We start from the raw sequence: 57,014 nt of genomic DNA, 5'->3' as shown, positions 1-57,014 counted from the left end.
ACGAGGTCCGCGACGCGCTCGACCTCGACCCGGACATTCCCGTGCTGCTGTGTGACGCACGCCTGCGGGAGGACGGGAAGGAACTCCTGGTCGCGCTCGTCGAGCACGCCGCCGCCCGTCGCCACCGCGCCCCGGCCCGGACCTGACGCCGCCGCACCCCGGTCCTGGCGCCGCCGCGACCCGGTCTGACGACACCGCGCCCCCGGTTCGGCACTGCACCCGCACAGAGGCTTCACAGAGCCTCCGAGCCACCCGACGTCTCATTCGGTTGTCCGCATCCCGGACGTTCGGTGTGCCGAAGGTTGCCTAGACCGGCCCGGCGTGGAAGGCTCTGGGCACGAAAGCCGCCCGGCCATGCCGTCGGGAGGGCCGGAAACGTTCCGTTCACGAAGGCGCGCATCGACGACGACGCGCCATTGTGCAGAGCAAGGGGGAGGGCAGCAGGATGACCGTCGGCCAGCAACGTGCCACGACCGATCCCGCCCCCGTCACGCCGGTGCTCACCGTCCGCCGCTACATCGACCAGGCGCTGATCTGCAGCGCCTGTTGTCGGTGACCGGCCGGCCCCTTCCCGGTACGTCCCCGACGATCCCGGCCCACCCGGCCGCCGTCTGACGCACCGCCAATCCCGTCGACCAGGCCGTAGCGGACCCGCCCCATCCGGCGTGCCCGCGACCGCCGATCCGGACCCGCCTCGCGGAGAGACCACCAGTGAACATCGCCTGCACCAGCCCCGCCCCCGGCATCGCCGGCCGTCCCCGCTCGACCGGGGCGGCCTCCGCGCTGTGCGACGGTGGACCGGCCAGGCGGTGGAACGGGCGCGCGAACCGCGCCGGGGACAGCCACCAGGGTCACCTCGACCTTGAGCCGTTCTGGCCGTCCCGGCAGCCGCACCTGTTCGATCAGACGTGTCCGGGCTCGCCCAGCGCGTCCCGGCCCTCCGCAGGCTGATTTCGGATCAGCCCGGCAGTACGCCCGGTCGACGCGCAGACGACTCCACCCCGTCCGTCACGCGCGAAATGAGCGGCACACCATGTCTTCTTCATCCACGGCCACCCTGCCCCTGCCTTCCCCGACCCCGCACCTGCGCGCGGTCCGTTCCGTCCCCGGCGTCCTCCCGGCCGGGTCCGGCCTCTCCGGCGCGCCGGGCTCCTCCGCCTCCCCGCTGTCGCACGGCTCGCCGGCCGCCGAGCGATGGCCCGGGGGAGCGGTCCGGTCCTCCCATGCGGCCCCGTCCCGTCCGGCGGGCGCGGGCGTCGCACCCCAGCCGGGCGCGGTCCTCCCGGCCGCGCCGGCTGCCCTGCTCGCCGCGCTGCCCGAGGGCGCGACCGTCGTCGCCGCCCTGCCGCAGGGCGCGCTGCCGCAGGGTCTGCTCGCCCAGTACGGCACACAGTTCGGCGCCGGTACCGGGAACCCGATGGTCGGGTACCTGGTGCTCGTGCCGGCCGACAGCCCGGTGGCGGCGGTTCCCGGTGCGTCCCTCGGCGGGCCCTCGGCTGCGCAGCACGTCGGTGCGCACGCCGGTGCGCCCGTGAGTGTGCCCGCACAGGGCGGTGTCCGTCCGGTCCGACCGGCCGGGCGCGGTATCGCCGTCGATGCGGAGCGGCGCAACGCCTACGTCGACGGGCGGCTGCTCGACCTCACCTACCTGGAGTTCGAGCTGCTCGCCCACCTCACCGAGCACCCGCAGCGGGTGCACACCCGGGACCACCTGGTCTCGGCGGTCTGGGGTTACGGCCACGTCGGCGACGGCCGCACGGTCGACGTGCACGTCGCCCGGTTGCGCCGCAAGCTCGGACCGGTCTACCGCGACACGATCGTGACGGTCCGTCGGGTCGGCTACAAGTACACCCCGGCCGGCTGATCGGCCACTGAACCTCCTGCCGCGGCGGGTTGCCCGTGACCTCGTGGAACGGGCAGCCCGCTGCGGCATTGTGACGTGACGTCAGGCGCGCTGGTCGGGCGGCAGCAGCAGGACGGCGAGTGCGTCGGCGCAGGTGCGGGCGTGGCCCAGGAACCAGTCCAGGCGGTCGTCGGTCAGGTGCGCCGGGGTCGAGCGGACGGCCAGCGCGAACCGGGCCTGCCCGGTGCCGTCCAGGACGGGCACGGCCACCGTCCGCACCCCGGCAGCCGACTCGCCGTCGTTGAGTGCGTACCCGGAGCTCCGGACCTTCGCCAACTCCTCGTCGAGCAGCGCCGGTTCGGTGATCGTCCGGTCGGTGAACGACGGCAGCGGGCCGAGCGCCGACACCGCCGGCTCACCCGGGCGCGGCCAGGCCAGCAGCACCTTGCCGAGCGCCGTGGAGTGCAGTGGCCGGCGCAGCCCGAGGCCGGTGTCCGGGCGGACGGAGGCCCCCACCAGGATGACCGCGTGCGGACCGCTGCGGATCGCGAGGTCCGCGGTCGCACCGGTGCGTCGGGACAGCCTGTCCAACTCGGGTGCGGCCAGGTGCAGTCCGCGCTGGTGGAAGGTGAGTTGGCCGAGTTCGGCGACCGCCGGGCCGAGCCGGTAGCGCGCGGTCTGCTCGTCCTGCTCCAGGAAGCCGGCGCTCACCAGCGTCCGGGCCAGCCGGTGCGCGGTGGAGACCGAGAGGTCCATCCGGCGGGCCAGGTCGGAGGCGCTCAGGTCGGGGCCGTTGTCGTGGAAGCAGTGCAGCAGCCCCAGCGCACGCTGGACGGCCTGCGCACCGGCCGGCGGGCCCTGGACGGCGGTGGCGGCCTCGGCCATGGCACCTCGCGTTTCGGTTCGGGAATCCGGCTGGATCACCGGGAGGAGTCTCAGCGTAGGGCAGCGAGTGCTGCGGGATTGTGTCGACGACGTTGCAATGGAATGGCGTTGATGAACAAGTGATCCCACCATGTGGCAAAACCTTGCCTCCGGCTCGATCGTCGTGGAACGCTCCTCACATCGCGCCGGACGCCGGCCGCCCGGCGCACCACCCGCAACCCCGACCCGCAGGAAGGAGCGACGCCGTGACGATCCACCGGTGCCCCGCCTCCTGCGCGTGTTGTCGCTGACGCTCCCCTCGCGCCGCACCGTCCGGCGTTCCCCGCCTCGCGCGACTCACGGCCTCGCCTGTCTCGCCCGACACGCCCGTCTCGCCCGACCCGCCCGCCTCGCCATCTCGTGCAACTCCCCGACGCCGTGGGCCCCGTGACCCGCGCGGCGTGCCCAGACCCGTAGCCTTCCGGCGCCCGCCGAACCCGCCCCCTCCGCAGAGGACCACACCCCGTGCCCAGCCCTTCCCCCAGTGCCCCCGACACCCTCTGGTTCACCCGCTGCCCGGTGCCCACCGCCACCGGGATCGCCGCCGACCAGGGTTGGCTCGCCCGCGAGTTCGCAGCCGACGGTATCGCCGTCCGCTCGCTCCAGGACGCCCCGCCGGAGGTGGCCGCAGACCACCACTACACCCACGCGCTCACCGGACTGTTCCGCGAGGGCGGCAACGTCCCGGCGCTGTGGGCCCGTTCGCACGGCGAGCGGACCCGGCTGGTCGGCCTCACCTGGATCGAGGAGCGCCAGGTGGTCCTGGTCCGGGCCGGCAGCGGCATCACCGGCCCCGGCGACCTGCGCGGGTTGCGGCTGGCGGTCCCACATCATGACATCGGCATCGACTTCTGGCGGGCGATGGCCCTGGCCGGCTTCCGTGGCGCCCTCGGCCTCGCCGGGCTCACGCTGGACGATGCCGAGCTGGTCGACGTCCCGGGCCTGCCCGGCGGCGGGCAGTGGGCCGGCGAGCTGGCCGCGCTGCGGGACGGGGTGGTGGACGCCGTGTACGTGAAGGGGGCGCTCGCCGTCGAGGCGGCCCGCCGGGTCGGGGCGGAGGTGGCCGTGGAGCTGGACGCGGTGCCGGACCGCCGGGCCCGGGTCAACAACGGGACGCCCCGGCCGGTCACCGTCCACCAGCAACTGCTGGACGAGCAGCCGGAGCTGGTCGCCCGCTTCCTCGCCGTTCTGCTGGAGGCCGCCGACTGGGCGGCCGAGCACCCGGCGGAGGTGGTGCGGATCCTGCGGGCCGAGACCGGCGCGGGCGTCGAGGGCGTGGCCGGGGCGTACGCGCCGGGTAGCCACCGCACCCTGCACCTGGACCTCTCGGCGGAGCGCCTGGAGCTGCTGGCGCAGCAGGAACGATTCCTCGGGGAGCGGGGATTCCTCGCCGCCCCGGTCGACATCCCCGGCTGGGCCGACCCGGAACCACTGCGCGCCGCCCGCGAGCTGCTGCGTGAACGGCGCCGCGCCGCGGTGGGCGGCTGAGCGCCGTCGACCGCCGGCTGACAGATCACAACTAACAGATTTCAGCAGACAGATTTCAGATAACAGATTTCGAAAGTTGTCACTTGTTAGCTGTCCTTCGTTTGGAGACCCCGTGAAGACCCCCCGCTTCGCCCTCGCCGCCACCGCGCTGCTCGCCTCCACCGCACTGGCCGCCTGCGGCTCGTCCGCCGACGGGGCCAAGGCCTCCGCCGACGGCGGGGCCGGCGGCAAGGCCGACGTGGTGCTCCGCCTGCCCGACCCCGGAAACAACGGGTTCCTCGCCCGCGGCAAGAAGGACGGCTCGCTGGACAAGGCTCTGGCCGCCGTCCACGCGAAGGTCGCCTGGACCGGCAGCGCGGGCCCGTTCGCCCCGGCCGCACAGGCCCTGTCCGCCGACCAACTGGACGTCGCCCAGGGCTCGATCACCTCGGCCGTCGCCGCGCTCGCCCAGAAGCCCGGCTTCAAGCTGTTCGCCCAGACCGCGCCCGACGGCGTCGGCGAAGGGATCCTGGTGAAGAACGACTCGCCCATCAAGTCCGTCCAGGACCTGGTCGGCCGCAAGGTCGCCGTCTCCCAGGGCGGCACCAGTGAGTACCTGCTGCTCAAGGCGCTGGAGAAGAACGGCGTCCCGGCCGACAAGGTCGAACGGGTCTACCTGCGCGCCGACCAGACGGCAGGCGTCTTCAACTCCGGCCAGGTGGACGCCTGGGCGACCTGGAACACCTTCTCCACGCCCACCATCGCCAACGCCGGGGCGCACTTCCTGGCCAACGGCAAGGAGGTCGGCTCCGACAACTACGCCGTCTGGGCCGTCCGCAACGGCTTCGCCGACAAGCACCCCGAGGTGGTCAAGACCTTCTACACCTACCTGCGCGAGAACGGCCTCAAGGAGAAGGCGGACCCGGCCGCCTACCTCAACGTCTTCACCGACTCCGGCCCGACCGCCGTCACCCCCGCCGAGAAGGACATCGCGGTGAACGTCAGCGGGCAGGGCGCCGCCGCGGAGGCCATCTCCGACGCCGACACCGCCCGCTTCGGCACCGTCGCCCGGTTCTTCGCCGACCAGAAGGTCACCAAGCAACTCGTGGACGTCAAGCCGTACCTGATCGACATCAACAAGCTCGGGGACGGTGCCAAGTGACCACCGCCGCCCCCGAACGCGCCACCGACGAGACCCGAACCGCCCTCGACGCCGGACTCGTCACCCCGCACACCAGGCGGCAGCGACCCCGCCCGCGCGCCCTCGCCGTGATCCTGCGCACCCTGGGCCCGCTCGCCCTGCTCGGCGGCTGGGCGCTCGCCTCCGCCACCGGCGCCCTCACCCAGGACGTCCTCGCCTCACCCGCCCAGGTCGCCGAAGCCGTCGGCGAGTTGTGGGGCAACGGCCAGCTCGCCGATGCCCTCGGGGTCTCCCTCACCCGGGCCGGCCTCGGCCTGTTCTTCGGCGCGACCACCGGTCTGGTGCTCGGCGTGGTCACCGGCTTCACCCGGCTCGGCGAGGAACTGCTCGACTCCGCGATCCAGGTGCTGCGCACCGTCCCGTTCCTGGCGCTGGTCCCGCTGTTCATGGTGTGGTTCGGCATCACCGAGACCGCGAAGGTCGCCCTGATCGGCGTCGCCACCAGCTTCCCGATGTACGTGTCCGCTTCCGGCGGCGTCCGCAACACCGACCGCAAGCTGGTCGAGGCGATGCGCAGCTTCGGGCTCGGCCGCTGGGCCATCGTGCGCACCGTCGTCCTGCCCGGCGCGCTGCCCGCCCTGCTGTCCGGCCTGCGGCTGTCGATGACGCTCAGCGTGATCGCCCTGATCGCCGCCGAGGAGATCAACTCCACCGAGGGGATCGGATACTTGATGGCCCAGGCGCAGAACTACTCGCGCACCGACATCCTCGCCGTCTGCATCCTGATCTACGGGTTGCTCGGCCTCACCGCCGACGCGGTCGTCCGGGTCCTGGAACGCCTCCTGATGCCGTGGCGCCAGGCCGTCCAGGGGGCAGCCCGATGAGCACCGCTACCTCCACGACCTCCGCCACCTCCGCGCCTGCGACCTCCGCGCCCGCGACCGCGGCTCCGGCCGTCCACCTGCGGGGCCTGCGACGGGTGTTCGGCACCCGGGCCGTCCTCGACGGCGTCGATCTCTCCATCGCCCGGGGCGAGTTCGTCGCGCTGCTGGGCGCCAGCGGCACCGGCAAGACCACCCTGCTGCGCATCCTCGGCGCGCTCGACCGGGCCGACGAGGGCACCGTACTCGTCCCGCCGGTGCGAACGGTGGTCTTCCAGGAGCCCCGACTCGTGCCGTCCAAGCGGGTGTTGGCCAACGTCACGGTCGGCCTGCCGCGCGGCGCCGCCACCCGGGAGACCGGACTCAAGGCGCTCGCCGAGGTCGGCCTCGACAAGCACGCCGACGCCTGGCCGGCCACCCTCTCGGGCGGCGAGGCGCAGCGCGTCGCCCTCGCCAGGGCCCTCGTCCGCGAACCCCAACTGCTGCTGCTCGACGAGCCGTTCGCCGCACTGGACGCGCTCACCCGACTGCGCATGCAGGACCTGGTCGGTGACCTCGTCCGCCGCCACCGCCCCGCCGTGCTGCTGGTCACCCACGACGTGGAGGAGGCCGTCCGGCTCGCCGACCGCGTCGCCGTCCTGCGCGACGGCCTGCTCGTGCGCGACGAGCCGGTCGCCGTCGACCACCCCCGCGACCCCGCAGACCCGGCCTTCGCCGACCTGCGCCGCCGACTGCTGGCCGACCTCGGCGTCCACTGACCCGTAATCGGCCCCACCGAACCGTCCTCGATAACGCCAGCCCGCACCACCGGAGTTGAACAGATGACCGTGACCCTCGGCGTCCACGCCAGCAACCCCTCGCTCTACTACCTCGCCCGACTGCCCTACCTGGACGAGGAACTGGCCCCGCTCGGCGAGACCGGCGCCTTCCACCACTACGCCGACGGCACCCGCACCGGTGCGCTGCTCGCCGACGGCACCATCGACTTCGGCGGGACGGGCTCGACCCCGCCGGTCACCGCCCAGGCGGCCGGCCACGACCTGGTGTACGCGGCGGTCTCCGCACCCCGGCCCGACCACGGCGCTCTGCTGGTGCTGGACGGCGGCCCGGTCCAGGCGGTGGCGGACCTCAAGGGCGGCACCGTCGTGCTGGGCATCGGATCCTGGCAGACCCATCTGCTCGCCAAGGCCCTGCACGCGCAGGGACTTTCGTACGCCGAGGACGTCACCCCGGTGCGCCCGGCGGCCGGCGAGGACCAGGCCCAGCGGCTGCGCGACGGCGAGATCGCGGGGTGGATCGCCCAGGGCGCCGAACTGGCCGCCGCCCGCCGGAGCGGGGGCTTCCGGGAGCTGATCCGCACCGGCGACGTCATCACCGACCGCTCGGTGTTCTTCACCCGCCGGGACTTCGCGACCGAGCGCCCCGAGGTGGTCGCCGCGATCGCCGCCGCGCTGCGCCGGGCCGACGCCTGGGTGGCCGCCCACCCGGCCGAGGCGGCTGCGATCGCGGCGGAGCAGCTGGGCGGCTCGGCCGTCGACTGGCAGGCGGCGCTGGCCGCACTGCCGTGGCAACTGGAGCCCGCCACCGCCGGGTTCATCGCCGAGCAGCAGGAGGCCGCGGACATCTTCCACGGGGTCGGGTTCATCGACCGGGCGCTGACCGTCGCCGACGCCCATCTGCCCGAGCTGGAGGCCCCGGTGGCCGCCGCGCTCGCCAAGGCGGTCTGAACCATGGCCTCCGAAGTCCTCTGGTACATCATCCCGCGCGAGGGCCACTACCCGTGGGAGCCAGCCGGACGCCGCCCGGTGGATCTCCGCTACTTGCAGCAACTGGCGGGAAGCGTCGAGCGGTTGGGCTACACCGGCGCCCTGCTCGCGACCGACCTCTACGATGTGTGGACGCTCGGCAGCGCGCTCGCGGCCGCCACCACCCCGGCGTTCAAGCCGCTGCTGGCCGTCCACCCGGGGCTGGTCTCGCCCACCCTGCTGGCCAAGATGGCGCTCAGCTTCGACCGGATGCACGGCGGCCGACTGCGGTTCAACGTGGTCAACGGCTCGACCGCGCAACTGCGCGAGTACGGACTGGACGTCGAGCACGACGACCGCTACCGGCTCAGCGCCGAGTACTGGTCGATCGTCAAGCGCCTGACCGCCGGCGAAGTCTTCGACCACAAGGGCGAGTTCTACGATCTGAAGAACGCGGGCGCGAGCCTGAGGGAGCTGGCGCCGGTCCAGCCCGGCGGCATCCCGCTCTGGTTCGGCGGCAGTTCGGCGGCCGGCATCGAGATGGCGGCCGAGCACGTGGACGTCTACCTGACCTGGGGCGAGCCGCCGCACCTGCTCAAGGAGAAGCTGGACCTGGTCCGGGCGCGGGCCGCCGCCCACGGCCGGACCCTGCGGATCGGGCTGCGGCTGCACCTGATCGTCCGCGACACCGAGGATGAGGCCTGGGCGGCCGCCGACCGCCTGCTCGACGTCACCAGCGAGGCCACGTACGCCCGTCAACTGGGCGGCGCCAAGGGAGAGGACGGGGTCGGCTGGCAGCGGCAGTTCCGCCAGCACGGCGGCAAGGTGCCCGCACGGGCCCGGGAGCTGGAGGCCTACCCGAACCTCTGGCCAGGAATGAGCCTGTTCCGCCCCGGCCCCGGTACGGCGGTGGTCGGCTCGACTGCCCAGGTGGTCGAGCGGTTGCAGGAGTTCGAGTCGTTGGGCGTCGACACCTTCATCCTCTCCGGCAACCCCCTGCTGGAGGAGGCCCACCGGGTTGCAGAAACGGTACTGCCCGCCTTGGGCATCCGCCGCTGACAGATGACAACTGACAGCTGACAGATGATGAAATCTGTCAGCTGTCAGTTGTTCGCCCGTTCCGCCGGCAAGCCCCGCCCGCCCCCCTCCCCGCTCAGAGGCTGAGTCGGTCGATCTCCGCCAGCTCCTCCGCGGTCAGCGGACCGCCCGCGAGCGCGTCGATGTTCTGGTCCAGCTGGGCGACGCTGCTCGCCCCGATGATCACCGAGACCACCCGCGGGTCCCGCAGGACCCAGCACAGCGCGAGCTGCGCCAGCGTCTGCCCGCGCCGCTCGGCGACCTTGTTGAGTGCCCGCAGCTGCTCCAGCTTCGGCCCGCTGAGTGCCTCCTCGGTCAGGAACCGCCCGACCGACATCCGCGAACCGGCCGGCACCTCACCTGACAGGTAGCGATCCGTCAGCAGGCCCTGGGCGAGCGGCGAGTAAGCGATGAGGCTGGTCCGGGTCTCGCCCACCGCGTCCAGCACGCCCTCCTCCACGTACCGGTTGAGGATCGAGTACGCCGACTGGTTCAGCAGCACCGGCGTGCCCAGCTCGCGCAGGATCGCCACCGCCTCCCGGTGCTGCTCCGCCGGGTAGTTCGAGATCGCCGCGTACAGCGCCTTGCCCGAGCGCACCGCGCTGTCCAGCGCGCCCATCGTCTCCTCGAGCGGGGTGTCCGGGTCGTAGCGGTGGGAGTAGAAGACGTCGACGTAGTCCAGCCCCATCCGGCCCAGCGACTGGTCCAGGCTGGCCAGCAGGTACTTGCGGCTGCCGCCGTTGCCGTACGGGCCGGGCCACATGTCCCAGCCGGCCTTGCTGGCGATGAACAGCTCGTCGCGGTACGGGCGGAAGTCCTGGGCGAACAGGTAGCCGAAGTTGCGTTCGGCGCTGCCGTACGGCGGACCGTAGTTGTTCGCGAGGTCGAAGTGGGTGATCCCCCGGTCGAAGGCGCGGCGCAGTACCGCCCGCTGGACCTCCAGCGGCTGGGCGTCACCGAAGTTGTGCCAGAGGCCGAGGGAGACGGCCGGCAGCTGAACGCCGCTGCGGCCGGCCTTGCGGTAGGTCATTGAGGCATAGCGGTCATCCGCGGCGAGGTAGCTCATGCCGGACATCTTGCCAGTCGCCGCGGGCGGATCAAGCCCTTGCCCCGTTTCTGACCGGTGCTTATGCTCGCGGAGGATCGTACGCGTGCGAGGCGAAGGGGGAGTCACGATGACCGTCCAGGCTGTGACCGCGCCCGCGACCCCAACCGCGACCGCACCCGCGACCGCACCCGCGACCGCCGTGCCCCGCTGTTGTCGCCGCCGCCGCACCTCGCGCTGACGCCGCCCCAGAGCCGCTCCGCCGCGATCCCCTCCCGGTGCCGCCCGCGTGAGCGCAGCCCGTACCGGGGCGTTCCGCGCGGGCCGCCGCCACCCCTCCTCGGCAGCCCTGCCCGCGCCTCGGGTCAGGGCGTCGCGCCGAGGCCCCATCGAGCGCCCCCAAGGAGACCGCCGTGCGGTTCACCGTCTCGTCCCTCGTCGCCAACGGACCCGATCCCGTGACCGGCGTCCAGCGCACCCCGCAGGAGAAGCTGTGGAACGTCATCGACCAGGCGGTCGTGGCCGAGCAACTCGGTTACGACGGCTACGGCGTGGGGGAGCGGCACGGTGAACCGTTCCTCTCTCCGGCGCCGCCGGTGCTGCTCAGCGCGATAGCGGCCCGCACCTCCACCATCCGGCTGTTCACCACGGTGACGGTGCTGAGCATCCTGGATCCGGTCCGGGTCGCCGAGGACTACGCCCTGCTCGACCAGCTCTCCGGAGGCAGGGTCGAGTTGATCATCGGCAAGGGCAACGACCCGCGGCACTTCGACCTGTTCGGTCTGCCCGAGGAACGCCAGTGGGACGCGCTCGCCGAGAACTACGGCCTGTTGCGCCGGCTCTGGCGCGAGGAGAGGGTGACCTGGGAGGGTTCGACCCGCCCGCCGCTCAAGGACGCGGCCGTCGTGCCGCGCCCGTTGCAGGACCCGATCCCGGTGTGGCACGGCAGCGCGACCAGCACCCAGTCCACCGACCTGGCCGCCCGCTACGGTGATCCGCTCTTCTCCGCCAACTCCTTCCACCCGCTGGCCAAGTACCGCTCCCTGGTGGAGCACTACCGCGAGCGCTGGGCGCACTACGGGCGCGATCCGAGGGGGGCCAGGGTGGGCGCGAGCTTCGGCGGGCTGTACGTCGCCAAGCGCTCGCAGGACGCGGTCGAGGGTTTCCGTCCGTACTGGGACGCGATGTTCGGTTCGGCGGCCGGCCGGCACAACAAGTCGCCGTTCACCTCGCTGGAGGACGCGCTGGAGCACGGTTCGGCCCTGGTCGGAAGCCCGCAGCAGGTGATCGAGAAGATCCACCGCTATCACGAGGCCTTCGGCAACGAGGTGGTCGGGATCGGAGTCGACGCTCTGACGGAAGGGGCGCAGCGGGAGCAGTTGGAGCTGTTCGCGGCGGAGGTAGCCCCGGTGGTCAGGCGCGAGCTTCCGTGAGCGCCCGCCCGACGTGACGCGCGCCACCGGCCGCGGTGGAGTGCCGCCGGTCGGGGAGGGGGAGACGAGCGGGCGAGGGGCCGTGGCCGCCGGGGGGCGGCGCACGGCCCTCAGTCGTCCCCGGCGCGTACCCGTCCGCCCGCCTTGTCCACGGCGCGGACCGCGTCGGCCCGCCTCGCGTCCGCGTCGAGCCGGGCAATCCCTGGCCTTCTGTACCTACTGGTATGTACAGTGGTTCGCATGACCACCCAGGACCGCCTCATCGAGAGCACCCAGGCACTCCTCTGGGAGCGTGGCTACGTCGGCACCAGCCCCAAGGCCATCCAGCAGCACGCCGGCGTCGGCCAGGGCAGCATGTACCACCACTTCGCCGGCAAGCCCGACCTCGCCGCCGCCGCGCTGCGCCGCAGTGCCGAGCAGCTGCGGGGAGTCGCCGCCGCCGACCTGTCCGCCCCCGGCAGCGCGTACGACCGCATCGCCGCCTACCTGCGCCGCGACCGCGACGTGCTGCGCGGCTGCCGGATCGGCCGGATGGCCCAGGACCCGGACGTCATCGCCGACCCCGAACTGCGCGCCCCCGTCGAGGAGACCTTCGACTGGCTGCGCGCCCGGATCGCCGAGTTGGTGGCCGAGGGCCAGGCGGCGGGCGAGCTCGCCCCCGGTGTCGACCCGGCCGACACCGCCGCTGCCGTGGTCGCCGTCGTCCAGGGCGGCTACGTTCTGGCCCGCGCGGCCGGCCGGGCCGAGCCCTTTGATCAGGCCGTACGCGGCGCCCTCGGCCTGCTCGCCGCCCAACGCACCGCCTGACCCGCGCCTCGCACGGCTGAGCGGCCGCGTGACCGACTGACCGAGTGACCGAGTGACCGCGTGACCGAGCGCGTGACCGACTGGCCGAGCGACGCCCGCTCGACGATCCGACCGAGGAGACCCGCCGTGCACGCCATGCAGTACGAGATCACCCTCCCCGCCGACTACGACCTGGGGATCATCCGCAAGCGCGTCGCCGACAAGGGCCATCTGCTCGACGCGCACCCGGGCCTCGGGCTCAAGGCGTACCTGGTCCGTGAGCGGGGCCGCGACGGGTCGCCCGTCAACCAGTACGCGCCGTTCTACCTCTGGCGCACCGTCGAGGGCATGAACAGCTTCCTCTGGGGACCGGGCTTCCGCGGCCTGAGCGCCGACTTCGGCCGCCCGGTCGTCCGTCACTGGCTCGGCGCCGGTCTGGCCCACGGCGCCGTGCCGGATGCTCCGGCGACCTCGACCTCGACCTCGACCTCGACCGTGACCACGACCGTGACCACGACCGCGACCACGGCTACCCGCCACACCGTCAGGCTCCCCGAGTCCGACGATCCCGCCGAGGCGGTCGAACGGGCCCTCGCCGAGTTCCCCGCGCACCCCGCTCTGCACACCGCCGCCGTCGCGGTGGACCCGAGCCGCTGGGAACTGGTCCGCTTCGCCCTCTGGCACGGCCCGGCCCCGGACGACGTGCCGGGCAGCCGCTACCAGGTGCTGCACCTGTCCCGTCCCGAACTCGACCGGCTGCCTGGCGGCCGGCACTGGTGAAAGGTTTCGCCACTCCCATGACCAGCCCCACGCCCGCCTCCGCGACCGCCCCCGTCACCCCCGCGACCGCGCCCGCCGTCCCACCCCCCGCCCCGATGACACCGGCCGACCTGACCCCCGCGCCGCTCGACCGCGAAGCCGGCTACGCCCTGCTCGCCGACCTCGCCGGCCCGGTCGCCGCCGCGACCCTCGGCGGCCTGGACGGTCTCGCACCCGGTTTCCCCGACTGGATCGTCACCAGTCTCTTCGGCGGCACCTACCAGCGCCCCGGTCTCGCCCTGCGCGACCGGCAGGTGGCCAACCTGGCCGCGCTCACCGCCCTCGGCGGCGTGGAGCCGCAGCTCGCCGATCACGTCCGCAACAGTCTGCGGATCGGCCTGACCAGGGAGGAGATCACCGAGGTCATCGTCCACCTCGCCCCCTACGTCGGCGTCCCCAAGGCTCTGGCCGGCCTGCGGGTCGCCACCGACACCTTCGCCGAGGTATCCCCGACCGAGACGTCCCCGACCCCCGTATCCCCGACCCCCGCAACCCCGACCGAGGCGGACCGGGCATGACCCCCACGATCCGTACCGTTCTCGGCGACCTCGACCCCGCGGAACTCGGTGCCACCGACTCCCACGACCACCTCTTCATCCGCAGCCCCCTGCTCCCCGGCGAGGAACTGGACGACCCGGCCGCCGCCGAGGGTGTCCTGCGCGCCTTCGCGGCGGCCGGCGGACGGTCGTTCGTCCAGTGGACCCCGTACGGCATGGGTCGCGGGGCGGACTCCCTCGCGAAGCTCTCCCGTGCGACCGGAGTCCACGTCGTCGCCGCCACCGGCCTGCACCAGGCGGCCCACTACGACCCGGACACCCTCCCTGCCGTGTACGACGGGCTGGCCGAACGCTTCACCGCCGAACTCACCACCGGGCTGACGGCCGAACCGGCCACCGAGTTGCCTGGACCGCCCGTAGCAGCCGAGGCCCCCGTAGCCGCCGAGGTCCCCGAAGCACCCGCGTCGCCCGAGGCCGTCCGGGCGGGCCTGATCAAGATCGCCTGCGACCCCGGGGCCATCACGGCGCACACCCGCCGGGTGATGGCCGCGGCCGCCGACGCGCACCACGCCACCGGTGCCCCGATCGCCGTCCACCTCGAACCCCGAGCCGACCCGCACCTCGTCCTGAACCGGCTGCACGTTCGACACGGCGTCCCGCCCCACCGGATCATCCTCGGTCACCTCACCCGGCTGCCGGATGTGCGGGTGCACCGCGAACTCGCCGCGGAAGGCGTCTACTTCGCGCTGGACAGCCCCTCCCGGGCCGGCCACCCGGCCGACCACCAGGCCTTCGACGTCATCGCCGACCTCGTCGAGGCCGGCCACGCCTCCCGCCTCCTCCTCGGCGCCGACACCACCACCCGCACCGCCCGTCGGGCCGACGGCCCGACCGCACTGCTCGACGACCTCGCCCCACGGCTCGCCCGCACCTTCGGCCCCGAACTGCCCGGCCTCCTCCTCACCGCCAACCCGGCCGCCGCCTTCGCCACCGAGTGGCGCACGCCCTGAACCGTTCCCGCTCGGCCCGCCCCGGTCTCGACCGGCCGCAGGCCGAACCCGGGTCCTCGGTGAAGGCCCGCCGCCCACGCCCTACCGTGACGGCCATGGTGACCCTGCGCATCCTCACGACCGACGACTGGCCGCTCTGGCGCGACCTGCGCCTCGCCGCCCTCTCCGACGCGCCGCACGCCTTCAAGGCCCGCCTGGCGGACTGGCACCACGGCGGCGAGGAACGGTGGCGCGCCCGGTTGCACCTTCCGGGCGCCCACCACGTTGCGGCGCTGCTGGACGGTCCGGACGGTCCGGACGCCACGCCCGTCGGCCTGGCGGACGGTCTCCCCGGAGCCGGCGGCGTACGGGAGTTGCGCTCGGTGTGGGTCGGGCCGGAGGCACGCGGCAGGGGCGTCGCCGACCGCCTGTTGGAGGAGGTCGAGCGCTGGGCCCGCGCATCCGGCGGCAGCACGCTGCGCCTCGCGGTGCTCCCCGGCAACGAACCCGCGATCACGCTCTACCGCCGGCACGGCTTCACCGAGCTCACCGCACTCACCGCGCTCACCGAGCCCGGCGGGCCCGGCGGGCCGCTCGCCGGCGGGGTCGCCCGGGAGCTCGTGATGGCGAAGCCGCTGCGCTGACGGTTGCAGCTGACGGCCGGGCGGGCCGGTCACCCGCCGATCCACCCCGCCACCCGCTCGACGGCCGCGAACGCGCCGAAGGCGAGCAGCTGCCACCCGGCACCGACCCGGCCGAGGTCATCAAGAACCTCGCCGCGCCGTTGTACTTCCGGGTCCTGATCACGGCCGAGCGGGTGGACGGCGACACCGCCGACCGAGCCGCCGCCGCCGTTCTCGCCGCGGCCCGCAACGGTGGCCTCGGCTGACCCGGGCGGCCGTCACGAGCCCGGCCCCGCCGTCGGGCGGCTCACATGTGAGTGCCGCCGTCGATGCGGAGCTCGGTGCCGGTGACGAACGCGCCGTCGTCGGAGGCCAGCATCGCGATCACCCCGGCCACCGTCTCCGGACCCGCGAAGCCCTGGCCGAGGGCCGGGGCGAGCTTGGCGAGCAGGCTGAAGTCGGCGTCGGCGGGCAGCCCGGGGTTGTGGGTCATGCCGCTGTCGATGCTGCCCGGCGCGACGCAGACCGCACGCAGGCCCTGCTTCGCGTACTCGGAGGCGATGGCGTGGGTGAAGGACTGGATGCCGCCCTTGGTCGCGGCGTACGCGGCCATGTAGGGGTGGGCGAAGCTCGCCGAGGTGGAGCTGAAGTTGACCACCACGCCCCTGCCGCCCGCGAGCAGCGCGGGGAGCGCCTCGCGGGTCATCAGGAAGGTGCCGGTCAGGTTGACCGCGAGGAGCTTGTTCCAGAACTCCAGGCTGGTCTCGTGGGTGTGCGAGGAGCGGAGGATGCCGGCCGCGTTGACCAGGGCGTCCAGCCCGCCGAGGTCCGTGATCGCCGCCGCGACGCCGGTGACGACGGCCGCCTCGTCCGAGATGTCCAGGACCTGGATGGCCAGGCGGTCCGCGGTGCCGTCGGCGGTCGCGCGGTCCAGGGTCGCCTTCAGGCCGTCCTCGTCGACGTCGACGGCGACGACCTTCCCTCCCTCGGCGAGGATCCGGTGCACGGTGGCCTGGCCGATGCCAGAGCCGCCGCCGGTGATCAGGACGTTCCGTCCGCTGAAGCGCTCCATGGTGGTACTCCGTTCGTTCGTTCGTGGCCTCTCGACCTCAAGAGGCACGGTACGCCTTAATGGCATAACGTGCCAATAAGTCCTCTGGGTGTCACTTCGGCGCAACGCGCCACAGTGGCACCGGCCCGCGTACGCTGACCCTGTGACCGGACGCCCCACCCTGAATCAACGCCGCCGCGACGCCACCCGGCTGGACATCGCCCGTACCGCCGCCGCACTCTTCGCCGAGCGCGGGGCCGAGGCGACCACCGCCGAGGAGATCGCCCTCGCGGCCGGCATCTCGCTGCGCACCTTCTACCGGTACTTCTCCGTCAAGGAGGACGCCGTCGCGCCGCTGCTGGCGGCCGGTGGGCGTCGCTGGGTCGACCAGCTCGCCGAGACCCCGGCCGATCTGCCGCTGCGCGAGGCTCTGGAGCGCTCGGCGGTCGCCTCGCTGACCCCGCCCGACGAGGAGGCGGTCGAGGCGATGGAGTGGACGCGAAGCCTGCTGCGCGACCCGCGCCTCGACGGCACGTGGCAGCGCGTCCACGCCGACTCCGAGGAGCGGCTGCGGGCGGTCCTCGCGGCGCGTTGCCCGGGCGGCACCGACCCGCTGGAGATCCGACTGGCCGCCGCTGCGGCGACGGCCGCGATCCGGGTCGCGCTGGAGGAATGGGCCGCCTCGGACGCGCCCACGACCGGCCCGGGCTCCCCGCGGGAGCTCGGTGCGCGCTGCATGCGCGAACTCACGGCGGGGCTGCGGCTCTACGGGCGGGAGGGCTGGGCCCGCCCGGCCGCGAACAGGTGACAGATAACAGCTGACAGATTTCGTTATCTGTTATCTGTTATCTGTTATCTGTCGGCTGTCATCTGTCATCTGTTCCTCCTCCCCGGCCCCGTTAGGGTGGGTGATCGCGCGCCCCGGTGGGGGAACCGGGGTGACCACCTCGGATGTCCTGGACGGAGGGGGCGGGGAGTTCGAGGCGTGGGAGCAAGTAGGACATGGGTCTGACGAGCCACAAGGTGTTGGCGCTGGCCGTATTGATCGCCGTCGTGATGACGGCCGGCACGGTCTGGCTGTGGCCAAGACTCGCCAAGCAGACCTGGCAGGCGGTGCTCGGCCGGATCGGCTCCCTGCTCGCCACCCAGCTCGCGGTGCTGGCCGCGCTCGGCCTGGTGGCGAACAACTACTTCGCCTTCTACAGCAGTTGGGACGACCTGCTGGGCACCGGTGACACCGGCCCGGTGGTGATCCACAACAAGGCGGACGCGTCCGGCCGGCTGCTCGTGGAGACGATCGGCCACGCCTCCGTCAAGGGCGGCGGCGCGATGGGCCGCGAGCCCAGCCAGTCCGGTGAGATCCGCAAGGTGCGGATCGACGGCGCGGCCAGCCGGCTGTCCACCGAGGGGTACGTCTTCCTGCCGCCGCAGTACTTCCAACCGGAGTACGCGCAGCGGCAGTTCCCGGCGGTGATCGTCAGCACCGGCTTCCCCGGGATCGCCGAGAACCTGATCACCCGGTTCAACTACCCGGGCGCAGCGCTCAAGTTGCTCCAGGACGGCAAGATGCAGCCGACCGTCATGGTGCTGATGCGCCCCTCGCCGGCCCTGCCGCAGGACACCGAGTGCGAGGACATCCCGGGCGGCGCGCAGTCCGACACGTACTTCACCAAGGACGTCCCCTCAGCGATCCAGGCGAGCTTCCGGGTCTCCTCCGACCCGCAGGCCTGGGCCTTCATGGGCAACTCGACCGGCGGCTACTGCGCCCTCAAGCTGGCCATGCGCCACCCGGACGTCTTTCCGACCGCCGTCGCGCTCTCCGCCTACTACGACGCCGCCGACGACCCGACCACGGGCGACCTGTTCGGCGGCAGCAAGCAGCGTCGTGACGAGGCCAACCTGATGTGGCGGTTGAAGAACCTGCCGCAGCCCAAGGTGTCCGTGCTGCTGGCCGGCACCAAGAAGGGCGACGGCGACTACCGGCGCGACACCGAGGCCTTCGTCGACGCCGTGCAGTCCCCGATGAAGGTCTCCTACAGCATGTTGGAGAACGGCGGCCACAACTTCGAGACCTGGAGCGCGCTGCTGCCGTCCTCGCTGGAGTGGCTGTCCCAGCACCTCAAGGTCCCGAACCAGGCCGCCTGAGCAGACCGTCTGAGCAGGCAGTCTGCTCAGACGGCCTGAGTAAGCCGACGGACAGCGAGGGGGCGCGGGGGCGGTGAGGCTCAGGCCACCCGCTCCAGCGTCCCGGTGTGCAGCTCGCCGACCCGGCCGCCCTCGCCCTCGTACGTCCAGAAGGCGCGCACCGTCAGCCGGCCGAGGTCCATCACGTGGCTGACGGTGATCCCGCTCTCCTCGGTCCAGCTGATGAAGTAGATCTCCGGCGCCACCTCGGCGACGTGCAGCCGCACGTCCTCCCACTGGCCCGCCGACTCGCCGAGGCCCTCCCAGCGCAGCCGCCTGCCGTCGGCCGAGTAGGTGTTGCGGAAGGCCGCGCCGTTGTCGGCCCGGAAGAGGTAGGTGCGGCCGGCGAAGGCGGGCAGGGGCGCGGTCATGGTGGGGCGGTACCTCGTTCCTGTGGGGCCGTGCACGGCGGTCTTGTGCACTGCGGAAGATGTCGGACCTCCAATTTATCCGACCCGGTGAGCCGGGTGGGCGCACCCGTGGACGGTGCGCCACGGCACCGGCCGCCACCGCGCAGGCCGGCGCGGTGTGCGGCGGGCACCTGGGCGCCCGCCGGCGGCCGGTCCTACCGTCCACCCCCATGAGACGCACCCCCACTCCCATGAGACGCACCCCCACTCCCGTGCGGCACACCCCCACCGCCGTCAGACGCACCCCCACCGCGTTGTCCGCCCTCCTGCTCACCCTCGCCGCGCTGCTCCTCGGCACCCCCACTCCCGCCCAGGCCACCGTCGCCCAGACCGCCACTGCCCAGACCGCCGCCCAGGCGGCCACCGCCCCGCTCGCCCTCGAAGCCGCCTTCCCCGCCCCCGGCAACGGCTGGGCCAAGGTCGAGCGCTACCTCGACACCACCCCCGGCTTCCGTACCGAGCAGTACCCGGCCGACGGCCGCGGCGACCAGGACGGCGCCCGCCGGACGTACTTCGGCGGCACCGGCCAGCCCTCCTCCAGCCGCTTCCTGCTGTACTCGGCGACCGGCTGGGACACCGGCAGCCGTCCGACCCCCGTGCTGCTGGTCCACGGCGCCAACGACAACGCCGACCGCGCCTGGGCGAACCCGGGGGAGAGCGGCACCTGCGGTGCCTCCGCCTGCCCGTCCACCGGCCTCGCCCAGTACCTCGTCGGCACCGGCCACCGGGTGTTCGCCATCGGCTTCGCCCACAAGCAGGGCGACAACCTGCTCCAGGCGCAGGCCGTCGGCGACGCCGTCGCGCTGATCCGGGCCCGCCTCGGCGTCCCCCAGGTGGACGTGGTGGCCTGGAGCAAGGGCGAGGTCGCCGCCCGGGCGTACGTGTCCTCGGTGCGCCCGTCCTGGGGGCGGGCCTACGCGGGCGACGTGCGCCGCCTGATCACCCTCGGGGGCCCGAACGGCGGGCTCGACTACGTGTACGCGCACGGCTGGTCGTTCGACCTCGCGAGCTGGCCGGCCTGCGGCGGCACCGCCAACGCGCCGTCCCCGCACCTCTACATGACCTGCTACGGCACCTACACGGCGCAGCCCTGCCTCGGCGTGCTGCCCACCGGCGGCTACGACTGCTACCCGGGCCAGCGCCAGCTGCTCGCCCGCTGGGACGGCCGGTACGGGGTGGACGGCACCGCCCAGGACTGGTGGACCACCTACTACGGCGGCCAGGGCTTCTACACCTCCGGCCAGGGCATCCAGGCGGCGATCGACGCCGGTTCGCTGATCGCGCCGCTGCAACAGGCGGGCGTCCCCGCGTCGGTGCGCACCTATCTGCTCGCGGGCGGGTCCGCCGACATCCCGGGCGTGCTCAACGAGAACCGGGGGCCCAGCGACGGCATCGTGTTCACCGCGAGCGCCCTGGACACCACCGGCATCGCGACGATCGGCGGCACCCGGCTGCTCACCGGCCTCAACCACCTGGAACTCGCCTGGGCGCCGGAGGCCGAGAGCCAGGTCGACAACTGGCTCGCTTGACCCGTGGACCCGTGGACCCGTGGACCCGTGACCCGCCGATTCGCCGATTCGTCGTTCGGCAGCTCGACGGCTCCGCTGATCCGTCCCAACTGATCCACCACGCAGCGTCGTTGATCGACACCGCTGTGACCTGTGCGACAACCGGCCCGAGCAGGTTGTCCGTTCACGGACGGCCCGCCTAGCCTGCAACCGTCGTCCGCCCTCGCGGACCCCCGCCGCCGGGACGCCGAGTCCTGTCCACCCGCCGGCCGGCAACCGAGCACCACAGCGGACGGGAGCGGGGGAACCAAGGTCAGCGCCCGGCCCGTACGCTCCCGCGTGCGGGCCGTGGCTAGGGGTGAAGCCGCTTCCACCGGCGGCCGGGCTGCCTCCGCCCGAATCCGACAGCTCACCTCGCAGGCGTCGCAGAGGACACTGCCATGCACCAGCCTGCCCGGCGCCGCGCGCCGCGCCACGCCCGCCCCTCCCGCCGGGGCCGCAACGCCACCCTCGCCGTCACCGGAGCGCTCGCCGTCACCGGCGCCGGACTGCTCGGCCTGCCGGCCGTCTCCGGCGCCCAGGCCGCCACCGCCCCGACCGTCACCCAGGACCGGCTCGCCCCGGCGACCATGGTCGCCAACCAGGCCGCCACCGCCTCGCTGACCCTCCACTCCTCGGCCTGCTTCACCGCGAAGACCGTCGGCGTGGGCGTCCGGAACGCGGCCGGTGCGAACCTCGACTTCCCGGGCAACGCCTCCAATGTGCAGATCTGCCCGAGCGGCCTGTCCTTCACCAGCGGCGCACGCGCCCTGCCGGCCGGGACGTACACCCAGTTCGGCTTCTGGCAGGACCTCGGCGGGACCTGGCACAACCTGGCCTCGCAGCAACTGGTGGTCTCCAGCACTCCGGCGCCGACTCCGCCCCCGACCCCGACGCCCACCACGAAGCCGACTCCCGCCCCGACCCCGACGGCGACCCCGACCCCGACGGCGACCCCCACCGCGAAGCCGACCCCGACGAGCAGCCCGAGCAGCCCGAGCAGCCCGAGCAGCCCGAGCGCCACCGCCAGCCCGTCGGCCGGCACCCCCGCATCCCCGGTCGCCGGCAAGTCGCTGACCTGGTCCGACGAGTTCAACGGCCCGATCAGCTGGGGCTCGCGCTGGGTCGGCGACAAGAGCACCGCGTACAAGTACGGCAACCACAACCCGGACGACAACAAGCTCGACCTGCTGAACAAGAACAACGTCAGCGTCGCCAACGGGGTCGCCACCTTCACCGCCGCGCCCGGCACCACCACGCTGGAGAACGGCAAGCAGGCCTGGAACACCGGCTTCCTGACCACCGAGGGCTCCAGCGAGGGCTTCCAGGTCAGGACCGGCGACTACGCCGAGACCCGGGTCAAGCTGCCGTCCGGCTCCGGCGCCTGGCCGGCCTTCTGGACCTGGAAGAACGGCAACGGGGAGGTCGACTCCTTCGAGTACCACCCCGACAACCCGAACCTGCTGGAGCTGACCAACCACGTCAACCCCGGCAACCCCAAGTACTACACCGACGCCGGCGCCGTCGCGAAGGACCAGTGGGTGACCATCGGCACCTATTACGGCGCCACCTCGGTGGACTGGTACGTCAACGGCGCCAAGGTGTTCTCGGACGGCAAGGGCGTCGGCGCCAACTGGTCGGCGTACCTGATCCTCAACCTGTCGGTCGGCGCGGGGAAGTACCACCCGGCGCCGCAGGGCACCGCCCCGATCACCTTCGCCGCCGACTACGTCCGCGTGTACCGGTAGGGCCTTCGGGGCTTCCGGGTCAGGAACCGGGAGCCGTCTCGACCACCGTGATGTCGAACGGCTGCCGGTTGTTCCCCTCGTCCGGGTCGTCCACGCCGCGCACCGCGACCGAGCCGCCGGTGAGCTTGCCGATCCGCAGGTCCGGGGAGAGGCGCACCGGTACCAGCGCGGTCGCGCTGCGCAGCGGGGGCAGTCCGGCCGGGAAGACACAGCGCACCTGTCGGCCGTTGAGCCGCACCTCGCAGTCCTCGGGGAAGTACGGGCCCACTGGGGAGACCCCGGGAGGCAGCGTCACCAGCACGGTGAACGGTGCGGCGGTGGTGTCCGGGCCGCGGTTGGCGATGAAGGCGTGGACGGTGGTGGTGCCGCCGGGCGGGGCGGCGTCCGGGTCGAGCCGGACCACCTCCAGATCGGAGCGGGACGCCGTGGGGGCTGCCGTGTCCACCGCCGGCCGGGGCTCGGGCCGCCGCAGCGCCCAGGACGGGCCGGCGGTCAGCGTCGCCACCGAACAGCCGGCCGCCATCGCGGCGACGAGCGAGGCCGCGCGGAATCCGCAGAGCCTGCTGGCCTGCCCGGACCCGCCCCGCCCGGACCCGCCCCGCCCGGACCCGCCCTGCCCGGACCCGCCTCGCATTGTCGAACGCCTGTACGTCATCGTCGTCCACCCTGTCCCGGGGCCCCGGCCGCCCGCGCCGCTGCGGGCCGCGTCCGCACCAGGGTGGCGGAGCCTGCGCCGGGGGCCGGTGCAACCCGCTCGGCGTCCGCCCGAACGGGGGAGCGTACGTACGGGAAGTCGACCGGATCGACTTCCCGTGCGTGAAGCGGGCGGTGGCGACGGGTCAGGGTGCGAGGACCTGCCCCAGCCGGGTCGCGATGTGGTGCATCACCGGCACCAGCGAGGACGTGCCGGCCTGCTCCTCCAGGGCCCGGATGCGGGCCTCCGGGCCGGACACCGACAGGGCGGTGGGCGTCGGCGCGCCCGGTACGGCGAGCGCGATGCAGCGGACGCCGATCTCCTGCTCCTGGTCGTCGACCACGTAGCCGCGCTCGCGCGCCTCGGCGAGCTGGTGCAGCAGCTCCTGCGGGTCGGTGACGGTGTACTCGGTGTGCGCGGGCAGCGGGTTGGGGCCCAGGACGGCGCGCGCCTCGTCCTCGGGGAGCTGGGCCAGCAGCGCCTTGCCGACGCCCGTGCAGTGCGGCTGCACCCGTCGGCCGACCTCGGTGAACATCCGCATCGAGCGCCGCGACTGCACCTGCCCGACGTACACCACCTCGCCGCCCTCCAGCACCGCCAGGTTGGCGGTCTCGCCGGTGGCCTCCATGAGTTCGGCCAGGTAGGGGCGGGCCCAGCTGCCGAGCAGCCGGCCGGCCGTCTCGCCGAGGCGGATCAGCCGGGGGCCGAGGGTGTAGCGACGCGCGGTGTCCTGGCGTACATAGCCCTGCTGGACGAGGGTACGAACCAGGCGGTGGATGGTCGGCATCGGCAGGCCGGAGCTGGCGGAGAGCTCGCTGAGGGTGGCCACGCCGCCGGAGTCGGCCAGCGCCTCCAGGAGTTGGAAGGCGCGCTCGACGGACTGCACGCCGCCGGTCGCGCGGTCCGGGCTGGTCGTCGATGCTGTGTCGGGGGTCGAAACCACCGGCGTTCCCTTCGCTGTCGGGGAGGAGTAGAGTCCCGGCGATCACATCAACAAACCGTTGAAATTCTGTATCGCGGAAACTAGTCTCCACCTTACAGAATCGAACCCGCCGACAGGTGGGTTCCGATCAAGGAAGTTCCCACCGGAGCTCCCTTCGCCAGGCTCAACCGCTTAGGAGTGTCCTGCCCATGGCTACAGAACAGGGACCCGTCGGCGCCTCCCCCGCTGCTCCGGTCGTCACTGTCGCCGGTCCGCGCGTTCACCGGGCGGAGGAGGTGCTCACTCCGGAGGCGGTCGCCTTCGTCGTCGGCCTCCATCGCGCTTTCGAAGGGCGCCGACAGGAGCTCCTGGCCGGGCGGAAGGCCCGCCGGGCGGAGATCGCCAGAGCCGGCACGCTGGACTTCCTCCCCGACACCGCCGACGTCCGGGCCGCCGACTGGAAGGTCGCCGAGGCGCCCCGCGCGCTCCAGGACCGCCGGGTCGAGATCACCGGTCCCACCGACCGCAAGATGGTCATCAACGCCCTCAACTCCGGCGCGCGGATCTGGCTCGCCGACTTCGAGGACGCCACCTCCCCGACCTGGGAGAACGTGGTCAGCGGCCAGATCAACCTGATCGACGCCTTCGAGGGCCGGATCGACTTCACCACCTCCGCCGGAAAGGCGTACGCCCTCAAGCCCGCCGCCGAACTCGCCACCGTCGTGGTCCGCCCGCGCGGCTGGCACCTGGACGAGAACCACCTGCTCGTCGACGGCGCCCCGGTCGCCGGAGCCTTCCTCGACTTCGGCCTGTACTTCTTCCACAACGCCGCCCGGCTGCTCGCCAAGGGCGCCGAGGACCCCAACTCCGGCCCGTACTTCTACCTGCCGAAGACCGAGAGCCACCTCGAAGCCCGGCTCTGGAACGACGTGTTCACCCACGCCCAGGCCGCGCTCGGCATCCCGCACGGCACCGTCCGCGCCACCGTGCTGATCGAGACCATCACCGCCGCGTTCGAGATGGACGAGATCCTCTACGAGCTGCGCGACCACGCGGCCGGCCTCAACGCCGGGCGCTGGGACTACCTGTTCTCGATCGTCAAGAACTTCCGCGACGCCGGCGAGCAGTACGTCCTGCCGGACCGCAACAGCGTCACCATGGCCTCGCCGTTCATGGCCGCCTACACCCGCCTGCTGGTGCAGACCTGCCACAAGCGCGGCGCCCACGCGATCGGCGGCATGGCCGCGTTCATCCCCAGCCGCAGGGACCCGGAGGTCAACGCCGCCGCCCTGGAGAAGGTCAAGGCGGACAAGGATCGCGAGGCCGGCAACGGCTTCGACGGCTCCTGGGTCGCCCACCCGGACCTGGTGCCGGTCGCCCGCGCCTCCTTCGACGCGGTGCTCGGCGAGCGCCCCCACCAGAAGGACCACCCCGGGCCCTCCGAGCCGGTCACCGCGACCCAGCTGCTCGACATCGCCGGCGCCGACGGCAGCTGCACCCACGCGGGGCTGCACAACGCCGTCCAGGTCGGCATCCGCTACATCGAGGCCTGGCTGCGCGGCCTCGGTGCGGTCGGCATCTTCAACATGATGGAGGACGCCGCCACCGCGGAGATCTCCCGCTCGCAGATCTGGCAGTGGATCCACAACGGCGTCGTCCTGTCCGACACCGGTGAGAAGGCCACCGCGGACCTCGTCCGCGCCCTGGTCGCCGCGGAGTTGGCCGAACTCCTGGCCGAGCTGGGTGCGGACGCGTACGCCGGCGGCCGCTGGCGCGAGGCCGCCCAGCTCTTCGAACAGGTCGCCCTGGCCGAGGAGTTCGCGGACTTCCTGACCCTCCCCGCGCTTCCCCTGCTGGGCTGAGTCCCAATCCATCCGCCGCCGGCGCCGCCGCTGCCGCCTGCCAGGCTGTAGCGGTCCCGCCGGCCCATTGCTCCGTTCCGTACGGCGACGATTCCACCTGTCCTCTCGTCGCCGTGCGGAACGGCTTTTTCCCGGTACCCGGTAAGGAGTTCAACCGTGCCCCGCATCTTCTTCAACGGCCAGGCCATGGTCGGCGGACCGTTCCACGCCAAGGTCGCCGACTCGCTGGTCGGCCCGGCCCGGACGGCCCCCGGCTACCGCTTCTTCTCGATCGACGACGTCTGCCCGGGCCTGCTCGCCGATCCGGCGGTCGACACCGCCATCGAGGGCGAGCTCTACGAGATCACCCTGGAGCACCTGCGCGACGTCATCCTCCCCGGCGAGCCGCGGGAGTTGGAGCTCGGCGTCATCAAGCTCGACGACGGCTCCGCCTGCCTGTCGATGCTGCTCGCCCGCGGCGAGGTGGAGCGGGGGGTGCACCGCGAGATCACCCACCACGGGGGCTGGCGCGCCTACCTCGGCTCGCTCGGGCGCACCGCCTGAGACCGGGCGCGTAGCGGCGGACGCACCACGGCGAACGGATCACAGCAAGCGAATCACGGCGAACAGATTTCAGCGAACAGATAACAGATGACAACTTTCGTCAGCTGTCATCTGTTCGCTGTTATCCGTCACTCGTCACCCGCCCCCGGGCACGCCGCAGCCCCGGACCCTCGCCGTGGGCCCGGGGCTGCGGTCCGCGCGCCGGCCGGGAAGGCCGGGTTGCGGAGTCCGGGTCACGCACCGTCCCTGGGCGGCCCGGAGTTCAGGGGTGGAGGAGGAGCGGGGCGTCAGAGCGGCCGGGCGGCGAGCTCCTTGGCGGCGCGGGCGCAGGCGCGGGCGATCCGGTCCTCGTCGACGGTGGTCAGCTGGCCCTTCTCGACGACGGCGTTGCCGTTGACGAACAGCACGGCCAGCGGCGGCAGGGCGCCGAAGGTGAGGGCGGCGACCGGGTCGGCGATGGAGGAGTGCAGGACACCGTCGATCTTCCACAGCGCGAGGTCGGCGAGCTTGCCGACCTCGATCGAGCCGATCTCGTCCTGGCGGCCGAGCACCCGGGCGCCGCCCATGGTGCCCAGCCGCAGCGCCTGGCGGCCGGTGAGGGCGGCCGGGGACCCGTGCAGACGGTTGATCAGCAGGGCGTTGCGCAGCTCGGTGCCGAGTTCGCCGGACTCGTTGGAGGCGGTGCCGTCGACGCCGAGGCCGACCGGGACGCCGGCCCTGAGCATGTCGGGGACGCGGGCGATCCCGGCGGCCAGCCGGGCGTTGGAGGAGGGGCAGTGGGCCACGCCGGTGCCGGTCTCGGCGAACTTGGCGATGTCGGAGTCGTTCATGTGGACGCAGTGCGCCATCCAGACGTCCTCGCCGAGCCAGCCGACGGACTCGAAGTAGTCGGTCGGGCCCATGCCGAACAGTTCCTTGCAGAACTGCTCCTCCTCGGCGGTCTCCGAGCCGTGGGTGTGCAGCCGGACGCCCTTGCGGCGGGCGAGTTCGGCGGACTGGCGGAGCAGGTCGGTGGAGACCGAGAACGGCGAGCAGGGCGCGATGGCGATGTGCAGCATCGAGCCGAAGGAGGAGTCGTGGTAGGTGTCCACGGCGGCCTCGGAGGCGGTGAGGATGTCGTCGAGCTCCTCGACCGCGTGGTCCGGCGGGAGGCCGCCGTCCTTCTTGCCGCGGTCCATGGAGCCGCGCAGCGCCGTGAACCGCAGGCCGAGTTCCCGGACGGCCTCGATGGAGGCGCCGAGGACGTCGCCGCCGTCCTTGGGGAAGACGTAGTGGTGGTCGGAGGCGGTGGTGCAGCCGGACTTGAGGAGGGCGGCGGCGGAGCCCTGGCTGGCGGCGTGGACGAGCTTCTCGTCGATCCGGGCCCAGGTCGGGTAGAGGGCGACGAGCCAGTCGAAGAGGATGTCGTCCTGGGCGAGGCCGCGGGTGATCCACTGGTAGAAGTGGTGGTGGGTGTTGACCAGGCCGGGGGTGATCAGGTGGCCCTCGCCGTTGATCCGGCGCACCACGTTGTCCAGCCACTGCGGGGCGGGTCCGTCGCCGACCGACTCGATCGTGCTGCCGAGGACGACCACGTGGCCGCGGGCGTACTCGGTGTCGTCGGCGTCGACGGTGGCGATCGCGACGTTCTCGATGACGATCCGCTGGTCGGCGGGTGGGGGCTGGACTGCCATGGTGTCACTCCTATGGGGGAGGGCCGGGAGGGGCGTTCGCCGCGCGGCGTGCGCCCCTCCCGGGCCGGTCAGGACGGTGTCGCCGTCGGCACCGTCGCGCCGGAGGTCTTGCCGGATCTGGTCCGGCGGGCGGCTCCGACGTGGTGGAAGAGCAGGTTGAGCAGGACGGCCATCACGCAGCCGACCGAGATCCCGGAGTGCATCAGGGTCCGGACGGCCTCCGGGAAGGAGTCGTAGAAGGTCGGCACCGCGATGGGGATGATGCCGACGCCGAGCGACACGGACACCAGGATGGTGTTCGAGCTGGACTCCATCCCAGCCTCCGCGAGGGTGCGGATGCCACTCGCCGCGACGGTGCCGAAGAGCACGATCCCGGCGCCGCCCAGGACGGGCTGCGGTACCAGGGAGACGAGCGACCCGAGCACGGGGAAGAGCCCGAGCAGGATCAGGATGCCGCCGCCGGCCGCGACCACGAAGCGGCTGCGGATCTTGGTCAGCGCCACCAGCCCGATGTTCTGGGCGAAGGCGCTGGCGGCGAAGCCGTTGAAGACGGGGCTGAGCGCGGTGGCCAGTCCGTCGGCCCGCAGGCCGGCGGCGAGCGTGGGTTCGTCGGCCTCGCGCTCGACGATCTTGCCCAGGGCGAGCATGTCGGCGGTGGACTCGGTCATGGCGACCACCATGACGATGCACATCGAGACGATCGCGGCGGCGTCGAAGACGGGCGCGCCGAAGTGGAACGGGGAGGGGAGCGCGAAGACCTTCGCGTCCTTGACCGCGCCGAAGTCGGCCAGGCCCAGCGGGAAGGCGATCAGGGTGCCGAGCGCCAGGCCGATGAGCAACGAGAGCTGCTGCCAGAAGCCGCGCAGCAGCCGGTTGCAGAGCACCACCGCGACGAGGGTGATCGCGGCGAGCCCGACGGCCCGCATGGAGCCGTATCCGGGGGCGCCCGGCGAGCCGCCGCGCGCCCAGTTGACCGCCACCGGAAGCAGGGACACCCCGATGAGGGTGATCACGGTGCCCTGCACGACCGGGGGGAAGAACCGGATGAGCTTGCAGAAGTACGGTGCCGCGAGGAAGCACAGGATCCCCGCGACGATCACCGCTCCGAAGATCACCGGGAGGGCGTCCTTCGGGCTGTGCTCCTTGGCTATGGCGATCATGGGCGCGACTCCCGCGAAGGAGACGCCGTTGACGAACGGCAGTCGCGCGCCGATCTTCCAGATGCCGAGGGTCTGGAGCAGGGTGGCCAGTCCGGCGGTGAACAGGCTGGCCGAGATGAGCAGGGCGAGTTCGGCGGGGGAGAGCCCGACGCCGGCGCCGACGATGAGCGGGGGTGCGACGACCCCCGCGTACATCGCGGCGACGTGCTGGAGTCCGGTGGAGAAGAGCTTCACCGGGGGCAGCAACTCGTCCACGGGGTGGGTTCCGGGCCCGGACGGCTCACCGGGGAGGTGCGCCGACGTGCCGTCCGGGCCAGAGGTTCTTTCCGGGGTGGAACCGCCGTCTTTACTGCTGGTGTCGCTGGGTGCCATGTCGAGCCCCTCTTGTGCCCGTGACTCCCGGCGCGCCCGCGGCGCTGGAGGTGCCCCGAGGGCGGGACGGCGGTGCAGGAGTCCCTCGGGGCGCTTCTCCAGTGCCCCGGGCCGGCCGCCGCGAGGCAGACACGAACTCCGGTGGGTGGGGGTGGAGAAACTGGTGGAACCGATGGTGCTGGTGGTGCGGGTACTGCTGTCCGCCCGGACGCGGCCGGCGTTCGGGGGCCGGCGGGTGCGGCGACTCCGGGCGGTGCCCATTGGGGTGGGGCGGTCAGGCGACGGGGATGACCGGGACGACGCCCTCGCGGTGCACGGTGCCCTCGATGAGGCCGTACATCCGGTCGGCGGCGTAGTAGACCTCGTTGTCGTTCTTGAGGCCGAAGGGCTCCAGGTCGACGAGGAAGTGGTGCTTGTTGGGCAGCTCCAGGCGGACTTCGTCCACCTCGGCGCGGTTGTTGAGGACCCGGGTGCCCATCGAGTGCAGGGTCTGCTGCAGCGAGTAGGAGTAGGTCTCGGCGAAGGCCTCCAGCAGGTGCCGCCGCACGTGGGTGTAGGAGCGGTTCCAGTTGGGCTGGGCCTCGCCGTCCCGGCCGTCGTAGCCGTACTTCCAGCGGGCGGTGACCTGGGTGGCGAGGATGCGGTCGTACGCCTCTTGCAGGGTGGTGTACTTGTCCTTGATGTAGCCCCAGAACTCCGAGTTGGTGGAGTTCATGACGACGAGGTCCTTGAGGCCGGAGATGACCTGGACGGTCTCGCCGTCGTAGACGATCTCGGCGGTGCGGGTCTCCTGGCCGTTGCGGACGAAGGAGTGGCCGACCTCCTCCGAGCCGATGAAGCGGGCCGAGTTGTCCGGCGTCTTGATCCGGTCCCAGGCGTACTCCTCGATCCGGATCCGGGCGCTGTGCACGACGCCGCGCTCGGTGTCGTCGACGAAGTGGCGGGCCAGGATGATGCCGAAGGCCTCGGCCGACTCGATCCCGTGCTCCTTGGCGAAGGCGTACACGGTGTTCTTGGTGGTGTCGGTGGGGAGGCAGTTGGCGTTCGACCCGGTGAGGTGGACGTCCTCGAACTCGCCCCGGAGGGAGACCGAGACGTTCAGGTCCTTGATCTCGTGCCGGGTGGAGTCGCGGTAGACCCGCACGATGCGGTTCTCCGCCTTGCCGTACTGGTTCTGACCGAGCACGTGGGCCATGACGTGGCTCCTAGGGCTTCCAGGTCGGTCTACTAGCTTCCGCGGTAGACCGAGTATCCGAACGGGTTGAGCAGCAGCGGCACGTGGTAGTGGTGCTGCGCGGGCGCGACCGTGAAGACGATCGAGACCTCGGGGAAGAACGGCGGCTCCGCGGACTTGAGCGCGTGGTAGGCGCGGGTGTCGAAGAGCAGCCGGACGACCGAGCCCGCCTCCACGGCCGGCAGGTCCTTGACCCGGCCGTCGGAGTCCGTGGCGGAGGTGCCGAGCACCTGCCAGCCACCCTCGGTGTGCAGTGCGAGCTCGACCGGGACGCCCTCGGCCGGGCGGCCGAGGCTGGTGTCGAGCACGTGGGTGGAGATGCCAGTCATGGGTGAAGTGACCTTACTGATGGCAGAAGTGATCATTCGTCAACGCATGCTAACGATCCGTCAGGATCTGCCCATCGGGGCCCGCCAGGACCCGCCAGGGCCTGTCAGGGCCTGTCAGGACGCGTCGAGCAGGCGATTGAGCCGAATGTCGTTGATCTTGCGCAGTTCGCCCCGGACGATCTCCGCCTCGGTGGCGGCGTCGTTGGGGTGGCGCTCGCGCAGGGCGGCGAGCATGGTGGCCGCGGTGCGGCCGGTCGCGCAGATCAGGAACACGTGGCCGAACTTGGCCTCGTAGGCGGCGTTGGCCTCGTGCAGTTCGTCGAGGAGGGCTTGGTCCACGCCCTGGATGCCGGCCTGCTCCCGCTGCGAGGTGGCGTCGCCGGTCCTGGGCTTGCCGATCCGGGCGTGGCCGGCCATCGCGTCGTGCAGGTCGGCGACCGTCAGCCCGGCCACGGCCGCCGCGTTGGCGGCGAGCAGGGACTCCCGGTCGGGCCAGGGCCTGGCCCGCGCGACGTCGGCGGCCCAGTGGGGGCTGGAGCAGACCTCCAGCAGAACGGCTTCCAGGTCCGCGGTGTCGGCCGCGGCCAGGGCGTCAAGGGTGTGGGGGTGGTTGGTCACGGGTGGACCTCCTGAAGAGTGGTGCCACCCGCACAAGCTAGATCCACCCCACCCGGCCGTCAACACTTTGTTGAACGGTTGGTGGTTACGTTTTGAACCGGCCGCCGTTGCCGGCGCGATTCGTGTGCGATTCGCCAAGTGCGCCCCGCCGGGGGCTGGTTCGGACTGGCCGCGCCGGCGGGGTCCGCCTGTCCGGAAGGTTTCCGCCGGGAGGAGGTCCTGGAGGAGTCGACCGGGGGATCGACCGGGGTCAGGAGGGCTTCGAGCCGTCCTGGCGGTTGAGGTAGTTGTACACCGTGAACCGGCTGACGCCGAGCGCCGAGGCGACCGTCTCGACCCCGTGGCGGACGGTGAAGGCGCCGCGCTCCTCCAGGAGGGCGACGACCCGCTGCTTCTCCCCGCGGTCCAGCTCGGCCAGCGGGCGGCCGTCGAACTGGCGGGCCATCTCGGCCAGCAGGCGGTCCAGGGCGCTGCTCAGGTGCGGCAGCCGGACGGCGAGCGCCGGGGTGCCCTCCCACTCCAGGACGACGTCCTCGGACTTTGCCTCGTCCAGTCGGACGGGCGTCGCGCCGACGGCGTCCAGCAGCGGCTTGATCGCCAGGGCGAGCGGGTGTTCCGCGTGCTCGGTCACGGCGTGCCGCCCTCCTCGCCGAGCACGCTGACCTGGACCGAGATCCGGGTCGCACCCGCGGTCAGGGTTTCCCGGAGCAGCTTGGTCACCGCGGCGAGCACCTGGTCGGCCTCGCCCTCGGCGCCGGTCCCGAAGGGGCCGACCGAGACGGCCAGGCCGGCCTCGTCGACGACCTGGCGGGCCGCCGCGGCGTGCTCGGGGAACGTGTCCAGTTCGAACGGTTCTGTCGTGAACTCCACCATCAATCGCACGTGCTCACTGTAGCGAGCGCCGGTGCGGGCGGGCGGGGGTCGGTCGATCCGGCGCCCGCGGTGCCGGCGGGAGGGGGTTCCGGGTTCACGTCCGGACTTCTTCAACAAAACGTTGCGGCGGTCTTGACACCTGCTCGCCGAGCCGGAGATGCTTCCACCACGCAGAATCCCTCTTCCGGATCGTGGAAGTTGCGGATCTCGGAAGAGAGTGAGAGGTGAGTGACGTGACGGCCGCTTCCCGGCACAGCTTCACGGTCAACCTGTCGATCCTGTTCGGCGAACTGCCGCTGCTGGAGCGTCCCGCCGCGGCCGCTGCCGCCGGTTTCACCGCCGCCGAGCTGTGGTGGCCCTTCGGCGCCGAGCCCGTCCCGTCCGAGGCCGAGCTGGACACCCTCCGCAAGGCCTTCGGCGACGCGGGTGTACGGCTCACCGGCCTCAACTTCCTGGACGACCTCACCCTCGGGGCCCGCGGCACCGTCTCGGTGCCCTCCGAGCAGGACCGTTTCCGGGCCAACGTCCCGGTCGCCGCGGGGCTCGCCGCCTCGCTCGGTGCCAAGGCGCTCAACGCGCTGTACGGCAACCGGATCGAAGGCGTCGAGGCCGCCGAGCAGGACGCCCTCGCGCTGGAGAACCTGGTGCTCGCCGCCGGGGCCGCGCACGAGATCGGCGCGATCCTGCTGATCGAGGCCCTCAACGCGGCGGAGTCCCCGGACTACCCGCTGGTCTCCGCGGCCGCCGCGGTCGAGGTGGTCGACAAGGTCAACGCGGCCACCGGCCTGGGCAACGCGAAGTTCCTCTGCGACCTGTACCACCTGGCCAGGAACGGCGAGGACCTGCCGGCCGTCATCGACGCCTACGCCGACCGGTTCGGCCACGTGCAGATCGCCGACAACCCGGGCCGCAACGAGCCCGGCACCGGTGGACTGGACTTCGAGGACCTCTTCGCCCGGCTCACCGCCGCCGGCTACACCGGCCCGATCGGCCTGGAGTACCGCCCCTCCACCGGCGTCAGCGCCGACAGCTTCGGGTGGCTGCCGCGCGAGCACCGCGCCGCCGAGTAGGCGCTGAGTAGGCGCTGAGTAGGCGCCGAGCAGGCGCCGAGCAGGCGGGCCCTGCGCTGCCGCCGAGCAGGCGGGCCGCACGCCGCCGAGCAAGCCCGGCCCACCACCCTCCCCACCCCACGAACGACGTAAGGAACGACGCGATGAGCCGCAAGATCGCCTTCATCGGCCTCGGCATCATGGGCAGCCCGATGGCCGCCAACCTGGTCAAGGCCGGCCACCACGTCACCGGCTACAACCTCACCCAGCCGCCGATCGACGCCCTGGTCGCGGCCGGCGGTCACGGCGCCACCAGCATCGCGGACGCGGTGAAGGACGCCGAGGTCGTCATCACCATGGTCCCGGCCGACCCGCACGTCGAGCAGGCCATCCTGGGCGAGGGCGGCGTGCTGGAGAACGCCAGGCCCGGCACCCTCGTGATCGACATGTCCTCGATCACCCCGCAGACCTCCCAGAAGGTCGAGGCGGCCGCCAAGGAGAAGGGCGTGCGCACCCTGGACGCCCCGGTCTCCGGTGGCGAGGCCGGCGCCGTCGAGGCGGTGCTGTCGATCATGGTCGGTGGTGCCGCCGAGGACTTCGCCGAGGCCAAGCCGCTGTTCGACGTCCTGGGCACCACGGTCATCCACGTCGGGCCGTCCGGCGCCGGCCAGACCGTCAAGGCCGCCAACCAGCTGATCGTCGCCGTCAACATCCAGGTGCTCGCCGAGGCCGTGGTGTTCCTGGAGAACGCCGGCGTCGACCTGCCCGCCGCGCTGGACGTGCTCGGCGGCGGCCTGGCCGGTTCGACCGTGCTGAACCGCAAGAAGGCGAACATGGTCGACCGCGAGTTCGCCCCCGGCTTCCGGATCGACCTGCACCACAAGGACATGGGCATCGTCACCGATGCCGCCCGCGCCGTGGGCGCCGCGCTGCCGGTCGGCGCCGTGGTGGCCCAGCTGGTCGCCTCCGCCCGCGCCAACGGCGACGGCTCGCTCGACCACTCGGCGCTGCTGCGCGGCGTCGAGCGCCTCTCGGGCCGCGAGGTCAAGTAGGCCCCGGGGCTCCTCGGGCCCCCGTGAACTCCTCCTGGTGGCGTGTACCTCATCCGGTCGTGCCCGCGCCACCAGGAGGCCAGACCCGACCGGCGTGCGGGCCGGGGCTCATCCGCCCGCCCGCCGGTCGATCCAGCCGGTGATGCGTACTCCCCTGTCGGGGGCACTTCGGTCGTGCCGGTACGCCTCGCCTGGCCCCCTCCCCGCCGAGGGGAGCCTCTCGTACGTCGGAAGCGGGACGAGGGGAACGGCGGGGAGGGGGTCGCACCTCCCGGCGGGAGTCGCACCCTCCCGGCGGGAGGCGCATCTCCCGGCCGGGGGCGTTTCTCCTGACGGGGGGTCGCACCCCAGGTGCACCCGGGCCCATGCTTGGCACAGGCTGTCGAAACATCGCCAGACCCCGTACGGAAGTGAGGACCGCACCATGCCCGTCACCCCCCACCAGGGCCATGTGGTCGTAGCTCCCGACAAGTTCAAGGGCACCCTGGAGGGTGCCGAGGTCGCCGCCCGGATCGCCGCCGGCGTCCGGCGCGCCGCGCCCGGCGTCGAGGTGCGCGAACTGCCCGTCGCCGACGGCGGCGAGGGCACCCTGGCCGCCGCGCTCGCGGCCGGCTTCACCCGCGTCCCGGCCAAGGTGGCCGGCCCGACCGGCCTGCCGGTGGACGCCGCGCTGGCCGTGCGGGGCGACACCGCCGTGGTCGAGCTGGCGCAGTCCTCCGGTCTCGCCCGGCTCCCCGGCGGACGCACCGCCCCGCTCGCGGCCGGCTCCTACGGCGTCGGCCAGCTGATCGGCCGGGCCGTGGCGCTCGGCGCCAAGCGGATCGTGCTCGGCCTCGGCGGCAGCGCCTGCACCGACGGCGGCGCGGGCATGGTCCAGGCTCTCGGGGCCCGCCTGCTCGACGCGGATGGCGCCGAACTGCCCCCCGGCGGAGCCGCGTTGCGCAGGCTCGACCGGATCGAGCCCGGCCCGCTGACCGACGTACTGGCCGGCGTCGAGATCGTCGTGGCCTGCGACGTGGACAATCCGCTGCTCGGCCCGCGCGGCGCCACCGCCGTCTACGGCCCGCAGAAGGGCGCCGACGGCGCCGACCTGGTGATCCTGGAGGAGGGCCTGACCCGCTTCGCCGACCAGGTCGCCCTGGCCACCGGACGGGACGTGCGCGACGCCCCCGGTGCCGGGGCCGCCGGCGGGGTGGGCTTCGCCGCCCTCGCGTTGCTCGGCGCCACCATGCGACCCGGTATCGAGCTGCTGCTCGAACTGCTGGGTTTCGACGAGGCCGTGCGTGGGGCACGCCTCGTCGTGACCGGTGAGGGCTGTCTGGACGCGCAGACGCTCCACGGCAAGGCCCCCGCCGGCGTTGCCTCGGCGGCCACCCGGGCGGGGGTTCGGGTGGCTGCCGTGGCGGGGCGGCTGGAGCTGTCCGAGCCCGAGTGGCGGGCCGCCGGGTTCGCCGCCGCGATCGCCCTCACCGACCTCGCGGAGCAGCCGGGGGACAGCATGACCAAGGCCGGCGAGCTGGCCGAGGTCGCGGGGGAGCGGCTGGCGGGCGAGCTGCTGTCCGGCTGATCTTCGGGCCGATCCCCCGTGCCGACGGGGCGCGCGGATCCCCCGTGCGTTTCCCTCGTACGTTCCTCCATTGACGTTTTGTTGAAGGCGGGCCTAGGCTCCCGGCAATCCTTCGCTTCCCCGCCCGGTTCCCGCCCGGTTCCCCTCCCGGTCCCTGCCCGGCGCCCACCCCCAACTTCCAGGTTTCGGAGGTCTCCCATGCCTTTCAGCCAGCCAGCGGTGATCCGCTCCCGACGGGTGGTCCTGCCCGACGGTGAGCGCCCCGCCGACGTGCTGATCCGGGACGGGAAGATCGAGCAGGTCGCCGCGTACGGCTCGCTCCTCGCGGGCGACCGGCCCGACGGCGACGGCGGCCTCGCCGACCTCGGCGAAACCGCCCTGCTGCCCGGCCTGGTCGACACCCACGTGCACGTCAACGAGCCCGGCCGCACCGAGTGGGAGGGCTTCGCCACCGCCACCCGGGCCGCCGCGGCCGGCGGCGTCACCACGATCATCGACATGCCGCTCAACTCCGTCCCGCCCACCACCACGCTGGAGGGCCTGGCCGCCAAGCGGAAGACCGCGGACGGTCAGGCCTGGGTCGACCTCGGTTTCTGGGGCGGCGCCGTCCCCGGCAACGTCCCGGACCTCGCGCCGCTGCACGAGGCCGGCGTGTTCGGCTTCAAGAGCTTCCTCGCCCCCTCCGGCGTCGACGAGTTCCCGCACGTCGAGGCCGCGGACCTGGAGGCCGCGCTGGCCGAGCAGGCCCGGCTCGGGGCGCTGGCGATCATCCACGCCGAGGACCCGGCCGTGCTGGCCGCCGCCCCGCAGCAACCCGGCGTCCACTACCGCGACTTCCTCGCCTCCCGCCCCGCCGACGCGGAGACCGTCGCCGTCGCCGTCCTGCTCGACACCGCCCGGCGCACCGGCGCCCGCGTCCACATCCTGCACGTCTCCTCCGCCGCCGTGCTGCCGCTGCTGCGCCAGGCCCGCGAGGACGGCGTCCAGGTCACCGCCGAGACCTGCCCGCACTACCTGACCCTGGCGGCCGAGCAGGTGCCGGACGGCGGCACCGCCTTCAAGTGCTGCCCGCCGATCCGCGACGAGACCAACCGCGACCTGCTCTGGCAGGCCCTGGCGGACGGCGAGTTCATCGCCGTGGTCTCCGACCACTCGCCCTCCACCCCCGACCTCAAGCTGCTGCCCGAGTACGGCGGCAGCGGTGACTTCGCGGCCGCCTGGGGCGGCATCGCCTCCCTGCAGCTGGGCCTGCCGGCGATCTGGACCGAAGCCCGCCGCCGCGGCCACGGCCTCGCCGACGTGGTCCGCTGGATGTCCGCCGGACCGGCCGAACTCGTCGGCCTCACCGGGGTCAAGGGCGCCATCGCGGCGGGCTGCGACGCCGACCTGGTCGCCTTCGACCCCGACGGCGAATTCGCCGTCCACCCCCGCGAGTTGCACCACCGCAACCCCGTGACCCCGTACGCGGGCCGGACGCTGACCGGCGCGGTCCGCACCACCTGGCTGCGCGGCCGCGCGGTGGACGTCTCGGCCGAGCCCTTCGGCCGCCGGCTCACCCGGCCCGCCGCCGCCCCCACCACCCCGTCCGATCGCCCGTCCTGAGGAGACTTCGTGACCACTGCCGACACCCCGAGCGCTCCCTTCACCGAGCTGGTCAACCTGGCCTCGCGGCTGCTCGGCGCGGGCGTCGTCGCCACCAACGAGGACACCTTCGCCGACGCCGAGAACCTCCTGGTCGCCAAGCCCGCCGAGTTCCGCCCGCACACCTTCGGCCACAAGGGCCAGATCATGGACGGCTGGGAGTCCAAGCGCCGCCGCGGCGTCTCCGCCGACCAGCCCCACCCCACCGACCAGGACCACGACTGGGCGATCGTCCGGCTCGGTGCCGCCGGTGTGGTCCGCGGCCTGGTGGTGGACACCGCCCACTTCACCGGCAACTACCCGGAGAGCGCCTCCGTCGAGGCCGCCTCCGTGCCCGGCCACCCCTCGCCCGAGGAAGTGGCGGACGCCGAGTGGACCACGCTGGTGCCGCGCACCCCGCTCCAGGGCGACACCGCCCACGAGTTCGCCGTCGAGGACGCCAACCGCTACACCCACATCCGCCTCAACATCTTCCCGGACGGCGGCGTCGCCCGGCTGCGCGTCCACGGCGAGGTGCTGCCCGACCCGCGCGAACTGGACGGCCTCACCTTCGACCTGGCCGCCCAGGAGTACGGCGGGGTGGCCGAGGCGGCGTCCGACCGCTACTTCTCCTCCCCGCACAACCTGAACGCTCCCGGTCGCGCCTCCGTCATGGGCGAGGGCTGGGAGACCCGGCGTCGGCGCGACAAGGCCAACGACTGGGTGCAGATCGCCCTGGCCGGGGGCGGTGAGGCCCTGGCCGCCGAGGTGGACACCACCCACTTCGTCGCCAATGCCCCCGGCTGGGCCGACCTCGTCGGCTTCGACGCCTCGACCGGGGCGGACCCGGCCGACGGCGAGTGGTTCGAGATCCTGCCCCGCACCCGCCTGCAACCCGACACCCGGCACCGCTTCCGGCTCGACGCGGGCCGCCCGATGACCCACGTGCGCATCAACGTCCACCCGGACGGCGGCCTCGCCCGCCTCCGGCTCACCGGCCGCCTCACCGAGGCGGGCCGCGCGGCCCTCGCGCTGCGTTGGTTCAACGCCGTCCCGGCCGCCGAGGCCGCCGCGGCCCTCACCGAGGCCGGCCTGACCGCCGACGAGGCCGCCGCGCTGACCGCCGCCCGCCCGCTGGCGGACCAGGCCGCGGCCGCCGGCGCCGTCGCCGCGCTCCGGCCCGCCGACGGCCCCGACGGCGAGCACTCCTCCCGCCGCCGCTCGGCGGTCCGGCGCCTGCTGGGCGTCTGACGCCCGTTCGGTGATTCGGCGGAGCCCGCGCCCGCCGAGAACTGATGCCACGTCACATCACTCTCCACGCAACGCTTTTATCGACACCTGAAGGACCCTCCATGTCCAAGATCCTGACCACGGAGTCCGGCGCCCCGGTCGCCGACAACCAGAACTCGGCCTCGGCCGGCGAGTACGGCCCGCTGCTGATCCAGGACCAGCAGCTGTTGGAGAAGCTGGCCCGCTTCAACCGCGAGCGCATCCCGGAGCGCGTCGTGCACGCCCGCGGCTCCGGCGCGTACGGCTACTTCGAGGTCACCGACGAGGTGTCGCAGTACACCCGCGCGGACTTCCTCGCCGAGGTCGGCAAGCGCACCGAGGTCTTCCTGCGGTTCTCCACCGTGGCCGGCAACCTGGGCTCCAGCGACGCGGTGCGCGACCCGCGCGGCTTCGCGCTGAAGTTCTACACCGGGCAGGGCAATTACGACCTGGTCGGCAACAACACCCCGGTGTTCTTCATCAAGGACCCGCTCAAGTTCCCCGACTTCATCCACTCGCAGAAGCGCGACCCGTACACCGGCGTGCAGGAGGCGGACAACGTCTGGGACTTCTGGGCCCACTCGCCCGCCTCGACCCACCAGATCACCTGGCTGTTCGGCGACCGCGGCATCCCGGCCTCCTACCGCCACATGAACGGCTACGGCTCGCACACCTACCAGTGGGTCAGCGCCGACGGCGACGCCTACTGGGTCAAGTACCACTTCAAGACCAACCAGGGCATCCGCTCGCTGGACGGTGACCAGTCCGCCGAGGTGCTCGGCGCCGACGCCGACTCGCACCAGCGCGACCTGCACCAGGCCATCGAGCGCGGCGTGTTCCCGTCCTGGACCCTCTACGTCCAGCTGATGCCGGTGGCCGAGGCCGTGGACTACCGCTTCAACCCGTTCGACCTCACCAAGGTGTGGCCGCACGCCGACTACCCGCTGGTCAAGGTCGGCCGCCTGGTGCTCAACAGGAACCCGGAGAACGTCTTCGCCGACGTCGAGCAGTCCGCGTTCTCGCCGAACAACTTCGTGCCCGGCATCGGCCCCTCCCCGGACAAGATGCTCCAGGGCCGCCTGTTCGCCTACGCCGACGCCCAGCGCTACCGCCTCGGCGTCAACCACACCCAGCTGCCGGTGAACGCCCCGCGCGCCACCGAGGCGGACAACTACGGCCGCGACGGCCTCCACGCCGTCAACAAGTCCGGCCGCGGCAAGAACTACGAGCCCAACTCGTACGACGGCCCCGCCCAGACCGACACCGCGCTCGCCGCGCCGGTCCGGCTGGACGGCTACACCGGCACCTACACCACGCCGGCCCACACCAAGGACGACGACTTCTTCCAGGCCGGCGAGCTGTACCGGCTGATGTCCGCGGGCGAGAAGACCCGGCTGATCGACAACATCGCGGGCTTCCTCGCCCAGGTGAGCCGCGACGACGTGGTCGAGAAGAACCTCGCCCACTTCCACGCCGCGGACGAGGAGTACGGCGCCCGCCTTGAGGCGGCCGTCGCCAAGCTGCGGGCGGGCGACGAGGGCTGAGTCGCTCCGCCATGACGCGCCACGCGCAACGAGGGCCGAGCCACCCCGCCGTGGCGCGCCGCGCGTGACGCCCCGCTGACCGACTGACCCGCCCTCACCGGCCGCCGGGGCCCCGCAACCCGGCGGCCGCGGGACGGTCCCCTCCCCCCGGGGCAGTGGGGGAGGGGACCGTCGCGCTGTCCTCCACTACCGTTCCTCCAGGCGATCGGTGGGTGCTCCACGGAATGTTCACGGATATTCACGGACGGCAGTCGCCGGGCCCGCCGGGTCGATAGGCTGGAAGGCGCCCGCGGTCGCTCCGTGGGGGGACATCGGAAGGGGACGACATGTCGACACCAGCCCCGGGTCGCCACGCCGCGCTGGACCAGGGCCTCGCCGGCCCGTTCACCTCCCTGCAGCACGCCCTCAGACTGCTGGAGGCCGTCGACCGGCACCCTGACGGCGCCACCCTGGTCGCCCTCGCGCGGGAGACCTCGCTCGGCCTGCCGACCGTCCGGCAGCTCGCCGAGATTCTTGAGATCGAGGGCTACCTCCAGTGCCAGGACGGCGGTTGGGTGCTCGGCGGCACCTTCGCCCTGCTCGGCCAGCACAACCGGGAGCAGCTGGTGAAGGCCCGGCTGAACCGCAAACTCGCCGAGCTGCGGGACGAGTTGGGCGCGGCAGTGTACTTCACCCGCTACCACGACGGCGAGTTGTCGGTGGAGGCGGTGTCCGCGGCCGAGTACGCGCCGGCCGTGCAGGAGTGGGTGGACTTCCGGGCCACCGCGCACGCCAGCGCGATCGGCAAGTGCCTGCTCGGCCAGCTCGACGCGGACGCCCGCTGGGACCACCTCTCCCGCCACCCGGTGGCCCGGCTCACCTCCCGGACCGTCACCGACGCCGACCAGCTGATGCACCGGCTGGAGCGGCAGCCGGCCACCGTGCCGGTTCTGGACATCCAGGAGTACGCGCTCGGCACGGTGTGCGCGGCCGTCCCGATCACGGCGGGCAGCACGGTCGGCTGCCTGGCCACGTCGATGCCGGTGGACAACGTGCACAAGCTGAAGGCCGCCGCCGAGCTGCTGGCGGCCCGGGCGGCGCCGCTGATGCTGGCGATGGCGGTCTGACGGCCGGTCGTTCCCGTGGGCCCCGCCGGATCCGAGTGATCCGGCGGGGCTCGCCTGTTTGTTCGTGGGCGTGTCGGCTCGCATCGGTTCGCGGGCGTGTTCGTTCACGGGCGCGTCCGTTCGCAAGTGTTTCCGGTGACGGTCCCGGAGGGTGTCACTTATTAGACTCGATGTCGATAAGAGTCGCCGAACCCCTTGTCCCAGCCGCTACCCGCGAGTACGTTTCCCTGAGTCGAGCCGCCGCCCCGAGGTCAGGAGGGCCTGCCGTGCCCCGCTCCACCCCCGTACCCGCCCTTGCCGTCCCCGCCGCGCGCGTCCACGACAGCCTCGTCCTCGAACCCCGGGACGTCCGCTTCGACTGGGACCGGCTGCCGCTGCACTGGATCCCCGACGAGCCGATGGCCACCCACGTCATCAACGTGCTGCACCTGTTGCTGCCCGAGGGCGAGCGCTGGTTCGTCAAGGTCTTCAAGGAGGCGCTGCCGCTCATCCGCGACGAGCAACTGCGCGAGGAGGTCCTCGGGTTCATCGGCCAGGAGGCCATCCACGCCGAGGCGCACCAGGAGGTCCTCGACCACCTGCTCGGCCAGGGGCTCGACCCGCGTCCGTACGTCCGGCAGATCGCCTGGCTGTTCCAGCGCGTCCTCGGCGACAAGCCCGGGCTCAGCCCCGCGCGGCGACGCGAGAACATCATCGAGCGGGTCGCCTTCGTGGCGGCGATCGAGCACTTCACCGCCTTCCTCGGCAACTGGGCGCTCAACTCCCCGGGCCTGGACCGCGCCAAGGCCGACCCGACGATGCTCGACCTGCTGCGCTGGCACGGCGCCGAGGAGGTCGAACACCGCAGCGTCGCCTTCGACCTGATGGTCCACCTCGACCCCGGCTACCTGCGCCGGGTCCGCGGCATGGCGGTCTCCGGGCCGCTGCTGGTCCACCTCTGGGTGCGCGGCGCCCGCTTCCTGCTCGCCGCCGACCCCACCCTCGACGGACGGCTCAAGCCCACCTGGCGCGAGGCCGGCAGGATCGCCAGGCGCGGACTGCTGCCCGACCCGGTCCGGTCGATCCGCTCCGGCCTGCGCTACCTGCGGCCCGGCTACCACCCCACCCAGGAGGGCTCCTCCAGTCAGGCCCTCGGCTACCTCGCCGCCTCCCCGGCCGCCCGCGCGGCAGCAGTGGGCCACTGGCAAGGGGTCAAGTAACGGAGTTCAGATAACAGATAACAGAAGACGTTATCTGTTATCTGTTATCTGAACTTTGAAATCCGAAACTTGTCACCTGTCGCTCGCGCCCCCTCCCAGACGCCAAGGACCGCCGGATGGACCTGCTCAACCCGCCCCCCGACCTCTACGGCCGCCCCCGCGCCGACGCGTTCATGCGCCGGCTCACCGCCTTCGGCGACCGCTACACCCCGGCCCTCGGCAGCCCCCTGCTGCGCCGCAACCCCCGCCGCCCGCTCAGCCGCCCCACCCCGCCGCTCCAGCTGGTCGTCGCCGCTCGCCTCCAACTCACCCCCGACGTCGTCGAATTGCGGCTCGCCGACCCCTCCGGCGGCCCGCTCCCCGGCTGGCAGCCCGGCGCCCACCTGCGCCTCGCCCTGCCCTCCGGCCGCGAACGCCACTACTCGCTCTGCGGCGACCCCGTCGACCGCGCCGCCTACCGGATCGCCATTCGGCGACTGCCCGAGGGCGGCGGCGGCTCCGTCGAGATCCACGACACCCTGCACCCCGGCAGCCGCCTCACCGCCCGCCGCCCGCGCAACGGCTTCGCCTTCTGCGCCGAGCCCGCCGTCCTGCTGCTCGCCGGCGGCATCGGCATCACCCCACTGCTCCCGATGGCCCGCGAGGCGCAGCGGCACGGCCTGGACTGGCGCCTGGTGCACGTCGGCCGCAGCGCCGACACCCTCCCGTACGCGGACGAGCTGCGCGCCCTGGACCCGAGCCGGGTGGTGCTGCGCACCGACGACGAGCACGGCGTGCCGACCGGCGCCGACCTGCTCGCGCACGCCCCGCGCGGCGCCGCCGTCTACTGCTGCGGCCCGGCCCCGATGCTCACCGCCGTGCAGCGCTCCCTGGGCGAATCCCCCTCCACCGCGCTGCACTTCGAGCGCTTCGGCGCCGCCCCGATCATCGGTGGCGCGCCCTTCGCCCTGCGCCTGGGCGCCGACGGCCCGGCGCTGGACGTCCCCGCCGACCGCTCCGCCCTGGACGTGTTGCGCGAAGCCCGTCCCGACCTCCCGTACTCCTGCCACCAGGGTTTCTGCGGCACCTGCGAGGTCCGCCTGCTGGCCGGCACGCCCGAGCACCGGGACCGCCGGCTCACCCCCGAGCAGCGTGCCGCCGGCGCCGTGCTGCCCTGCGTCTCCCGGGCCGCCGCGGGCGAGACCCTGGTGCTCGACCTGTAGCGTGCTCGACCTGTAGAAGGAGCCCCGATGGCGAACCCCCCGACCTTCCCCTACGACGAGCGCGACCTCGCCCGCTTCCGCGAGACCCAGCAACTCGCCTACCACTGCGCCGAACAGGTCGCCGCCTGGATCGAACCGGGCGTCACCGAGCGCCAGGCCACGGCCGAGCTGCGCCGCCGCCTGGTCGCCGCCGGGGTGCAGGACTTCTTCCACGTCCCGTTCGCCTGGTTCGGCGACCGCACGGCCTTCCGGCACTTCCACACCCCGCTCCAGTTCTTCGCCGGCAACCGCCGCCTGGAGGAGGGCATGCCGTACGTCCTGGACTGCGCGCCCATCGTCGACGGCTACACCGCCGACATCGGCTACGGCGGCAAGGTCGGCGAGAACCGGGTCTGGGACCGTCTGGCCGCCGACCTCCAGGTGTACCGCGAGCTGATCCTCGCCGAGGTGCGCGCCCGCCGTCCGCTCAACGAGGTGTACGCGGCCGTGGACGCGCAGATCGCCGCGCACGGCTACGACAACCGCCACCAGGTCTACCCGGGCCGGGTGATCGGCCATCAGGTCACCCGCACCACCGTGCGCGGCCCGGCCGGGGTCAACGTCTTCGGCTTCGGCGTGCGCACCCTGCAGACCCTCGGACGCGAACTGATCTCCGAGCGCCTGCACGGCCGTTCACCGCTCTGGGCGGACGGCCGGTCGTCCCGGCACGCGCCCACCCCGGGCCTGTGGGCGGTCGAGCCGCACATCGGTTTCCGTGGCGTGGGCATCAAGTTCGAGGAACTGCTGGTGGTCACCGAGGACGACGCCCACTGGCTCGACGACGACCTGCCGCACGTCCGCCGCTGGACGGCGGGCGCCGCCCACGACGTTGCCCTGGAGGCCGCCCGATGACCACCCCCGCCCCGGACGCCCCGGACGCCTCGGCTGTCTCGCAGGCCCCGGACGCCGCAGCTGCCCCGAAGGCGCTGGCCGCCCCGCCCGTGCGCCGCCGCACCGTGCACTCCGACGGCCTCCCGCTCGCCGTCTTCGAACAGGGCGACCCGGCCGCACCCACCGTGCTCCTGGTGCACGGCTACCCGGACACCCACGCGGTCTGGGACGACGTCGCCGCCGACCTCGCCCGCGATCACCACGTGGTCCGCTACGACGTGCGCGGCGCCGGCCGGTCCGGAGTGCCCGCCACCCGGGACGGCTACCGGCTGGAGCGCCTGGCCGCCGACCTGTTCGCGGTCGCCGACGCCGTCAGCCCCGACCGCCCGGTGCACGTGGTCGCCCACGACTGGGGCTCGCTGCAGTCCTGGGAGGCCGTCACCGCGCCCGGCTCCGAGCGGCGGATCGCCTCGTACACCACCATGTCCGGCCCCTGCCTGGACCACGTGGGGTACTGGCTGCGCCACCGGATGCGCCGGCCCACCCCGCGCCACCTGCGCCAACTCCTCCACCAGGGCCTGCACTCCTGGTACATCACCGCCTTCCACCTGCCCTTCCTCGCCCCCGGCGTGTGGCGCCTGGGCCTGGCCCGGGCCTGGCCGCGGGTACTGCGCGACCTGGAGCAGGTCACCCCGCGGCCCGACCACCCGCAGCCCGGCCTGCGCCGCGATGCCGTCCGCGGCATCGAGCTGTACCGGGCCAACTTCCGCCCCACGCTGCGCAGTCCGCGCGAGCGGCCGACGCAGGTGCCGGTCCAGCTGATCACCCTCACCCGGGACCGCTACGTCGCCCCGTTCCTCTCCGAGGGGCTGGAACGCTGGGTGCCCGAGCTGACCCGACGGACGCTGCACGCCGGCCACTGGTCGGCGTTGCTGGAGAAGGGAGCCACCGTGGCCGAGATGGTCCGCGAGTTCACCACCCGCATCGAAGGCGGAAGCGCCGAGCCGACCCGGGAGCAGGGCGACGGCCGGCTGGTCGTCGTCACCGGCGGCGGCAGCGGCATCGGCCGGGCCACCGCGCTCGCCTTCGCCGAGGACGGCGCCCGCGTCGTGGTCTGCGACCTCGACCTCGCCGCCGCCGAGCGCACCGCCGAACTCGCCTCGCTGATCGGCCCGCAGGCGCACGCCTACCGGGTGGACGTCGCCGACGGCGCGGCGGTGGACGCCTTCGCACAGGCGGTCGCGGAGGAGCACGGGGTGCCCGACGTGGTGGTCAACAACGCCGGCATCGGCCACTCCGGGACGTTCCTGCAGACCACCGAGAAGGAGTGGCAGCGCGTCCTGGACGTCAACCTCTGGGGCGTCATCCACGGCTGCCGCGCCTTCGGCACGCTGATGGCCGACCGCGGCCAGGGCGGTCACCTGGTCAACGTCTCCTCGGCCGCCGCCTACCTGCCGTCCAAGGCGCTCACCGCGTACGCGACCAGCAAGGCCGCGGTGTTCATGCTCTCGGACTGCCTGCGCGCCGAACTCGCCGGGCACGGCATCGGCGTCTCCACCATCTGCCCGGGCATCGTCAACACCAACATCACCCGCACCTCCACCTTCTCCTCGACCACCGCCGACCAGCAGGCCGCCAAGCGGGCCCGCGCCGCCAGGCTCTACGCCCGCCGCGGCTTCCCCCCGGAGAAGGTCGCCACCGCCATCCTCACCGCCGTCCGCACCGGCAAGCCGGTCGTCCCCGTCACCCCCGAGGCCAAGGCCGCCCGCTTCCTCTCCCGCCTCAGCCCCGGCCTCCTGCGCCTGGCCGCCCGCCTCAACGTCACCTGAGCGGCCCCTGCGGGTCTGCGATATCGGACAGCCTTTGATACTCCAAGTCGGCGGTTCAGGCCGAGACCGACCGGTTGTTCAACGAGGGGCGGCTCGCGCTCTGTGGAGCCGTCGAGCTGGAGATCATGCACAGCGCCCGGTCCAAGGCCGACGCCGATCGCATCCGGGAGGGCTTGCGTGGCTTCGACTGGCTGACTACGCCCGATGAGGTGTGGGACCGCGCCATCGAAGTGCAGGCACTCCTCACCGCCGCCGGAAACTGGCGGGTGCTGTCCGTGGCGGACCTCGTCATCGCCGCCACCGCCGAGCGCCACAGCGTCACCGTCCTGCACTACGACGGGGACTACGACATGATCGCCGCCGTCACCGGCCAGCCGACCGAGTGGGTCGTCCCGCCCGGGACGGCGGACTGAGGGCCCCATCGGGCCTGTGAGAGCATCGAGGCCCATGGAGATGACAACGGCTCTGTGGTCCTTCGCCCTCGTCGTGGGGCTGCTCACGCTCACACCCGGGCTCGACACCGCGCTGGTGCTGCGCACGTCCGCGCTCGGGCGGCGGCGCCAGGCGTGGGGGGTGGTGCTGGGGATCCAGACCGGGACGCTGGTCTGGGGGACGCTGACCTCGGCCGGGGTGACGGCGCTGCTGACCGCCTCGCAGGTGGCGTACGAGGTGCTGCGCTGGGGCGGGGCCGCGTACCTGGTGTGGATGGGCGTCGGCATGCTGCGCAGCCGGGGCGGGGAGGTGGCGGTCGAGGAGGAGCCGGCCGAGGGCGGCTTCGGGTACGGCTGGCGGCGCGGCACGCTGACCAATCTGCTGAACCCCAAGGTCGGGGTGTTCTACGTGGCCGTGCTGCCGCAGTTCATCCCCGCCGGGGCCCCGCACTTCGCCGCCGGAGTGGCGCTCACCTGCGTCCACGTGGTGGAGGGCGTGCTGTGGTCGACCGTCCTGGTCGGCTTCGCCCGGGCGCTGCGCGGCTGGCTGCGCCGCCCGGCTGCCCGGAGGCTGATGGACCGGGTGACCGGCGCGGTGGTGGTGGGCTTCGGCGTGAAGCTGGCGCTGAGCGACTGACCGCCGGCCTCAGGCGGCGTGCGTCCGTCGCGTGCGTCGTGCCCGGGGCTCCTCGGGGGTGGCCGGTGCCTCGTGGTGGATCGGGCCGTCCCCGGCGTTGAGCGGCAGGCAGCTGCCGCCGCGCCGGTGGGCGATGATCTCGGCGGCGACGGAGACCGCCGTCTCCTCGGGGGTGCGGGCGCCGAGGTCGAGGCCGATGGGGGAGCGCAGCCGGCCGATCTCGGCCTCGGTGAGCCCGACCTCGCGCAGCCGCGCCTCGCGGTCGCGGTGGGTGCGGCGCGAGCCCATCGCGCCGACGTAGCCGACCGGCAGCCGCAGTGCGCGTTCCAGCAGCGGGATGTCGAACTTGGCGTCGTGGGTGAGCACGCAGAGCACGGTGCGCCCGTCGATCCGGTCGAGCTGGGAGTCGAGGTAGCGGTGCGGCCAGTCGACGACGACCTCGTCGGCCTCGGGGAAGCGCCGCTTCGTGGCGAAGACGGGCCGGGCGTCGCAGACGGTGACGCGGTAGCCGAGGAAGCGGCCGATCCGGACGACGGCGGCGGCGAAGTCGATGGCGCCGAAGACGAGCATCCGCGGTGCGGGCACGTAGGACTCGACGAAGCAGGTGACAGTGCCCTGGTCGCGGTCGTCGCAGGGGCGTCCGTCGAGGCCGAGCACGATCCGGCCGGTGCGTCCGGCGTCGAGCATGGCCCGGGCCTCGGTGACGACCGCCCGTTCCAGCGCGGTCAGGAGGTGTCGCGCGGGGCGCGTCGCCGGAAGGGTGGTGGCGGGCGACGGCTGGGCCGTCGCGGGGGGGAGGACGGGGGAGAGGGCGCCGTGGTGGGTGTCGGCGGTGACGGCGACGGTGGCGCCGACGAGCCCGCCGGGCCCGGCGATCACCCGGGCGAGCGCGACCGGGGTGCCGGAGGCGATGTAGGCGATGCCGGCGTCGAGTCCGTCGTCGGCCCCGGGCCGGATCGGCTGGACGAACACGTCGAGGGCGCCGCCGCAGGTCAGGCCGACGGCGAAGGCGTCCTCGTCGCTGTAGCCGAACCGTTCCAGCACGGGTTCGCCGGACTCGATGGCAGCCTGGCACAGTTCGTAGACCGCGCCCTCGACGCAGCCCCCGGAGACGCTGCCGATCGCCTCGCCGGCCGCGTCGACGGCCAGGGCCGCCCCCGGGTCGCGGGGCGCGCTGCCGGAGACGCCGACGACGGTGGCCACGGCGAAGGAGCGCCCGGCCGCGTGCCAGGCCTGCAACTGCTCGGCGATGTCCTGCATGTCGGGGAGCTCCTTACACAAGCGAGGGTAGACGGGAGGTGCCGCCGTACGGGAAACGATTCCCGCACGGCGGCGGTGCGGCCAGGTCCTCTCCGGCCGAGAGGGTCAGACACGTCCTAGTGCACGCCCAGCCAGGACTTGATCGGAGTGAGCGCGAAGTAGACCACGAAGACCCCGGTGAGGATCCACATCAGCGGGCCGGGCTCGCGCCACTTGCCGGTGCCCGCCTTGATGACCGTGTACGAGATGACGCCCGCGGCGACACCGGCGGTGATGCTGTAGGTGAACGGCATCAGGGTGCAGGTGAGGAAGGCCGGGATGGCGACCTCGCGGTCGGACCAGTCGATGTGCCGGGCCTGGCTCATCATCATCGAGCCGATCACGACGAGGGCGGCGGAGGCCACCTCGGTCGGGACGATCGCGGCGAGCGGCGAGAAGAACAGCATCAGCGCGAACACGCCGCCGGTGACGGTCGAGGCGAGGCCGGTGCGGGCGCCGTCGCCGACACCGGTGGCGGACTCGACGAACACGGTCTGGCCGGAGGCGCCGGACAGGCCGCCGACGGCGCCGCCGGCCCCGTCGATGAACAGGGCCTTGGAGAGGCCGGGCATCCGGCCCTGCTTGTCGGCCAGCCCGGCCTCGGTGCCGACGCCGATGATGGTGGCCATCGCGTCGAAGAAGCCGGCCAGCACCAGGGTGAAGACGGCGACCGAGGCGCTGATGGCGCCCAGGCCGTGGCTGCCGAAGGCACCGAAGAGGTCGACGTGGCCGAAGAGGCCGAAGTCGGGCGCGGAGACCGGGCTGCCCGGCCACACCGGGGCGGAGCTGACCCAGGTCTTCGCGGGGAGGTCGGCGACCGCGTTGATGACGAAGGCCACCACGGTGCCGCCGGCGATGCCGATCAGGATCGCGCCGCGGACGTTGCGGGCCAGCAGCACGAAGATCGTCAGCACGGTGAGGCAGAAGACCAGGACGGGCCAGCCGGCCAGCTCGCCGAAGGGGCCGAGCGCGAGCGGCGTGGGGCCGCCGGTGTGCACGAAGCCGGCCTTGACCAGGCCGATCAGCGAGACGAAGAGGCCGATGCCGATGGTGATGGCGTGCTTGAGCGGCAGCGGGATGCCGTTCATGATCTTCTCGCGGAGCCCGGACACGACCAGCAGGACGATCAGCAGGCCGTAGATCACGCACAGGCCCATGGCCTGGGGCCAGGTGGTGTGCGGCACCACCAGCGCGGAGATCACGCCGGAGACGGAGAGCCCGGCGGCGACCGCCAGGGGGACGTTGCCGACCACGCCCATCAGGATCGTGGTGACGGCGGCGGCGAGCGCGGTCGCGGTGGTGAGCTGCGCGTGGTCCAGCTTGAGGCCGTTGACGTCGGCGCCGCTCAGGATGATCGGGTTGAGCAGCACGATGTAGGCCATCGCCATGAAGGTGGTGAGGCCGCCGCGGATCTCATTGCCGAAGGTCGATCCCCGGGCCGTGATCTTGAAGTACGCGTCCAGTGCGTTCTTCGGTGCGGGGGCCGGGGCCGGGGCCGGCGTGGCGGTGTCGTCCTCGGCGGGTCTTTCTTCCGTGGGGCCGGGTTCCGTGGGGCTGTGTTCCGTGGGGATCCGGGTCATGTCCACTCCCAAGTGTCAAAGGGGGTTGGGGTGGGCGAGCCGACCTGACTGCCAGTCAACGAGGTTGGCGCAGGGGGACTGCTCGACTCACTGGGCGCACTGTGGCGGTGCCTGCGGTGCGTGGGTGGTGCGCACCGCTGCAGAACCCCGGCGTGGGAGAGGCAGCGGGATGGTGCGGTCGCGTGCCGTTGGGCGGTGCACGCGAGTGGGGGCGCGGTGGAGCGGCCCCGGGGCGGCGGGGAAGACGGTCGCCGCCCCGGGGAGGTTCTCCTGCTCCCCGTCGCTGGAGCCCGGGGAGGTTCTCCTGCTCCCCGGGGCCTGAAGCCCGGGGAGCTCGCGGGCTCCGGGGGCGTCAGGCCCCGGGGGCCTCCGTGGTCAGGTGCTCGGGCCGGACCGGGATCCGGTTGAGGGCCAGGCCGGTGGCGTTGCGGATGGCGGCCACGATCGACGGCGTCGCCGAGACGGTCGGGGCCTCGCCGACGCCGCGCAGCCCGTACGGGGCGTGCGGGTCGGGCAGTTCGAGGATCTCCACCGGGATCGGCGGGGTGTCGAGGATGGTGGGGATCAGGTAGTCGGTGAAGGAGGCGTTGCGGACCTTCCCGTCCCGCACGATGATCTCCTCCATCACGGCGAGGCCGAGCGCCTGGGTGCAGCCGCCCTGGATCTGGCCGACGACGGAGAGCGGGTTGAGCGCCTTGCCGACGTCCTGGACGGCGGTGAGCTCGACGACCTTGACCAGGCCCAGTTCGACGTCCACGTCGACCACCGCGCGGTTGGCGCAGAAGGTGTACTGGACGTGGCCGAAGCCCTGCCCGGTCTCCTTGTCGAAGGGGACGGTCGGGCGGTGGTGGTGTTCGCGGGTGAGGTCGATGGCCTCGTCACCGAGCAGGTCGACCATGGGGACCAGCACGCCGGCGCTCTCCGAGACGACCTTCCCGGCGATCAGCGTGATGTCGCCGTGGGTCCAGCCGTAGCGGCGGCGGCCCTTCTCGATCAGCGCCCGCCTGACCGCCTCGGCGGCCAGCTTCACGGCGCCGCCAGTCATGTACGTCTGGCGCGAGGCGGAGGTCGAACCGGCCGATCCGACCTCGGTGTTGGCCGGGTGGATGGTGACCAGCTCGACGCCCAGCTCGGTGCGGGCGATCTGGGCGTGCACGGTGACGCCGCCCTGGCCGACCTCCGCCATCGCGGTGTGGACCATGGCGACGGGCTCGCCGCCGATCACCTCCAGGCGCACCCGGGCGGTGGAGTAGTCGTCGAAGCCCTCGGAGAAGCCGACGTTCTTGATGCCGACCGAGTAGCCGACGCCGCGCACGATGCCCTCGCCGTGCGAGGTGTTGGACAGCGCCCCGGGGAGCTGGCGCACGTCCGGGTGTTCGGTGTCCAGCGGCGGCGGCAGCGGCATCTCCTTGGCGCGCCGCAGCAGTTCGGCGACCGGGGCGGGCGAGTCGATCTGCTGGCCGGTGGGCATGCGGTCGCCCTCCGACATGGCGTTGAGCTGCCTCAACTCGACCGGGTCCATGCCGAGTTCGGCGGCCAGCTTGTCCATCTGCGACTCGTAGCCGAACGCGGCCTGGACGGCGCCGAAGCCGCGCATGGCGCCGCAGGAGGGGTTGTTGCTGTAGAGCGCGATGGCGTGCATCCGCACGTTGGGGATCACGTACGGGCCGTGCCCGAGCGAGGCCGCGTTGCCGACCACGGCGGGCGAGGCGGAGGCGTACGCGCCGCCGTCGAGCACGATCCGGCAGTCGGCGAAGACCAGTTTGCCGTCGCGGGTGGCGCCGTGCTCGTAGTGCATCCTGGCGGGGTGGCGGTGCACGTGGCCGAAGAAGGACTCGTCGCGGGCGTAGACGATCTTGACCGGCTTGCCGGTGCGCTGGGCCAGCAGGCAGGCGTGGATCTGCATCGACAGGTCCTCGCGGCCGCCGAAGGCGCCGCCGACGCCGGCCAGGGTGAGCCGGACCTTCTCCTCGGGCAGGTCGAGGACCGGGGCCATCTGCTGGCGGTCGACGTGCAGCCACTGGGTGGCGATGTAGAGGTCGATGCCGCCGTCCTCGGCGGGCACCGCGAGGCCGGACTCGGGGCCGAGGAAGGCCTGGTCCTGCATGCCGACCTCGTAGTCGCCGCTGACGATGACGTCCGCGAGCGCGCGGACCTCGTCGGTGACGCCGAGGCCGGAGACCAGCCGCTGCTCGTGGCAGATGTTGCCGTACCCGTGCGACTTGTACTCGTGCGGCTCGTGCACGTAGCCGTGGGTGGCGGGGTCGAGGCACTGCTCCTCGGTGACGATCGGGGTGAGCACCTCGTACTCGACCTTGATCCTCTTCACCGCGCGGCGGGCGGTCTCCGGGTGGTCGGCCGCGACCAGGGCGATCGCCTCGCCGTGGTAGCGGACCTTGTCGATGGCCAGGGCCGGCTGGTCCTGGATCTCCAGCCCGTAGTACTTCGCGCCGGGGATGTCCTGGTGGGTGAGGACGGCGTAGACGCCGGGCACCTTGAGCGCCTCGGAGATGTCCACCGACAGGATGGTGGCGCGCGGGTGCGGCGAGCGCAGCGCCATGCCCCAGAGCATGTCCTCGTGCCACATGTCGGAGGAGTACGCGAACTCGCCCTTGACCTTGAGGTGGCCGTCCGGGCGCAGCGGCGAGCCGCCGATGCCGTCCTTGCTGGCCTGCCGGATGTCCTGGAGGTTCTTCTGACCCTGGATGGTGCGGGTGGTCATTGCGACACGGCCTTTCCGGCGCACGTGCGGGCGGACGCCAGCCGCACCGCGTCCATGATCTTCTCGTAGCCGGTGCAGCGGCAGAGGTTGCCCGACAGCGCCTCGCGGATGTCGTTGTCGCTCGGCTGGGCGTCCCGCTCCAGCAGCGCGTCGGTCTGCACCAGCAGGCCGGGGGTGCAGAAGCCGCACTGGACGGCGCCGGCATCGATGAACGCCTGCTGGACGAGGCCCAGTTCGCCGTTCTCCCCGGTCAGGCCCTCGACCGTGCGCACCTCGCGGTCCTGCACCTGGCCGGCCGCGACCAGACAGCTGCAGACCGGCACGCCGTCCAGGTAGACCGTGCAGGAGCCGCACTCGCCCTGCTCGCAGGCGTTCTTCGAGCCCGGCAGGCCGACCCGCTCGCGCAGCACGTACAGGAGGCTCTCGCCCTCCCAGACGTCGTCCGCCTCGACCGGCTTGCCGTTGGCGGTGAAAGCCACCCTCATGCCGCGCTCCTGATCTGCTTGCTGTAGTCGTTCCAGGTCCAGGTGAGGGTGCGGCGGGCCATCACGGCCAGCGCGTGCCGGCGGTAGTCGGCGGTGCCCCGGACGTCGTCGATCGGCGAGGCGGCGGCCTTGACCAGCTCGCCGAAGCGCTGGACCACCTCGGCGCCCAGCAGGTCGCCGGACGCCCAGAGGCCGCGCTCGGCGAGCACGCCCGCCAGGTACTCCTCGGCCTCGACGGCGCGGCGCGGCGTGGGGGCGGCCGAGCCGATGCCGGTGCCGACGGTGCCGTTCTTCGGGTGGAGGGCGAAACCGAAGGCGCAGACCGCGATCACCATGGCGTTGCGGGTGCCGATCTTCGAGAACTGCTGCGGGCCGTCCGCCACCGGGATGCGCACGGCCCGGATCAGCTCGTCGGCCTCCAGGCTGTTGCGCTTCACGCCGACGTAGAAGTCGTCGATCGGGATCAGCCGGGTGCCGCGCACGGAGGCGGCCTCGACCAGGACGTCCCGGCCGGCCGCCAGCAGCGCCGGGTGGGAGTCGCCGGCCGGGGAGGCCGCGCCGAGGTTGCCGCCGACGCCGCCGCGGTTGCGGATCTGCGGGGAGCCGACGGTGTGGGCCGCCAGCGCGAGCCCGGGCAGCGGCCCGGACAGCTCGTCGATGATCCGGGAGTAGGGGACGGAGGCGCCGAGCCTGACGACGCCGCCGTCGTTCGACCACTGGGTGAGCTCGGTGATGCGGTTCAGATCGAGAATCGCGGATGGCCGGTGCACGTCGAAGTTCAGCTCGACCATGACGTCCGTACCGCCCGCGATGGGCAGCGCGGTCGGGTACTCGGCCTTCGCCGCGAGTGCCTCGTCCCAGGTAGCGGGCCGAAGGAACTCCATGCGGGTGTCTCCTCAAGTCGTCGCCTGCCGGACGGGTGGGCACAGTGCCCGGAACTCGGTGTTCGGACCTCTCAACCAACCGCTTCGTCGCCTCCGCGTCGGGCCCCGGTCACCGGGCTGCGTCCGGCGGCGTGTCGCCCAGTGAACCGCCGGGACGGGGCCCACTGGCAGTCACCGATGGCATGAAGCCCCGGCTGTGCTCCCGCCCGGCATCCTGTACGTTCCTCTAAGGAGAGGAATGCGCAGCCCAGGTGTTCACCAGGTGCTACCTACGACCGTAATCCGGCCGTGATTCGCAAGCGACGGGCCCGTGATCCGGTCGCCCGCCCGGACGTGACGACAAGTACGGATGTTCGGGCACACTGTGACCCCCGACCGAACGCCCGGGCTCCCCCGTTCGGCCCACCCCCAGCCCCATCCCACCCTCAGCCCCCGTTAGGAGTCCGCGGATGCGTGTCCGTGACCTGCTCGCCCCCGGCGCCCCGCGACTGCGCCTGCTCGCGGCCGAGGACGAGCTGGACCGGCAGGTCAGCGGCGTCATGACCACGGACCTGCACGACCCCGGCCGCTACCTGCACGGCGGCGAGCTGGTGCTCACCGGCATGCTGTGGCGCACCGCCCCGGCCGACTCCGAGCGGTTCGTGCGGACCATCGTGGCCGGCGGCGCGGTCGCCCTGGCGGCCGGCGAGGCCGAGGTCGGTCCGGTGCCCGAGGACCTGGTGGAGGCCTGCCGACGGCACCGGATGCCGCTGCTGGCCGTCCCCGACGACATCGCCTTCGGCACCGTCACCGAGTTCATCGGCCGCCAGGTCTCCGCCGACCGCGCCGCCGACCTCGCCGCCCTCGTCGACCGGCACCGCCTGCTGGTCTCGGCGGCCGGCGGCGGCGGCCTGGACGCGGTGCTGGACCTGCTCGGCGGCGACCTCGACCTCGACTGCTGGGTGCTCACCCCCACCGGCGCGGTGATCGCCGGCCCCGCCGACCGCCTCCCGGCCGAGGACCGCGACCAGCTGGTCCGCGCCCACCTCGGCGCCCAGCGCCAGCGCCGCCGCCCCCCGCACCGGGCCCGCCTGGCCGGCGGCTCCTACTCGCTGCTGCCCGCCCCGGCCTCGGCCGACCACCAGGCGCCGCTGGCCGACTGGGTGCTCGCGGTGGCCGGCGACGTCACCGAGTGGACCACCAAGCGCCAGCAGCTCGCCGAGAACCTGGCCCGGCTGGTCGCCGCCGAGCGCCACCGCCGCGACGAGGGCCGCCGACTGCGCCGTCGCCTCGCTGACGAGGTGCTGGCCCTGCTCCAGCGCGACGCCGATCCGGCCGAGATCAGCCGCACCCTGTACGCCTCCTCGGCGATGGCCGCCCGCTACGAGAGCGTCGAGCCCAAACCCCAGGCCCAGGACGGGTCCTGGCTGGTGCTCAGCGCCGAGGGCACCGGCCTGCCCGAGGGTGTGGTGCGCGCCGTCCTGGAGGAGGCGCTGGGCGGCACCACCGACCGCGCGCTGGTCGCCGGGGCCGGCGCCGGCGCCGTCGTGGTGCTGCCCGCCCTGGACGGCCCGGTGCCCGCCGAGACCCTGCGCGACCTGCTCGCCCCGCTGGAGGCGGGCCTCGGCTCGGAGGGCCGGATCACCCTCGGCGTCTCCGCCCCCGCCTCCGAGGCCGGCGGCCTGCGCGGCGCCCTGGAGGAGGCCCGGCACGCCCGCCGGATCGCCGCGGCCCGGGTCGGCCGGGTCTGCGTGGCGGGCCCCGAGGAGCTGGCCTCGCACGTGCTGCTGCTGGCGGCCGTCCCGGACGAGGTCCGCCGCGCCTTCCGCGGCCGGCTGCTGGACAAGGTGATCGCGTACGACATCGAGCACCAGGCGGACCTGGTCCGCACCCTGGAGGCGTTCCTGCGCTCGGACGGCTCCTGGACGCGCTGCGCCGCGCAGCTGCATGTCCACGTCAACACCCTGCGCTACCGGATCGGCCGGATCGAGGAGCTGACCGGCCGTGACCTCTCCCGGCTGGAGGACCGGGTGGACTTCTACCTGGCGCTCGAACTGGCCTGACGGCCGGGCCTGAGAGCCGTGCCCCACGCAGGAGGGGGGGGGGGGGGGGGGGGGGGGGGGGGGGGGGGCGTGGGGGGGGGGGGGGGGGGGGGGGGGGGGGGGGGGGGGGGGGGGGGGGGGGGGGGAAGGGGGTGCCC

52 protein-coding genes and 1 riboswitch (1 of these 53 cut by a window edge) are annotated in these 57,014 nt (G+C 72.9%); of the genes, 34 read left to right on the top strand and 18 right to left on the bottom strand.

What is annotated here, in order from left to right; genetic code table 11:
- A protein-coding gene (locus AC07AL_RS03215) for a GTP-binding protein (protein WP_350875683.1) crosses the window boundary here: on the top strand, positions 1-146 show its 3' portion. Its footprint begins 403 nt before the window's first position; 146 of the gene's 549 nt are visible here — the last part of the coding sequence; the start codon falls outside the window, past its left edge; it ends in the stop codon at positions 144-146.
- A gap of 887 nt (positions 147-1,033) precedes the next feature.
- The gene (locus AC07AL_RS03210; protein WP_400804987.1) at positions 1,034-1,864 is read left to right on the top strand and encodes a winged helix-turn-helix domain-containing protein; all 831 of its coding nucleotides are present in this window, start codon (positions 1,034-1,036) and stop codon (positions 1,862-1,864) included.
- An 81-nt stretch (positions 1,865-1,945) separates the two neighbouring features.
- Here AC07AL_RS03210 and AC07AL_RS03205 read toward each other — a convergent pair whose 3' ends face one another.
- The gene (locus tag AC07AL_RS03205; RefSeq protein ID WP_363579304.1) at positions 1,946-2,728 is read right to left on the bottom strand and encodes an IclR family transcriptional regulator; all 783 of its coding nucleotides are present in this window, start codon (positions 2,726-2,728) and stop codon (positions 1,946-1,948) included.
- Between the two features lie 504 nt (positions 2,729-3,232).
- Between AC07AL_RS03205 and AC07AL_RS03200 the strand changes: the two genes are divergently transcribed.
- The 6 genes from AC07AL_RS03200 to AC07AL_RS03175 all read left to right on the top strand — a co-directional run bounded on the left by AC07AL_RS03200 (position 3,233) and on the right by AC07AL_RS03175 (position 9,060).
- Positions 3,233-4,255, top strand: coding sequence for an ABC transporter substrate-binding protein (locus tag AC07AL_RS03200; RefSeq protein ID WP_478316619.1), 1,023 nt, complete (start codon positions 3,233-3,235; stop codon positions 4,253-4,255).
- Positions 4,256-4,367: 112 nt separating this feature from the next.
- Positions 4,368-5,396: an NrtA/SsuA/CpmA family ABC transporter substrate-binding protein gene (locus AC07AL_RS03195; protein ID WP_363579300.1), complete on the top strand. Its 1,029-nt coding sequence runs from the start codon at positions 4,368-4,370 to the stop codon at positions 5,394-5,396.
- Positions 5,393-6,259, top strand: a complete 867-nt coding sequence (locus tag AC07AL_RS03190; RefSeq protein ID WP_363579298.1) for an ABC transporter permease — start codon at positions 5,393-5,395, stop codon at positions 6,257-6,259. The genes AC07AL_RS03195 and AC07AL_RS03190 overlap by 4 nt, the downstream gene beginning before the upstream one ends.
- Complete coding sequence (locus AC07AL_RS03185) at positions 6,256-7,014, top strand: ABC transporter ATP-binding protein (RefSeq protein WP_400804990.1); 759 nt, start codon at positions 6,256-6,258, stop codon at positions 7,012-7,014. Before AC07AL_RS03190 ends, AC07AL_RS03185 begins: the two co-directional genes overlap by 4 nt.
- A 63-nt stretch (positions 7,015-7,077) precedes the next feature.
- Positions 7,078-7,983, top strand: a complete 906-nt coding sequence (locus tag AC07AL_RS03180; RefSeq protein WP_478316616.1) for an ABC transporter substrate-binding protein — start codon at positions 7,078-7,080, stop codon at positions 7,981-7,983.
- Between the two features lie 3 nt (positions 7,984-7,986).
- Complete coding sequence (locus AC07AL_RS03175; RefSeq protein ID WP_363616719.1) at positions 7,987-9,060, top strand: LLM class flavin-dependent oxidoreductase; 1,074 nt, start codon at positions 7,987-7,989, stop codon at positions 9,058-9,060.
- A 94-nt stretch (positions 9,061-9,154) separates the two neighbouring features.
- Here the strand turns inward: AC07AL_RS03175 and AC07AL_RS03170 are convergent, their stop codons facing one another.
- Positions 9,155-10,144, bottom strand: a complete 990-nt coding sequence (locus tag AC07AL_RS03170; RefSeq protein ID WP_363579290.1) for an aldo/keto reductase — start codon at positions 10,142-10,144, stop codon at positions 9,155-9,157.
- Positions 10,145-10,536: 392 nt separating this feature from the next.
- On the opposite strand from AC07AL_RS03170, the gene AC07AL_RS03165 reads away from it, so the two are divergent.
- From AC07AL_RS03165 to AC07AL_RS03140, 6 genes are all read left to right on the top strand, one after another.
- Entirely contained in the window at positions 10,537-11,556 is a 1,020-nt protein-coding gene (locus AC07AL_RS03165; RefSeq protein WP_363579288.1) for an LLM class flavin-dependent oxidoreductase, read from the top strand.
- A gap of 240 nt (positions 11,557-11,796) precedes the next feature.
- Complete coding sequence (locus AC07AL_RS03160) at positions 11,797-12,363, top strand: TetR/AcrR family transcriptional regulator (protein ID WP_363579286.1); 567 nt, start codon at positions 11,797-11,799, stop codon at positions 12,361-12,363.
- 126 nt (positions 12,364-12,489) lie between these two features.
- Positions 12,490-13,122, top strand: coding sequence for a DUF4865 family protein (locus tag AC07AL_RS03155; RefSeq protein WP_478316693.1), 633 nt, complete (start codon positions 12,490-12,492; stop codon positions 13,120-13,122).
- 17 nt (positions 13,123-13,139) lie between these two features.
- Positions 13,140-13,679, top strand: a complete 540-nt coding sequence (locus tag AC07AL_RS03150) for a carboxymuconolactone decarboxylase family protein (RefSeq protein WP_478316613.1) — start codon at positions 13,140-13,142, stop codon at positions 13,677-13,679.
- Complete coding sequence (locus AC07AL_RS03145) at positions 13,676-14,668, top strand: phosphotriesterase family protein (RefSeq protein ID WP_363579283.1); 993 nt, start codon at positions 13,676-13,678, stop codon at positions 14,666-14,668. Before AC07AL_RS03150 ends, AC07AL_RS03145 begins: the two co-directional genes overlap by 4 nt.
- A gap of 95 nt (positions 14,669-14,763) precedes the next feature.
- Positions 14,764-15,291, top strand: coding sequence for an N-acetyltransferase family protein (locus AC07AL_RS03140; protein ID WP_478316611.1), 528 nt, complete (start codon positions 14,764-14,766; stop codon positions 15,289-15,291).
- A 286-nt stretch (positions 15,292-15,577) separates the two neighbouring features.
- On the opposite strand, the gene AC07AL_RS03135 is transcribed toward AC07AL_RS03140, so the two are convergent.
- Entirely contained in the window at positions 15,578-16,342 is a 765-nt protein-coding gene (locus AC07AL_RS03135) for an SDR family NAD(P)-dependent oxidoreductase (protein ID WP_478316609.1), read from the bottom strand.
- A gap of 142 nt (positions 16,343-16,484) precedes the next feature.
- On the opposite strand from AC07AL_RS03135, the gene AC07AL_RS03130 reads away from it, so the two are divergent.
- Positions 16,485-17,129, top strand: coding sequence for a TetR family transcriptional regulator (locus AC07AL_RS03130; RefSeq protein WP_363579277.1), 645 nt, complete (start codon positions 16,485-16,487; stop codon positions 17,127-17,129).
- 194 nt (positions 17,130-17,323) lie between these two features.
- Positions 17,324-18,466 (top strand): alpha/beta hydrolase, encoded by a 1,143-nt coding sequence (locus AC07AL_RS03125; protein WP_363616739.1) that lies wholly within the window; start codon positions 17,324-17,326, stop codon positions 18,464-18,466.
- Positions 18,467-18,546: 80 nt separating this feature from the next.
- On the opposite strand, the gene AC07AL_RS03120 is transcribed toward AC07AL_RS03125, so the two are convergent.
- The gene (locus tag AC07AL_RS03120) at positions 18,547-18,876 is read right to left on the bottom strand and encodes a MoaF-related domain-containing protein (protein WP_063349998.1); all 330 of its coding nucleotides are present in this window, start codon (positions 18,874-18,876) and stop codon (positions 18,547-18,549) included.
- A gap of 230 nt (positions 18,877-19,106) precedes the next feature.
- Here AC07AL_RS03120 and AC07AL_RS03115 point away from each other — a divergent pair, with 230 nt between their 5' ends.
- On the top strand, positions 19,107-20,444 hold the full coding sequence (locus tag AC07AL_RS03115; RefSeq protein WP_478316607.1) for an esterase/lipase family protein: 1,338 nt from the start codon (positions 19,107-19,109) through the stop codon (positions 20,442-20,444).
- 250 nt (positions 20,445-20,694) lie between these two features.
- Positions 20,695-20,861, top strand: a riboswitch (cyclic di-AMP (ydaO/yuaA leader).
- A 2-nt stretch (positions 20,862-20,863) separates the two neighbouring features.
- On the top strand, positions 20,864-22,210 hold the full coding sequence (locus AC07AL_RS03110; protein ID WP_478316606.1) for a glycoside hydrolase family 16 protein: 1,347 nt from the start codon (positions 20,864-20,866) through the stop codon (positions 22,208-22,210).
- Positions 22,211-22,229: 19 nt separating this feature from the next.
- Here AC07AL_RS03110 and AC07AL_RS03105 read toward each other — a convergent pair whose 3' ends face one another.
- Positions 22,230-22,715, bottom strand: a complete 486-nt coding sequence (locus tag AC07AL_RS03105) for a hypothetical protein (protein WP_478316604.1) — start codon at positions 22,713-22,715, stop codon at positions 22,230-22,232.
- Between the two features lie 334 nt (positions 22,716-23,049).
- A complete protein-coding gene (locus AC07AL_RS03100; protein ID WP_363579268.1) occupies positions 23,050-23,847 on the bottom strand; it encodes an IclR family transcriptional regulator in 798 nt (265 codons plus the stop codon).
- 188 nt (positions 23,848-24,035) lie between these two features.
- On the opposite strand from AC07AL_RS03100, the gene aceB reads away from it, so the two are divergent.
- On the top strand, positions 24,036-25,688 hold the full coding sequence (gene aceB, locus AC07AL_RS03095) for a malate synthase A (RefSeq protein WP_363579266.1): 1,653 nt from the start codon (positions 24,036-24,038) through the stop codon (positions 25,686-25,688).
- 156 nt (positions 25,689-25,844) lie between these two features.
- Positions 25,845-26,231, top strand: coding sequence for an allophanate hydrolase-related protein (locus AC07AL_RS03090; protein WP_363579264.1), 387 nt, complete (start codon positions 25,845-25,847; stop codon positions 26,229-26,231).
- A 287-nt stretch (positions 26,232-26,518) separates the two neighbouring features.
- Here the strand turns inward: AC07AL_RS03090 and AC07AL_RS03085 are convergent, their stop codons facing one another.
- The 7 genes from AC07AL_RS03085 to AC07AL_RS03055 form a co-directional block, all read right to left on the bottom strand.
- Positions 26,519-27,904 (bottom strand): 8-oxoguanine deaminase, encoded by a 1,386-nt coding sequence (locus AC07AL_RS03085; RefSeq protein WP_478316601.1) that lies wholly within the window; start codon positions 27,902-27,904, stop codon positions 26,519-26,521.
- A gap of 68 nt (positions 27,905-27,972) precedes the next feature.
- Entirely contained in the window at positions 27,973-29,436 is a 1,464-nt protein-coding gene (locus AC07AL_RS03080) for a nucleobase:cation symporter-2 family protein (protein WP_478316599.1), read from the bottom strand.
- A 274-nt stretch (positions 29,437-29,710) separates the two neighbouring features.
- A complete protein-coding gene (gene pucL, locus AC07AL_RS03075) occupies positions 29,711-30,631 on the bottom strand; it encodes a factor-independent urate hydroxylase (RefSeq protein ID WP_400805009.1) in 921 nt (306 codons plus the stop codon).
- Between the two features lie 32 nt (positions 30,632-30,663).
- Positions 30,664-30,999, bottom strand: coding sequence for a hydroxyisourate hydrolase (gene uraH / locus AC07AL_RS03070; RefSeq protein WP_363579258.1), 336 nt, complete (start codon positions 30,997-30,999; stop codon positions 30,664-30,666).
- Positions 31,000-31,113: 114 nt separating this feature from the next.
- The gene (gene uraD, locus AC07AL_RS03065) at positions 31,114-31,617 is read right to left on the bottom strand and encodes a 2-oxo-4-hydroxy-4-carboxy-5-ureidoimidazoline decarboxylase (protein WP_363630693.1); all 504 of its coding nucleotides are present in this window, start codon (positions 31,615-31,617) and stop codon (positions 31,114-31,116) included.
- A 250-nt stretch (positions 31,618-31,867) separates the two neighbouring features.
- A complete protein-coding gene (locus AC07AL_RS03060) occupies positions 31,868-32,248 on the bottom strand; it encodes a helix-turn-helix domain-containing protein (RefSeq protein ID WP_363630691.1) in 381 nt (126 codons plus the stop codon).
- Positions 32,245-32,490, bottom strand: coding sequence for a thiamine-binding protein (locus tag AC07AL_RS03055; RefSeq protein WP_079136014.1), 246 nt, complete (start codon positions 32,488-32,490; stop codon positions 32,245-32,247). The genes AC07AL_RS03060 and AC07AL_RS03055 overlap by 4 nt, the downstream gene beginning before the upstream one ends.
- Before the next feature lie 224 nt (positions 32,491-32,714).
- Here AC07AL_RS03055 and AC07AL_RS03050 point away from each other — a divergent pair, with 224 nt between their 5' ends.
- The 13 genes from AC07AL_RS03050 to AC07AL_RS02990 all read left to right on the top strand — a co-directional run bounded on the left by AC07AL_RS03050 (position 32,715) and on the right by AC07AL_RS02990 (position 47,865).
- Complete coding sequence (locus tag AC07AL_RS03050; RefSeq protein ID WP_478316596.1) at positions 32,715-33,560, top strand: TIM barrel protein; 846 nt, start codon at positions 32,715-32,717, stop codon at positions 33,558-33,560.
- A 143-nt stretch (positions 33,561-33,703) separates the two neighbouring features.
- The gene (locus AC07AL_RS03045) at positions 33,704-34,591 is read left to right on the top strand and encodes a 2-hydroxy-3-oxopropionate reductase (protein ID WP_478316594.1); all 888 of its coding nucleotides are present in this window, start codon (positions 33,704-33,706) and stop codon (positions 34,589-34,591) included.
- 424 nt (positions 34,592-35,015) lie between these two features.
- Complete coding sequence (locus AC07AL_RS03040) at positions 35,016-36,158, top strand: glycerate kinase (RefSeq protein ID WP_363579249.1); 1,143 nt, start codon at positions 35,016-35,018, stop codon at positions 36,156-36,158.
- Positions 36,159-36,356: 198 nt separating this feature from the next.
- Positions 36,357-37,760 (top strand): allantoinase AllB, encoded by a 1,404-nt coding sequence (allB, locus tag AC07AL_RS03035; protein WP_363579247.1) that lies wholly within the window; start codon positions 36,357-36,359, stop codon positions 37,758-37,760.
- Positions 37,761-37,769: 9 nt separating this feature from the next.
- A complete protein-coding gene (alc, locus tag AC07AL_RS03030; RefSeq protein ID WP_478316591.1) occupies positions 37,770-39,029 on the top strand; it encodes an allantoicase in 1,260 nt (419 codons plus the stop codon).
- Between the two features lie 101 nt (positions 39,030-39,130).
- Positions 39,131-40,591 (top strand): catalase, encoded by a 1,461-nt coding sequence (locus AC07AL_RS03025; RefSeq protein WP_363579244.1) that lies wholly within the window; start codon positions 39,131-39,133, stop codon positions 40,589-40,591.
- Positions 40,592-40,917: 326 nt separating this feature from the next.
- A complete protein-coding gene (locus AC07AL_RS03020) occupies positions 40,918-41,697 on the top strand; it encodes an IclR family transcriptional regulator (protein ID WP_063350013.1) in 780 nt (259 codons plus the stop codon).
- Positions 41,698-41,963: 266 nt separating this feature from the next.
- Positions 41,964-42,896 (top strand): metal-dependent hydrolase, encoded by a 933-nt coding sequence (locus AC07AL_RS03015; protein WP_363579243.1) that lies wholly within the window; start codon positions 41,964-41,966, stop codon positions 42,894-42,896.
- Positions 42,897-43,012: 116 nt separating this feature from the next.
- Positions 43,013-44,098 carry a PDR/VanB family oxidoreductase gene (locus AC07AL_RS03010; protein ID WP_478316589.1) on the top strand — a complete coding sequence of 362 codons (1,086 nt, stop codon included), beginning with the start codon at positions 43,013-43,015 and terminating at the stop codon, positions 44,096-44,098.
- Between the two features lie 27 nt (positions 44,099-44,125).
- Entirely contained in the window at positions 44,126-44,989 is an 864-nt protein-coding gene (locus AC07AL_RS03005) for a M24 family metallopeptidase (protein WP_363630680.1), read from the top strand.
- Positions 44,986-46,797 (top strand): SDR family oxidoreductase, encoded by a 1,812-nt coding sequence (locus AC07AL_RS03000; protein ID WP_478316586.1) that lies wholly within the window; start codon positions 44,986-44,988, stop codon positions 46,795-46,797. The genes AC07AL_RS03005 and AC07AL_RS03000 overlap by 4 nt, the downstream gene beginning before the upstream one ends.
- 74 nt (positions 46,798-46,871) lie before the next feature.
- A complete protein-coding gene (locus AC07AL_RS02995; RefSeq protein WP_363579235.1) occupies positions 46,872-47,210 on the top strand; it encodes a PIN domain nuclease in 339 nt (112 codons plus the stop codon).
- A gap of 34 nt (positions 47,211-47,244) precedes the next feature.
- Positions 47,245-47,865 carry a LysE family translocator gene (locus AC07AL_RS02990; protein ID WP_363579233.1) on the top strand — a complete coding sequence of 207 codons (621 nt, stop codon included), beginning with the start codon at positions 47,245-47,247 and terminating at the stop codon, positions 47,863-47,865.
- Between the two features lie 9 nt (positions 47,866-47,874).
- Here the strand turns inward: AC07AL_RS02990 and AC07AL_RS02985 are convergent, their stop codons facing one another.
- From AC07AL_RS02985 to AC07AL_RS02965, 5 genes are all read right to left on the bottom strand, one after another.
- Positions 47,875-49,125, bottom strand: a complete 1,251-nt coding sequence (locus AC07AL_RS02985) for an XdhC family protein (protein ID WP_478316584.1) — start codon at positions 49,123-49,125, stop codon at positions 47,875-47,877.
- A gap of 116 nt (positions 49,126-49,241) precedes the next feature.
- Entirely contained in the window at positions 49,242-50,744 is a 1,503-nt protein-coding gene (locus AC07AL_RS02980) for an NCS2 family permease (protein ID WP_363579227.1), read from the bottom strand.
- Positions 50,745-51,096: 352 nt separating this feature from the next.
- On the bottom strand, positions 51,097-53,466 hold the full coding sequence (gene pucD, locus AC07AL_RS02975) for a xanthine dehydrogenase subunit D (protein WP_478316581.1): 2,370 nt from the start codon (positions 53,464-53,466) through the stop codon (positions 51,097-51,099).
- Positions 53,463-53,951 (bottom strand): (2Fe-2S)-binding protein, encoded by a 489-nt coding sequence (locus AC07AL_RS02970; protein ID WP_478316580.1) that lies wholly within the window; start codon positions 53,949-53,951, stop codon positions 53,463-53,465. The genes pucD and AC07AL_RS02970 overlap by 4 nt, the downstream gene beginning before the upstream one ends.
- Positions 53,948-54,835, bottom strand: a complete 888-nt coding sequence (locus AC07AL_RS02965; protein WP_478316578.1) for an FAD binding domain-containing protein — start codon at positions 54,833-54,835, stop codon at positions 53,948-53,950. The genes AC07AL_RS02970 and AC07AL_RS02965 overlap by 4 nt, the downstream gene beginning before the upstream one ends.
- 449 nt (positions 54,836-55,284) lie before the next feature.
- On the opposite strand from AC07AL_RS02965, the gene AC07AL_RS02960 reads away from it, so the two are divergent.
- Entirely contained in the window at positions 55,285-56,877 is a 1,593-nt protein-coding gene (locus AC07AL_RS02960) for a PucR family transcriptional regulator (protein WP_363579221.1), read from the top strand.
- Positions 56,878-57,014: the final 137 nt, after the last annotated feature.

The organism is Kitasatospora sp. NPDC043949 (genome assembly GCF_056435365.1).
Note: the sequence above shows the minus strand (reverse complement) of the source record. Positions and strands in the feature narration are given on the sequence as shown.

Excerpts from the sequence above, each read along its gene's own strand:
- AC07AL_RS03115 (WP_478316607.1), top strand. The coding sequence starts at position 19,107 with ATGAGACGCACCCCCACTCCCGTGCGGCACACCCCCACCGCCGTCAGA.
- allB (WP_363579247.1), top strand. The coding sequence starts at position 36,357 with ATGCCTTTCAGCCAGCCAGCGGTGATCCGCTCCCGACGGGTGGTCCTG.
- AC07AL_RS03045 (WP_478316594.1), top strand. The coding sequence starts at position 33,704 with ATGAGCCGCAAGATCGCCTTCATCGGCCTCGGCATCATGGGCAGCCCG.
- AC07AL_RS03140 (WP_478316611.1), top strand. The coding sequence starts at position 14,764 with ATGGTGACCCTGCGCATCCTCACGACCGACGACTGGCCGCTCTGGCGC.
- aceB (WP_363579266.1), top strand. The coding sequence starts at position 24,036 with ATGGCTACAGAACAGGGACCCGTCGGCGCCTCCCCCGCTGCTCCGGTC.
- AC07AL_RS03185 (WP_400804990.1), top strand. The coding sequence starts at position 6,256 with ATGAGCACCGCTACCTCCACGACCTCCGCCACCTCCGCGCCTGCGACC.
- AC07AL_RS03020 (WP_063350013.1), top strand. The coding sequence starts at position 40,918 with ATGTCGACACCAGCCCCGGGTCGCCACGCCGCGCTGGACCAGGGCCTC.
- AC07AL_RS02970 (WP_478316580.1), bottom strand. The coding sequence starts at position 53,951 with ATGAGGGTGGCTTTCACCGCCAACGGCAAGCCGGTCGAGGCGGACGAC.
- AC07AL_RS03055 (WP_079136014.1), bottom strand. The coding sequence starts at position 32,490 with ATGGTGGAGTTCACGACAGAACCGTTCGAACTGGACACGTTCCCCGAG.
- AC07AL_RS03175 (WP_363616719.1), top strand. The coding sequence starts at position 7,987 with ATGGCCTCCGAAGTCCTCTGGTACATCATCCCGCGCGAGGGCCACTAC.
- pucD (WP_478316581.1), bottom strand. The coding sequence starts at position 53,466 with ATGACCACCCGCACCATCCAGGGTCAGAAGAACCTCCAGGACATCCGG.
- AC07AL_RS03120 (WP_063349998.1), bottom strand. The coding sequence starts at position 18,876 with ATGACCGCGCCCCTGCCCGCCTTCGCCGGCCGCACCTACCTCTTCCGG.
- AC07AL_RS03145 (WP_363579283.1), top strand. The coding sequence starts at position 13,676 with ATGACCCCCACGATCCGTACCGTTCTCGGCGACCTCGACCCCGCGGAA.
- AC07AL_RS02985 (WP_478316584.1), bottom strand. The coding sequence starts at position 49,125 with ATGCAGGACATCGCCGAGCAGTTGCAGGCCTGGCACGCGGCCGGGCGC.
- AC07AL_RS02990 (WP_363579233.1), top strand. The coding sequence starts at position 47,245 with ATGGAGATGACAACGGCTCTGTGGTCCTTCGCCCTCGTCGTGGGGCTG.
- AC07AL_RS03085 (WP_478316601.1), bottom strand. The coding sequence starts at position 27,904 with ATGGCAGTCCAGCCCCCACCCGCCGACCAGCGGATCGTCATCGAGAAC.
- AC07AL_RS03150 (WP_478316613.1), top strand. The coding sequence starts at position 13,140 with ATGACCAGCCCCACGCCCGCCTCCGCGACCGCCCCCGTCACCCCCGCG.
- AC07AL_RS03080 (WP_478316599.1), bottom strand. The coding sequence starts at position 29,436 with ATGGCACCCAGCGACACCAGCAGTAAAGACGGCGGTTCCACCCCGGAA.
- AC07AL_RS03025 (WP_363579244.1), top strand. The coding sequence starts at position 39,131 with ATGTCCAAGATCCTGACCACGGAGTCCGGCGCCCCGGTCGCCGACAAC.
- AC07AL_RS03205 (WP_363579304.1), bottom strand. The coding sequence starts at position 2,728 with ATGGCCGAGGCCGCCACCGCCGTCCAGGGCCCGCCGGCCGGTGCGCAG.
- AC07AL_RS03125 (WP_363616739.1), top strand. The coding sequence starts at position 17,324 with ATGGGTCTGACGAGCCACAAGGTGTTGGCGCTGGCCGTATTGATCGCC.
- AC07AL_RS03210 (WP_400804987.1), top strand. The coding sequence starts at position 1,034 with ATGTCTTCTTCATCCACGGCCACCCTGCCCCTGCCTTCCCCGACCCCG.
- pucL (WP_400805009.1), bottom strand. The coding sequence starts at position 30,631 with ATGGCCCACGTGCTCGGTCAGAACCAGTACGGCAAGGCGGAGAACCGC.
- AC07AL_RS03170 (WP_363579290.1), bottom strand. The coding sequence starts at position 10,144 with ATGAGCTACCTCGCCGCGGATGACCGCTATGCCTCAATGACCTACCGC.
- AC07AL_RS03135 (WP_478316609.1), bottom strand. The coding sequence starts at position 16,342 with ATGGAGCGCTTCAGCGGACGGAACGTCCTGATCACCGGCGGCGGCTCT.
- AC07AL_RS03180 (WP_478316616.1), top strand. The coding sequence starts at position 7,078 with ATGACCGTGACCCTCGGCGTCCACGCCAGCAACCCCTCGCTCTACTAC.
- uraH (WP_363579258.1), bottom strand. The coding sequence starts at position 30,999 with ATGACTGGCATCTCCACCCACGTGCTCGACACCAGCCTCGGCCGCCCG.
- AC07AL_RS02960 (WP_363579221.1), top strand. The coding sequence starts at position 55,285 with ATGCGTGTCCGTGACCTGCTCGCCCCCGGCGCCCCGCGACTGCGCCTG.
- AC07AL_RS03010 (WP_478316589.1), top strand. The coding sequence starts at position 43,013 with ATGGACCTGCTCAACCCGCCCCCCGACCTCTACGGCCGCCCCCGCGCC.
- AC07AL_RS03000 (WP_478316586.1), top strand. The coding sequence starts at position 44,986 with ATGACCACCCCCGCCCCGGACGCCCCGGACGCCTCGGCTGTCTCGCAG.
- AC07AL_RS02965 (WP_478316578.1), bottom strand. The coding sequence starts at position 54,835 with ATGGAGTTCCTTCGGCCCGCTACCTGGGACGAGGCACTCGCGGCGAAG.
- AC07AL_RS03040 (WP_363579249.1), top strand. The coding sequence starts at position 35,016 with ATGCCCGTCACCCCCCACCAGGGCCATGTGGTCGTAGCTCCCGACAAG.
- AC07AL_RS02980 (WP_363579227.1), bottom strand. The coding sequence starts at position 50,744 with ATGACCCGGATCCCCACGGAACACAGCCCCACGGAACCCGGCCCCACG.
- AC07AL_RS03160 (WP_363579286.1), top strand. The coding sequence starts at position 11,797 with ATGACCACCCAGGACCGCCTCATCGAGAGCACCCAGGCACTCCTCTGG.
- AC07AL_RS03110 (WP_478316606.1), top strand. The coding sequence starts at position 20,864 with ATGCACCAGCCTGCCCGGCGCCGCGCGCCGCGCCACGCCCGCCCCTCC.
- AC07AL_RS03005 (WP_363630680.1), top strand. The coding sequence starts at position 44,126 with ATGGCGAACCCCCCGACCTTCCCCTACGACGAGCGCGACCTCGCCCGC.